Annotated in this window: 53 protein-coding genes and 1 pseudogene (2 of these 54 cut by a window edge); 30 read left to right on the forward strand and 24 right to left on the reverse strand. The window is 68.4% G+C overall.

Annotated elements, in window-relative coordinates; genetic code table 11:
* A protein-coding gene (locus ACSION_RS02710; protein ID WP_435304730.1) for an MFS transporter crosses the window boundary here: on the reverse strand, window positions 1-131 show its 5' portion. Its footprint begins 1,429 nt before the window's first position; only the first 131 of its 1,560 coding nucleotides appear in the window; its start codon is at window positions 129-131; its stop codon lies off the left edge, out of view.
* A 98-nt stretch (window positions 132-229) separates the two neighbouring features.
* Window positions 230-1,618, reverse strand: coding sequence for a coniferyl aldehyde dehydrogenase (locus ACSION_RS02715; protein ID WP_435306646.1), 1,389 nt, complete (start codon window positions 1,616-1,618; stop codon window positions 230-232).
* Window positions 1,619-1,802: 184 nt separating this feature from the next.
* Here ACSION_RS02715 and ACSION_RS02720 point away from each other — a divergent pair, with 184 nt between their 5' ends.
* Both ACSION_RS02720 and ACSION_RS02725 read left to right on the forward strand, forming a co-directional pair.
* Window positions 1,803-2,363, forward strand: a complete 561-nt coding sequence (locus ACSION_RS02720; RefSeq protein ID WP_435304731.1) for a gamma carbonic anhydrase family protein — start codon at window positions 1,803-1,805, stop codon at window positions 2,361-2,363.
* 37 nt (window positions 2,364-2,400) lie between these two features.
* A complete protein-coding gene (locus ACSION_RS02725) occupies window positions 2,401-2,778 on the forward strand; it encodes a VOC family protein (protein ID WP_435304732.1) in 378 nt (125 codons plus the stop codon).
* A 10-nt stretch (window positions 2,779-2,788) separates the two neighbouring features.
* Here the strand turns inward: ACSION_RS02725 and ACSION_RS02730 are convergent, their stop codons facing one another.
* Window positions 2,789-3,055 carry a YkgJ family cysteine cluster protein gene (locus ACSION_RS02730; RefSeq protein ID WP_435304733.1) on the reverse strand — a complete coding sequence of 89 codons (267 nt, stop codon included), beginning with the start codon at window positions 3,053-3,055 and terminating at the stop codon, window positions 2,789-2,791.
* A gap of 147 nt (window positions 3,056-3,202) precedes the next feature.
* Between ACSION_RS02730 and ACSION_RS02735 the strand changes: the two genes are divergently transcribed.
* Genes ACSION_RS02735 through ACSION_RS02765 form a run of 7 tightly spaced genes read left to right on the forward strand, consistent with a single transcriptional unit; the run spans window position 3,203 to window position 11,012 of the window.
* Window positions 3,203-3,883 carry an RDD family protein gene (locus ACSION_RS02735; RefSeq protein ID WP_435304734.1) on the forward strand — a complete coding sequence of 227 codons (681 nt, stop codon included), beginning with the start codon at window positions 3,203-3,205 and terminating at the stop codon, window positions 3,881-3,883.
* A complete protein-coding gene (locus ACSION_RS02740; RefSeq protein ID WP_435304735.1) occupies window positions 3,880-4,878 on the forward strand; it encodes a stage II sporulation protein M in 999 nt (332 codons plus the stop codon). Before ACSION_RS02735 ends, ACSION_RS02740 begins: the two co-directional genes overlap by 4 nt.
* Window positions 4,868-6,433: a DUF4129 domain-containing protein gene (locus tag ACSION_RS02745; protein WP_435304736.1), complete on the forward strand. Its 1,566-nt coding sequence runs from the start codon at window positions 4,868-4,870 to the stop codon at window positions 6,431-6,433. Before ACSION_RS02740 ends, ACSION_RS02745 begins: the two co-directional genes overlap by 11 nt.
* Window positions 6,430-7,629, forward strand: coding sequence for a DUF4350 domain-containing protein (locus ACSION_RS02750; RefSeq protein WP_435304737.1), 1,200 nt, complete (start codon window positions 6,430-6,432; stop codon window positions 7,627-7,629). The genes ACSION_RS02745 and ACSION_RS02750 overlap by 4 nt, the downstream gene beginning before the upstream one ends.
* The gene (locus ACSION_RS02755; RefSeq protein ID WP_435304738.1) at window positions 7,626-8,627 is read left to right on the forward strand and encodes an AAA family ATPase; all 1,002 of its coding nucleotides are present in this window, start codon (window positions 7,626-7,628) and stop codon (window positions 8,625-8,627) included. The genes ACSION_RS02750 and ACSION_RS02755 overlap by 4 nt, the downstream gene beginning before the upstream one ends.
* Before the next feature lie 52 nt (window positions 8,628-8,679).
* Window positions 8,680-9,978: a DUF58 domain-containing protein gene (locus ACSION_RS02760; protein WP_435304739.1), complete on the forward strand. Its 1,299-nt coding sequence runs from the start codon at window positions 8,680-8,682 to the stop codon at window positions 9,976-9,978.
* Between the two features lie 8 nt (window positions 9,979-9,986).
* Window positions 9,987-11,012: a DUF4380 domain-containing protein gene (locus ACSION_RS02765; RefSeq protein WP_435304740.1), complete on the forward strand. Its 1,026-nt coding sequence runs from the start codon at window positions 9,987-9,989 to the stop codon at window positions 11,010-11,012.
* A gap of 4 nt (window positions 11,013-11,016) precedes the next feature.
* Here the strand turns inward: ACSION_RS02765 and ACSION_RS02770 are convergent, their stop codons facing one another.
* The 6 genes from ACSION_RS02770 to ACSION_RS02795 form a co-directional block, all read right to left on the reverse strand.
* Window positions 11,017-11,793: a ThuA domain-containing protein gene (locus tag ACSION_RS02770; RefSeq protein ID WP_435304741.1), complete on the reverse strand. Its 777-nt coding sequence runs from the start codon at window positions 11,791-11,793 to the stop codon at window positions 11,017-11,019.
* 69 nt (window positions 11,794-11,862) lie between these two features.
* On the reverse strand, window positions 11,863-12,216 hold the full coding sequence (locus ACSION_RS02775) for a hypothetical protein (protein ID WP_435304742.1): 354 nt from the start codon (window positions 12,214-12,216) through the stop codon (window positions 11,863-11,865).
* Between the two features lie 46 nt (window positions 12,217-12,262).
* On the reverse strand, window positions 12,263-13,111 hold the full coding sequence (aroE, locus tag ACSION_RS02780; RefSeq protein WP_435304743.1) for a shikimate dehydrogenase: 849 nt from the start codon (window positions 13,109-13,111) through the stop codon (window positions 12,263-12,265).
* A 159-nt stretch (window positions 13,112-13,270) separates the two neighbouring features.
* Complete coding sequence (gene hemB / locus ACSION_RS02785) at window positions 13,271-14,260, reverse strand: porphobilinogen synthase (protein ID WP_435304744.1); 990 nt, start codon at window positions 14,258-14,260, stop codon at window positions 13,271-13,273.
* 97 nt (window positions 14,261-14,357) lie between these two features.
* The gene (locus ACSION_RS02790; protein WP_435304745.1) at window positions 14,358-14,606 is read right to left on the reverse strand and encodes a hypothetical protein; all 249 of its coding nucleotides are present in this window, start codon (window positions 14,604-14,606) and stop codon (window positions 14,358-14,360) included.
* Between the two features lie 72 nt (window positions 14,607-14,678).
* A complete protein-coding gene (locus ACSION_RS02795; RefSeq protein ID WP_435304746.1) occupies window positions 14,679-15,698 on the reverse strand; it encodes a pteridine-dependent deoxygenase in 1,020 nt (339 codons plus the stop codon).
* Window positions 15,699-15,830: 132 nt separating this feature from the next.
* On the opposite strand from ACSION_RS02795, the gene ACSION_RS02800 reads away from it, so the two are divergent.
* On the forward strand, window positions 15,831-16,292 hold the full coding sequence (locus ACSION_RS02800) for a hypothetical protein (protein WP_435304747.1): 462 nt from the start codon (window positions 15,831-15,833) through the stop codon (window positions 16,290-16,292).
* Between the two features lie 10 nt (window positions 16,293-16,302).
* Window positions 16,303-16,794 carry a hypothetical protein gene (locus ACSION_RS02805; protein ID WP_435304748.1) on the forward strand — a complete coding sequence of 164 codons (492 nt, stop codon included), beginning with the start codon at window positions 16,303-16,305 and terminating at the stop codon, window positions 16,792-16,794.
* Here the strand turns inward: ACSION_RS02805 and ACSION_RS02810 are convergent.
* The 4 genes from ACSION_RS02810 to ACSION_RS02825 all read right to left on the reverse strand — a co-directional run bounded on the left by ACSION_RS02810 (window position 16,710) and on the right by ACSION_RS02825 (window position 21,096).
* Window positions 16,710-17,585: a transglutaminase-like domain-containing protein gene (locus ACSION_RS02810; RefSeq protein ID WP_435304749.1), complete on the reverse strand. Its 876-nt coding sequence runs from the start codon at window positions 17,583-17,585 to the stop codon at window positions 16,710-16,712. The two genes, ACSION_RS02805 and ACSION_RS02810, sit on opposite strands and share 85 nt — an antisense overlap.
* 29 nt (window positions 17,586-17,614) lie before the next feature.
* Complete coding sequence (locus ACSION_RS02815) at window positions 17,615-18,055, reverse strand: cytochrome c oxidase assembly factor Coa1 family protein (RefSeq protein WP_435304750.1); 441 nt, start codon at window positions 18,053-18,055, stop codon at window positions 17,615-17,617.
* A gap of 31 nt (window positions 18,056-18,086) precedes the next feature.
* Window positions 18,087-20,315: a DPP IV N-terminal domain-containing protein gene (locus tag ACSION_RS02820; RefSeq protein WP_435304751.1), complete on the reverse strand. Its 2,229-nt coding sequence runs from the start codon at window positions 20,313-20,315 to the stop codon at window positions 18,087-18,089.
* Window positions 20,316-20,379: 64 nt separating this feature from the next.
* The gene (locus ACSION_RS02825; protein WP_435304752.1) at window positions 20,380-21,096 is read right to left on the reverse strand and encodes a glutathione binding-like protein; all 717 of its coding nucleotides are present in this window, start codon (window positions 21,094-21,096) and stop codon (window positions 20,380-20,382) included.
* A gap of 108 nt (window positions 21,097-21,204) precedes the next feature.
* On the opposite strand from ACSION_RS02825, the gene ACSION_RS02830 reads away from it, so the two are divergent.
* The 4 genes from ACSION_RS02830 to ACSION_RS02845 all read left to right on the forward strand — a co-directional run bounded on the left by ACSION_RS02830 (window position 21,205) and on the right by ACSION_RS02845 (window position 25,119).
* Entirely contained in the window at window positions 21,205-21,846 is a 642-nt protein-coding gene (locus ACSION_RS02830) for a TIGR00645 family protein (RefSeq protein WP_435304753.1), read from the forward strand.
* A gap of 4 nt (window positions 21,847-21,850) precedes the next feature.
* On the forward strand, window positions 21,851-22,351 hold the full coding sequence (locus ACSION_RS02835) for a GNAT family N-acetyltransferase (protein ID WP_435304754.1): 501 nt from the start codon (window positions 21,851-21,853) through the stop codon (window positions 22,349-22,351).
* A gap of 49 nt (window positions 22,352-22,400) precedes the next feature.
* Entirely contained in the window at window positions 22,401-24,593 is a 2,193-nt protein-coding gene (gene uvrD / locus ACSION_RS02840; RefSeq protein ID WP_435304755.1) for a DNA helicase II, read from the forward strand.
* A 79-nt stretch (window positions 24,594-24,672) separates the two neighbouring features.
* Window positions 24,673-25,119: a universal stress protein gene (locus tag ACSION_RS02845; protein ID WP_435304756.1), complete on the forward strand. Its 447-nt coding sequence runs from the start codon at window positions 24,673-24,675 to the stop codon at window positions 25,117-25,119.
* Between the two features lie 10 nt (window positions 25,120-25,129).
* On the opposite strand, the gene ACSION_RS02850 is transcribed toward ACSION_RS02845, so the two are convergent.
* Window positions 25,130-25,438, reverse strand: a complete 309-nt coding sequence (locus ACSION_RS02850; protein ID WP_093489776.1) for a DUF2782 domain-containing protein — start codon at window positions 25,436-25,438, stop codon at window positions 25,130-25,132.
* A gap of 94 nt (window positions 25,439-25,532) precedes the next feature.
* Here ACSION_RS02850 and polA point away from each other — a divergent pair, with 94 nt between their 5' ends.
* Together polA and ACSION_RS02860 are read left to right on the forward strand one after the other, a co-directional pair.
* A complete protein-coding gene (polA, locus tag ACSION_RS02855) occupies window positions 25,533-28,298 on the forward strand; it encodes a DNA polymerase I (protein WP_435304757.1) in 2,766 nt (921 codons plus the stop codon).
* 363 nt (window positions 28,299-28,661) lie between these two features.
* On the forward strand, window positions 28,662-29,174 hold the full coding sequence (locus ACSION_RS02860; protein ID WP_435304758.1) for a DUF421 domain-containing protein: 513 nt from the start codon (window positions 28,662-28,664) through the stop codon (window positions 29,172-29,174).
* Window positions 29,175-29,189: 15 nt separating this feature from the next.
* Here the strand turns inward: ACSION_RS02860 and hemF are convergent, their stop codons facing one another.
* From hemF to ACSION_RS02875, 3 genes are read right to left on the reverse strand one after another with little or no spacing between them, the layout of a single operon-like run.
* Window positions 29,190-30,119, reverse strand: a complete 930-nt coding sequence (hemF, locus tag ACSION_RS02865; protein ID WP_435304759.1) for an oxygen-dependent coproporphyrinogen oxidase — start codon at window positions 30,117-30,119, stop codon at window positions 29,190-29,192.
* A 10-nt stretch (window positions 30,120-30,129) separates the two neighbouring features.
* Entirely contained in the window at window positions 30,130-30,699 is a 570-nt protein-coding gene (locus tag ACSION_RS02870) for a hypothetical protein (RefSeq protein ID WP_435304760.1), read from the reverse strand.
* A 3-nt stretch (window positions 30,700-30,702) separates the two neighbouring features.
* Window positions 30,703-33,045, reverse strand: coding sequence for a prolyl oligopeptidase family serine peptidase (locus ACSION_RS02875; protein WP_435306647.1), 2,343 nt, complete (start codon window positions 33,043-33,045; stop codon window positions 30,703-30,705).
* A 187-nt stretch (window positions 33,046-33,232) separates the two neighbouring features.
* Here ACSION_RS02875 and ACSION_RS02880 point away from each other — a divergent pair, with 187 nt between their 5' ends.
* Both ACSION_RS02880 and ACSION_RS02885 read left to right on the forward strand, forming a co-directional pair.
* Window positions 33,233-33,490, forward strand: coding sequence for a YcgL domain-containing protein (locus tag ACSION_RS02880; protein ID WP_435304761.1), 258 nt, complete (start codon window positions 33,233-33,235; stop codon window positions 33,488-33,490).
* A complete protein-coding gene (locus ACSION_RS02885) occupies window positions 33,483-36,779 on the forward strand; it encodes an ankyrin repeat domain-containing protein (protein ID WP_435304762.1) in 3,297 nt (1,098 codons plus the stop codon). The genes ACSION_RS02880 and ACSION_RS02885 overlap by 8 nt, the downstream gene beginning before the upstream one ends.
* Window positions 36,780-36,788: 9 nt before the next feature.
* Here the strand turns inward: ACSION_RS02885 and ACSION_RS02890 are convergent, their stop codons facing one another.
* Window positions 36,789-38,582, reverse strand: coding sequence for a monovalent cation:proton antiporter-2 (CPA2) family protein (locus ACSION_RS02890; protein WP_435304763.1), 1,794 nt, complete (start codon window positions 38,580-38,582; stop codon window positions 36,789-36,791).
* 72 nt (window positions 38,583-38,654) lie between these two features.
* Here ACSION_RS02890 and ACSION_RS02895 point away from each other — a divergent pair, with 72 nt between their 5' ends.
* Window positions 38,655-39,521 (forward strand): energy transducer TonB, encoded by an 867-nt coding sequence (locus ACSION_RS02895; RefSeq protein WP_435304764.1) that lies wholly within the window; start codon window positions 38,655-38,657, stop codon window positions 39,519-39,521.
* 83 nt (window positions 39,522-39,604) lie between these two features.
* The gene (locus ACSION_RS02900) at window positions 39,605-40,441 is read left to right on the forward strand and encodes an energy transducer TonB (protein ID WP_435304765.1); all 837 of its coding nucleotides are present in this window, start codon (window positions 39,605-39,607) and stop codon (window positions 40,439-40,441) included.
* 204 nt (window positions 40,442-40,645) lie between these two features.
* Here ACSION_RS02900 and rho read toward each other — a convergent pair whose 3' ends face one another.
* Complete coding sequence (gene rho / locus ACSION_RS02905) at window positions 40,646-42,340, reverse strand: transcription termination factor Rho (protein WP_435304766.1); 1,695 nt, start codon at window positions 42,338-42,340, stop codon at window positions 40,646-40,648.
* A 207-nt stretch (window positions 42,341-42,547) separates the two neighbouring features.
* Window positions 42,548-42,889 carry a thioredoxin TrxA gene (trxA, locus tag ACSION_RS02910; RefSeq protein WP_093304080.1) on the reverse strand — a complete coding sequence of 114 codons (342 nt, stop codon included), beginning with the start codon at window positions 42,887-42,889 and terminating at the stop codon, window positions 42,548-42,550.
* Window positions 42,890-43,114: 225 nt separating this feature from the next.
* On the opposite strand from trxA, the gene rhlB reads away from it, so the two are divergent.
* The 6 genes from rhlB to ACSION_RS02940 all read left to right on the forward strand — a co-directional run bounded on the left by rhlB (window position 43,115) and on the right by ACSION_RS02940 (window position 48,790).
* Window positions 43,115-44,797, forward strand: a complete 1,683-nt coding sequence (gene rhlB / locus ACSION_RS02915; RefSeq protein ID WP_435304767.1) for an ATP-dependent RNA helicase RhlB — start codon at window positions 43,115-43,117, stop codon at window positions 44,795-44,797.
* Window positions 44,798-44,898: 101 nt separating this feature from the next.
* On the forward strand, window positions 44,899-45,585 hold the full coding sequence (gene ftsE, locus ACSION_RS02920; RefSeq protein WP_093489787.1) for a cell division ATP-binding protein FtsE: 687 nt from the start codon (window positions 44,899-44,901) through the stop codon (window positions 45,583-45,585).
* Window positions 45,582-46,526, forward strand: a complete 945-nt coding sequence (ftsX, locus tag ACSION_RS02925) for a permease-like cell division protein FtsX (RefSeq protein WP_435304768.1) — start codon at window positions 45,582-45,584, stop codon at window positions 46,524-46,526. Before ftsE ends, ftsX begins: the two co-directional genes overlap by 4 nt.
* A gap of 14 nt (window positions 46,527-46,540) precedes the next feature.
* Entirely contained in the window at window positions 46,541-47,380 is an 840-nt protein-coding gene (locus ACSION_RS02930) for a response regulator (protein WP_093489789.1), read from the forward strand.
* Between the two features lie 16 nt (window positions 47,381-47,396).
* The gene (gene ung, locus ACSION_RS02935; protein ID WP_435304769.1) at window positions 47,397-48,104 is read left to right on the forward strand and encodes a uracil-DNA glycosylase; all 708 of its coding nucleotides are present in this window, start codon (window positions 47,397-47,399) and stop codon (window positions 48,102-48,104) included.
* Between the two features lie 71 nt (window positions 48,105-48,175).
* Entirely contained in the window at window positions 48,176-48,790 is a 615-nt protein-coding gene (locus tag ACSION_RS02940) for a hypothetical protein (RefSeq protein ID WP_435304770.1), read from the forward strand.
* Between the two features lie 55 nt (window positions 48,791-48,845).
* Here the strand turns inward: ACSION_RS02940 and ACSION_RS02945 are convergent, their stop codons facing one another.
* A complete protein-coding gene (locus ACSION_RS02945; protein WP_435304771.1) occupies window positions 48,846-49,403 on the reverse strand; it encodes a DUF2059 domain-containing protein in 558 nt (185 codons plus the stop codon).
* Window positions 49,404-49,527: 124 nt separating this feature from the next.
* Here ACSION_RS02945 and arfB point away from each other — a divergent pair, with 124 nt between their 5' ends.
* Window positions 49,528-49,962, forward strand: coding sequence for an alternative ribosome rescue aminoacyl-tRNA hydrolase ArfB (gene arfB, locus ACSION_RS02950; protein WP_435304772.1), 435 nt, complete (start codon window positions 49,528-49,530; stop codon window positions 49,960-49,962).
* A gap of 40 nt (window positions 49,963-50,002) precedes the next feature.
* Window positions 50,003-50,563 (forward strand): lysophospholipid acyltransferase family protein, encoded by a 561-nt coding sequence (locus ACSION_RS02955; RefSeq protein ID WP_093490753.1) that lies wholly within the window; start codon window positions 50,003-50,005, stop codon window positions 50,561-50,563.
* Between the two features lie 77 nt (window positions 50,564-50,640).
* On the opposite strand, the gene ACSION_RS02960 is transcribed toward ACSION_RS02955, so the two are convergent.
* From ACSION_RS02960 to ACSION_RS02970, 3 genes are all read right to left on the reverse strand, one after another.
* On the reverse strand, window positions 50,641-53,691 hold the full coding sequence (locus tag ACSION_RS02960) for a TonB-dependent receptor domain-containing protein (RefSeq protein ID WP_435306648.1): 3,051 nt from the start codon (window positions 53,689-53,691) through the stop codon (window positions 50,641-50,643).
* Between the two features lie 133 nt (window positions 53,692-53,824).
* Window positions 53,825-54,865 carry a FecR family protein gene (locus ACSION_RS02965; RefSeq protein ID WP_435304773.1) on the reverse strand — a complete coding sequence of 347 codons (1,041 nt, stop codon included), beginning with the start codon at window positions 54,863-54,865 and terminating at the stop codon, window positions 53,825-53,827.
* Window positions 54,843-55,439 (reverse strand): RNA polymerase sigma factor, encoded by a 597-nt coding sequence (locus ACSION_RS02970; protein ID WP_435304774.1) that lies wholly within the window; start codon window positions 55,437-55,439, stop codon window positions 54,843-54,845. Before ACSION_RS02970 ends, ACSION_RS02965 begins: the two co-directional genes overlap by 23 nt.
* A 313-nt stretch (window positions 55,440-55,752) precedes the next feature.
* On the opposite strand from ACSION_RS02970, the pseudogene ACSION_RS02975 reads away from it, so the two are divergent.
* A pseudogene (locus ACSION_RS02975) lies at window positions 55,753-55,893 on the forward strand (cyanophycinase); its annotated part runs 426 nt beyond the window's last position; the annotation flags it as partial.

Here is a 55,893-nt window from a genome sequence, read left to right on the forward strand (position 1 = left end):
GCGCTGATGGCCGGCAGTGCGAGGTTCAGCACGGTCAGGTCCATCGCATAGACCATGCAGGGCAGGGCGATGATGGCCAACCCGATCCATTCGCGGCGGGTGGCTTTGGCAGGCGGGTTCAGGGTCGACATGGCGGTCCGTCAGGGGGGCGTCTTCCCGTCCGACGAACGGGAAAGGCGATTCTCGACGAAGCCGCGGACAGGCGTCGCCCGCGATGTCCGCGTTGGGCTCAGCGGATGATGAAGTCGATGAACCGGGCGACCTTCGAGTAGGGCGGCTTCAACAGGTCGCTGCCCGCGCGCCGCGGCTGCCACAACACCGGCAGCGCCTTGCTCATCGCATCGAAGCCCGCACGTCCGTGGTACGCGCCCATCCCGCTGGGCCCGACGCCGCCGAACGGCAATGCGTTGATGCCGAAATGCAGCACGGTGTCGTTCACGGTCACGCCGCCGGCGAGCGTGTTCTGCAGGATCTTCTCGACCCGGTCGCGATCGTGGCTGAAGGGATACAGCGCCAGCGGGCGGTCATGCGCGTTGATGTAGGCCAGCGCCTCGTCCAGCGAGCCGACGGTGCGGATCGGCAGGATCGGGCCGAAAATCTCGTCCTGCATCACCTTTGCGTCATCGCCCGGTTCGAGCACCACGGCGGGCGCGAACAAACGCTGGGCACGGTCGTGTGCGGCGGCGAGCGGGATCACTTCGAGCCCGCGCTGGCGTGCGTCGTCCAGGTAGCCGTCGAGGCGCACGAACTGGCCGTCGTTGATGATGCGGGTGTAGTCGCCGGCATCGGACAGGTCGCCGTAGCGTGCGGCGACCTGCTCGCGCAGCGCCTGCACCAGCGCATCGCGCCGGCTGCGGCCCACCAGCAGCACGTAGTCGGGTGCGATGCAGGTCTGTCCGCCATTGAACCACTTGCCGGTCGCCAGGCGCGCCGCGGCCTGTTCCACCGGATAGTCGTCGCAGACGATGGCGGGCGACTTGCCGCCGAGTTCCAGCGTCAGCGGGGTCAGGTTCGGCGCGGCCGCCGCCATCACCTTGCGGCCCACGGCGGTGGAGCCGGTGAACACCAGGTGGTCGAACGGCAGGGCCGCGAACGCGGCGGCCACGTCGGCGCCGCCGGCCGCGACGGTGACGCGTTCCAGCGGAAAGACTTCCGCCAGCAGCGAGCGCAGGAACTCGGTCGTGCGCGGCGTGTGTTCGGACGGCTTCAGGTAGACGTGGTTGCCGGCGGCGATGGCCGTCGCGAGCGGGATCAGGGCGAGATTGACCGGGTAGTTCCACGGCGAGATCACGCCGACCACGCCGACCGGCGCCTGCCGCACCTCCGCGCGCGCAGGCCAGAAACGCCAGCCCACGCCGACGCGCTTGGGCTTCATCCACCGGCGGAGATGCGACGCCAGGTGGTCGATCTCGTTGAGCACCGTCATGCCATCGGCGATCAACGATTCATGCCGCGAGCGGTGGCCGAAATCGGCGGCGACCGTGTCCGCCATTTCCGGCAGGCGACGCTTCAGTGCATCGCGCAACCGCCGCAGATCGTCGCGGCGCTGCGCGTAGTCCGGCTTGCGGGCCTGCCAGGCCTGGCGCAGGCGTTCCAGTGTTGGCGCCAGGTCGGCCATCTGCGTATCGCGCGGGGCGTGGCCGCTGGGCGCCGCCGCGGCGGGCCCGCTTCCCGCCGTGGCAGCCGTGATCGCGGCGTTGGCGGCGGTGATGGCCGCGTTCGCGGCGGTGGTGGCATGCGGAAAGGTCGTCATCGCCCGAGTGTATGCCTTCCCCTGCGAGCGGGCGCACTACAATCCCGGCATGACCGACACTCTGACCGCCCTGCGCCCCTATCTTGGCCGCTTTCCCGTCCTGGGCCCGCGGGTCTATGTCGATCCGGCCGCCACCGTGATCGGCGACGTGGAACTGGCCGAGGACGCGTCGGTCTGGCCGGGCAGCATCCTGCGCGGCGACGTCAACTTCATCCGCGTCGGTGCGCGCACCAACGTGCAGGACGGCACCATCGTCCACGTCAGCCACCACAGCCCGTACAACAAGGCGGGCTACCCCACGCTGATCGGCGCCGACGTCACCATCGGCCACGGCACCATCATCCACGCCTGCACCATCGAGGACCTGTGCCTGATCGGCATGGGCGCCTGCATCCTCGATGGCGCCACGGTGAAGAAATACGGCTTCCTCGGTGCGGGCGCGGTGCTCGGCCCGGGCAAGGTGGTGGGCGAAGCCGAGCTGTGGCTGGGCAATCCGGCCCGCTTCGCCCGCATGCTGACCGAGAAGGAAATCGAGAGCCTGCATTATTCCGCGGGCCACTACGTGCGGTTGAAGGACCACTACCTGCAGCCGACACCGCCAACGGCATGATGGTCGCGGCGCATTCCGCGCCGCCTGGGAGATCCGCATGGCCTGGAAACCGCACGGCTACACCTCTGCCGCCCCCTATCTCGTCGTGGACGGCGCGCAGCGCACGATCGATTTTCTCGTCGCAGTCTTCGGCGCCGAGCCGCTGCGCATGCATCCGATGGGCGATCGCCTCGGGCATGCGGAAGTCCGCATCGACGACACCGTGCTGATGCTCGCCGACGGCATGGAAGGGTGGCCGGCCATCGCCAGCCACGTGCATGACTACGTGCCGGATGTCGACGCCACCTGGGCGCGCGCGCTGGCGGCGGGCGCCGAGCCGGTGCAGGCGCCGGAAGAGAAGGGCGACGGCGACCGCCGGGGCGGTTTCCGCGATGCGGGCGGCACTACGTGGTGGATCTCGACGCAGGTGGTTTGAAGGAAACGGCTCAGGGCGCGGTCGCGCGCTCGAGTGCCGCCAGCAGCGCCATCGCCTCCTGCAGGCTGGCACCGCACATGTCTGGGCCGGGCTTCAGCGTGCCGCAGAAGGCCGGCCTTTCCGGTCGCCCGAACAGGCGGCAGCGCAGCGCTTCATCCAACTGCACGCAGGGAACACCGGCCGGCTTGCCGTGCGGCATGCCGGGGATCGGCGAGGTGATCGACGGCGCGGTGCAACAGGCCGCGCACCCCGACCGGCAGGAGAAGACCGTGTCCACGGGTGCGGAGTGTAGTGCGGCTGGGCAAGCGTGGCGTGTCCGGCTAAAGTCGGGCATGGGGAAGGCGCATGGACCGCGGGATGCATCCGTTCAACCACAACGATCCGATTGCGGTCATCGCGCTGTCATGCATGCGATGAACACCTGATGCTGGATACCTACCGCGAAGTCGTCACACCCGAAGGCGTTCCGCTCCACTTGCCCGCTGCCGGCCCGGTGCCGCGCGCGCTGGCGTGGAGCATCGACCTGATGGTGCGCTTCGGCCTTCTCAGCGTGCTGGGCATGGTGTTGGCGCTGCTAGGCAAGACCGGCGAAGGCCTCTACCTGATCGGACTGTTCCTGTTGTTCTGGGCCTACCCCATCGTGCTCGAGGCGGTGTGGCAGGGGCAGACCGTCGGCAAGAAAGCGCTGGGACTGCGCGTGGTCGCGGCCGATGGCGCGCCGGTGGGCTGGCTGGCGGCGATCACCCGCAACCTGCTGCGCACCGTGGACATGCTGCCCTTCGGCTATGCCGCCGGGCTGGTGTCGTGCCTGACCGACACGCACGCGCGGCGGCTGGGCGACATGGTGGCCGGCACGCTGGTGGTCCATGCCACCGGCGAACGCGAGCATGCCCCGGCGCCGGCGAACGAGGTCTTCGCGCCGCCGGCGGGCCTGCTCCCGGAAGAGCAGGGCGCGGTCGTCGCCTTCGGCGAGCGTGCGCCGCAACTGACGCCGTCCCGGCAGGAAGAGCTCGCCAACCTCGTGGCGCCGGTCACCGGCGCGCGCGGTCAGGTCGGCGTGCAGCGCCTGTATGGCATGGCCAACTGGTTGTTGGGGCGGCGATGAGGCAGGAACAGTTCGTCGCCCGCCACCAGGCCGAATGGCTGGCCTTCGAGTCGTGGCTGCTGGCCCGCGGCGAAAGCGCGCGGCGTGCGAGGAAGGAACGCAACACCGGCGCAATGACCGACGAGGACGTACCTGCGCGGTACCGCCGGATCTGCCAGCAGCTGGCGCTCGCCCGCGCGCGCGGCTACAGCCCCGTGGTGGTGGATCGCCTGCAGGCATTGATGCAGCAGGGCCACGGCGTGCTGTATCGCACGCCTGCTCCGCGTTGGCAGCGGGCGGCACGCTTCCTGCTGGCGGACTTCCCGCGGCTGGTGCGGAGCGAAGCCGGCTGCATGGCCGTGGCCGCAGTGGCGTTCGTGTTTCCGCTGGTGCTGATGTTCGTGCTGCTGCAACTCCGTCCGGAACTGGTGTACAGCCTCGCATCGCCCGAGCAGGTCGCGATGTACGAGCGGATGTACGACCCCAGCGATCCGCGGCACGCGCTGGGCCGTGAAAGCGGAACGGACTGGCAGATGTTCGGCGTCTATATCTGGAACAACATCAGCATCGGCCTGAAGACGTTCGCCGGCGGCCTGGTCGCCGGCGTGGGCGCGCTGGTCGTGCTGATCGCCAACGGCATCAGCATCGGCACCGTATTCGGCCACCTGCAGCAGATCGGCTACGGCGATCCGCTGTGGCGCTTCGTCTGCGGGCACGCGCCGTTCGAACTCACCGCGCTGGTGCTGGCAGGCGGTGCCGGCCTGCGGTTGGGACTGGCGTTGATCGCGCCCGGTCGGCACCGGCGCATCGATGCGCTGGCCATCGCCGGCGCGAAGGGGGCACGGTTGTGCCTGGGCGTTGCGTTCATGTTGCTGGTCGCGGCCTTCATCGAGGCGTTCTGGTCTTCGACGCAATCCATCCCGGCGACGGTGAAGTACAGCGTCTCCGGCGTGTTGTGGACGCTGGTGGCGCTGTGGCTGTGTTTCGGTGGTCGCGGGGTGGCCGATGAGGATTGAGGAGCTCACCGTCCGCCTGCGTACGCGCTCGGGCTGGGAGGCCATCGAGCTGGGCATGGCGCTGGTGCGCCGCCATGCCGCCGCGATCTGGAAGCCATGGCTATGGCTGACCTTGCCGGTGTTCATCGTGCTCAACCTGGGCGCGTGGTGGCTGGACATGTTCTGGCTGGCCGCGCTGCTGATGTGGTGGTTGAAGCCCGTCTTCGACCGCGTCCCGTTGTACGTCATCTCGCGCGCGGTGTTCGGCAGCGTGCCCGGCACGCGCGAAACGTTGCGCGCGCAGCGCCAATGGGGCGTGCGCACGATGCTCCACCTGCTGACCTGGCGCCGGCTCAGTCCGGTGCGTTCGCTGTACATGCCGATCGACCTGCTGGAGGGCGTGCAGGGCGAGCGCCTGGGCCAGCGCCGGCGCGTGTTGGGCGGACAGGCGTACGGCACCGCCTTCTTGCTCACGCTGATCTGCCAGCTGTTTACCGTCGCGCTGGTGCTCGGTGGCGTGGTGGCGGTGCTGGTGTACCTGCCGCAGGACCTCTTGCCGGACAGCATGCAGGCGGCATTCCGCATCATGGCCATCGAATGGCCCGTGTGGCTGCACCTGGCATGGAACGCGCTGCTGTGGGCGGCGGTCAGCGTAACCGAGCCCTTCTTCATCGGCGCGGGTTTCGGGCTGTACCTCAATCGCCGCACCGAGATCGAAGCCTGGGATGTGGAGATCGTGTTCCGCAAGCTGCGTGCGCGACTGGCGGCTGCGACGCCGATCCTGCTCGCTGCCGTCCTGCTGGCGGGCTTGCCGGGCCAGGCCGGTGCGCAGGAACGGCATGGCGGGCCGCGCCCCACGGTGCCCACGGAGGAAGCGCCCGCCGACGACAAGCCGACGCCGCCCACGCTGCCGATCGTGTTCGGCGACCAGCGCGTGAACGACCGCGCGTTCCGCGATGCCGCCGACCGCGCCTATGAAGACCCGCTGTTGGACCGCAAGCGGACCGAGGGCAGCTGGGAACGTCGGAAAAAGCAGGAACGGAAGAAGAGCGACTTCTCGCTGAGCGACAACCCGCTGCTGCTGGCGCTGGCCAACGTGTTCGCCTTCATCGGCGAATGGGGGCTGTGGCTGGTGGCCGGCGTGCTGGTCCTCACGCTGCTGGCGACCGCGCGCTACTGGTGGCCGTGGATGCGTGGCATGTCGCGCGCACCCGCGCCGCACCGTGACGGTCCGAAAGTCGAGGCCCTGGTGCTCCCCGAAACCTTGCCCGACGACATCGCCGCTGCCGCGCGCGCGCTCTGGCGCGATGGCCGCCCGCGGCATGCCCTGGCGCTGCTCTACCGCGCGAGCGTGGAAAGCATGAGCGCGCGCGCCGAGATCGCATTGCCGCCGGGCGCGACCGAGGCCGAATGCTTGCGCGCCTCCCGGCGCATGCCCCGAGCCGAGGACCGTCAGGCGTTCGCGCTGATAGTCAGGGTGTGGCAGTACGCGGCCTACGGACAGCGCCTTCCCGCCGAGCACGAATTCGATGCGCTGGTGGGGGAACTCCAGCAGCGCTATGGATGGGCGTCATGACCGGCGCGCGTCGCAACGGGCGTATCGTCGGCGGGGGACTGATCGTGGCGTTCGTCGTGCTGGCGCTGGTCGTGGCATGGTTCCGCCATACCTATGTGCGCGTGGAGAAGACGCTGTACCTCCCGCCGAATGGCGAGGCCGCGTACAACCCGCTGTATGCACTGGCACGAACGCTCGAGGCCGACGGCGTCAAGGTGAATGCTCGCCAGCGCCTCATGCTGGACGACAACGCGCTGGGCACACGCGACACGCTGCTGCTCTTCAACGATCCGCGCGCGCTCTCGCCGCCCGAGACAGAAGAGCTGCTGGCGTGGGTGGAGCGGGGCGGCCACCTGATCGTACGCACACCGCTCGGCTCCTACGAGGATGATCTGGTCGAAGACGATGTGCCGCACGCGGACCTGCTGGATCACCTCTCCGTATGGCTGGTGGAAGAAACCCCCGACTGCGAGGCCTTCCAGGTCGAAGGCGAGGACCCTCACGTCGAGTTCTGCCGTGGTCGCCGCTTCGCATTCGACGGCGTCGTGCCGGCGCTCTCGTGGGGCGACCTCCAGGCGGGCTTCGTCTATGCGCGGATCTCGCACGGACGCGGGCAGGTCGACGTGCTGGCCGATCTCGATTTCCTGATGAATGCCGAGCATCGCCCGCCGCTCGGCGACGCGCTCGGCACGCCGCCGAAGGGCGGCCTTCGCGACGGTCCGCATCGCGCGCTGGCGCGACAGGTGTTGGCGCCCAACTACGGCCAGGGCACGATGCACCTCGTGTACGCCGCACAGATGCCCACGCTGTGGCGCACGTTGCTGCTCCGCGGCTGGATGGTGTGGATCCCGCTGGTGCTGGCCCTGGCCGCCTGGTTGTGGATGCGCATGCAGCGCTTTGGCCCGCCGGTGCCGGCGCCCGCCGGCGAACGTCGCTCGCTGCTGGAGCACGTAAGGGCCAGCGGCGAACACCTGTTCCGCTACGGGCGCGGCGTCATGCTGTACGCCGCGGTGCGCCAGGCCTTCCTGGCCCGCTTGCGCCGGCGCGACCCGGTCGCCGCCGCCCTGTCGGGCGAGCCCCAGGTTGCCGCCATCGCCGCACGCACCGGCGTGCCCGCCGACCGCATCCGTACCGCGCTCAACGCGCCCGCCTCGCACGACCGGCCGGCGTTCCGTGACCGTATTTCCCTGCTGATCCAACTGAGAAACCGCCTATGAACGACGAGACCGCCGCAGCGCCCCCCGCGCTCCCGCCGACGCCCGGCAATGCGTTGTCGGCACGCGCAGATGCCGTGCGCGACGAGGTGTCCAAGGCCTTCATCGGCCAGGCCGACGTGCTGGACCAGATCCTGATCGCACTGCTCGCCGGCGGCCATGTGCTGATCGAGGGCGTCCCCGGGCTGGGCAAGACGCTGCTGGTGCGTGCGCTGGCGCAGGCGCTGGAACTGACCTACGCACGGGTCCAGTTCACCCCCGACCTGATGCCGAGCGACGTCAGCGGACATGCGGTGTACGACCCGAAGACCGAGAGCTTCAAGATCCGTCGTGGCCCGGTGTTCACCAACATCCTGCTCGCCGACGAGATCAACCGCGCCCCGGCGAAGACCCAGGCTGCGCTGCTCGAGGTGATGCAGGAAGGCCAGGTGACGATCGAGGGAAAATCCTTCGAACTCTCGCCGCCCTTCATCACGCTTGCCACGCAAAACCCGGTGGAACAGGAAGGCACGTATCCGTTGCCGGAAGCGCAGCTGGACCGCTTCCTGCTGAAGGTGCTGATCGACTATCCCGCGCTGGAGGACGAGAAGCGCATGGTCGATGCGATCACCACCGGACGCACCGCCGCCGACTTCGACCTGTCGAAGGTCAATCGCGTGCTGGGACCGGACGACATCATCGCGATGCAACGCGACACCGCTGCCGTGCAGGTGGACGAACAGGTCATCGACTACGCGGTGCGCATCGTCGCGGCGACGCGCAAATGGCCGGGCATCGCGCTGGGCGCGGGACCGCGCGGCAGCCTCGCGCTGGTGCGTGCGGCGCGCGCGCAGGCCGTGTTGCAGGGGCGCGATTTCGTCACGCCGGACGACATACGCGATATCGCGCGGCCGGCGCTGCGCCACCGCATCACCCTCGCGCCGGAATTGCAGATCGAGGGCCAGTCTCCCGACGATGCCCTTCGCGCGCTGCTCGCCAAAGTGGATGCACCACGGAAATGAGCCCGTCCCGCATCCGTCACGCCACGACGCGCGCATCGGGTAGGCCACGCGCGTGAGGCCCGCGCCGCTCCTGATCCTGCTGCTGGCCGGTTGGGGACTGGCCGGGCTCGCCGTGCCGTTCCTCGGCTGGCCGCTGTGGCAATGGCAGGTGGCCGGCGCGGTCATCGCGGTGCTGGCCGCATTCGACGCATGGCGGTTGCACGGTCGGCCCACGCCCCAGGTGGTGCGCGAGGTCCCCGAGGCGCTGCCGCTCGGCATCGAGCGTGAGGTGGGGCTTCAGTTGGAGTCGCATGTACGGCAGCGGGTTGACGTGTTCGACCTGCATCCCGGCGGATGGCCGTCGTCGGGCTTGCCGCGCCGCCTGACCCTGGCACCACTGTCGGCCACGCGCATCACCTATCGCCTGCAGCCGAATGCGCGCGGCGATGCCGCGTTCGATGGCGTGATGCTGCGGCTGCGCTCCCTGCTGTGGATGTGGCGGCACACGCGCGTAGCCGGTGCGCCGCAGCGCGTGCGGGTGTATCCGAACTTCGCGCCGCTGACGCGCTTCGCACTGTTCAGCGCCGAACAGGCGTCGCGCCTGGTGGGTGCCCACCTCAAGCGTCGGCGCGGCGAGGGGACCGACTTCCACCAGATGCGTGAGTACCGCGTCGGCGACAGCCTTCGCCAGGTCGACTGGAAGGCCACCGCACGTTCGCGCAAGCTGATCTCGCGCGAATACCAGGACGAGAAGAACCAGCAGTTGGTGATGCTGATCGATACGGGCCGCCGCATGATGGCGCGCGAGGATGCGCTGGGCCATTTCGACCATGTGCTCAACGCCTCGCTGGTGGTGTCCTATCTGGCGCTGCGGCAGGGCGATGGCGTGGGCCTGCTCGCCGCCGGTGGCGACCGTCGTTGGGTGGCGCCGCAGCGGGGCATGGGCGCCATCGACACGCTGTTGCGCGCGAGCTACGACCTGCAGCCGCGTGCCGTCGCCACGGATTACCTTGCCGCCGCAACCGAGCTGAGCTTGCGCCAGCGTCGTCGCGCGCTGGTGATGCTGGTGACCAACGTGCGCGACGAGGACATCGAGGATCTGCTGGCGGCCGTGCGCTTGCTGCAGCGTCGGCACCTGGTCTGCGTGGCCAGCCTGCGCGAAACCTCATTGGACGACGCGCTCGGCCATGACGTGCGCGACTTGCAGGGCGCGATCCATGCTGGTGCCGTCGCCCGCTACCTGGAACAGCGCACGGCGGCGCATGAAGCCTTGCGCAGCCATCGCGTGATGGTGCTGGACGTGACCACCGACGAGCTCCCGGGTGCGCTGGTGGAGCGCTATCTGGCGGTGAAGCGGGACGGCGTGCTGTAGTGCCGCGTATGCGGACGCACGCGACCCTCGCCGTGGTGCTGGCCCTGTGCCTGGAAGCCTTCAACGCGCGGGCTGGTGAAGTCGAGCGCATCCGCCTGCAATCGCGCGAGGCGGCGGCCGAGATCACGCCTGCCCTCGGCGGTCGTGTGCTGGCGTTCGGTCGGATCGGCCATCCGAACCTGATCAAGATCGGCGAACCGGTCGCATCCCAACCGACCCCGGATGTGTCGGCGATGGCCGACGACATCGGCTACTTGGGCCACGATGTGTGGCTGGGGCCGCAGAGCGGCTGGTGGTCCGACCAACACGCCAACGCCGCGCGTCGCGACGCGAAAGCCGTGTGGCCACCGGACCCGTACCTGGCATTCGCGCAGACACGCGTGGTGGCACGTACACCGGACCGGCTGGTGCTGGAAGGCGTGGACAGTCCGGTCACCGGCGTGCGGCTGCTGAAGTCATTCGCCTTCGATCCTGCGGACCCCGCCACCCTCGAGGTAACCGCGCTGGCGCGCAACATCCGCGAGCGCCCGATCGCGCGCGATCTGTGGTTCAACACGCGTACCTCGGCCGCCACGCGTGTGTACGTGCCGGTCGCCCACCCACGCGATGTGCGCATCGACGCGGCACAAGGTCAGGCGCCTGCGTGGAACGTCGTGGACGGTATGTTCGCGTTCCTGCCGGCGGAAAGCGCGAAAACTCGACGCGGCAAGGTGTTCCTGCAGCCGGCGGCGGGCTGGATGGCCGGCTTCGCGCAGGGGCAGGCGTTCGTCATCCGTTTCGATCACCAGCCGCGTGCAGCGATCCATCCCGAGCAAGGGCAGGTCGAGCTCTATCTCGACCACGGCGCCGATATCGCCGCCGGCCTGCTGGAGATGGAAGTGCATGCGCCGTACCGCACGCTCGCGCCAGGCGAGGCCATGCAGGCGCGCGAGCGCTGGACGGTGCTGCCCTACGATGGCGCGGACACGCCACAGGCGCACCTGGCCTTTCTCTGCGCCCGGCTGCAGCTGTGCGCCACGCAGGCGACCGACTGACGCGTCAGCGTGCGGTCGCGATGCCCTTGCCGGTCGCGACCCACCACAGGCCGCCGTACAGGTGCGCAAGATAGAGCGGCTCGTCGTACAGCGCAGGCGTGTGGCCCAGCGCAGTGACGAACACGCGCCCGCCGTCGTACGTGTGGTACCACGCCACCGGATGCTGCTCGCCCATGCCGTTCGCTGTCTGCCCTGGCCAGATGCGCGTGGGGTCGTACGTGCGTTCGTCCACGCTGAGCACGGTGCGCAGGCCACGGGTGACGGGCGCGTTGAACTCGTACCACTCGTCCGTCCACACCCAGCGCGCCGGCAGGCCGAATGCCGCGGGAAACGCAGGATCTTCCACCCGTACGGTGGCCGTCTGCACCATCGGGTGGATGCGGAACGTGCGGCCGATCAGGCGTTCGAACCAAGGCCACTCGCCTGGCGGATTGAAGATCAACGCACGATGCACTGCCATCACGCCACCGCCAGCGCGGACGTAGGCTTCAAGTTTGTCGCGCTGCGTGCCTTTCAGCTCATCGCCGCGCGTGTTGAGCAGCACGATGGCAGCATACGGAGACAGGTCGCCGTCGAACGGTGTGCTGTTCCAGGACCAGGTCAGGTCGAACCCATGCACCTGCGCCATCCGCTCGAACTGCGGCTTGGCGACCACGGCGTAGTCGTGGTGGTAGCGGTTGGGAATGGCGACCACCAGCACCTTGAACTGGCCCTGCGCCCAGGCGACGCCCGGCAGCAGGGCGGCCAGACAGAAAAGGAGGATCAACCATCGTCGGATCATGCGGCGATGCTAGCCGTCCCGCGGGTCGCCCAGCTATTCCGATTCGCGCCGCGGGTATGCGCTTATCGCCTAGGCGGCTGTGCGGGCCGCCTGCATCGCCTTGCTGGCGCCCCAGGCCAGCATCACCAGGCCCGCTGCGTAAACCACGCCAAGCAGCATGCCGACCGCGCCGAACAGCGACATCATGCCGCTGATCGCGCTGTAGCCGTCGGCGGCGCTGTGGATCAGCCAGGCTTGCCAGACGCTCATCGCGCCCCGCAGCAGGGTCGCCGCCAGCATCAGTCCCGTGCCCGCCAGCGCCAGCGTGCGTCCCGGTGCGGCGGGCGCCCACATCAGCAACATCGCAACGCCCGCCACGCAGGCCAGCAGTTCGGGAAGCTGGTAGCCCAGCATCGTCAGCAGTTGGGTGAGGAAGCCGTCCATGCGTTACTCCGTTCGTGATGGCTTGCAGGGTAACGCAGGTGCGCTTTCAATCCGCCGTCACCAGCACCTTGTCCCTGTCGCGCAGCGCGGCGTAGACCGCGTCGGTCTCCGGACGTACGCCGTGCCAGTGCTCGAAGGCCTCGGCGGCCTGTTCGACCAGCATGCCTAGGCCATCGACGGCGTCGTGGCAGCCGGCGGCGCGCGCCCAGGCGAGGAAGGGGATCGCCGCTTCGCCGTAGTTGAGATCCACCGCCAGCGTGCGCGGTGTGGCCAGGCCGAAGGGCAGAGTGAATTCGCCCTGGTCCTGGCGTGCGGCCGAGGTCGCATTGATGATCAGCGAGAAGTCGCCGAGATTGCGCAGGTCGTCCCAGTAGCGCGAGTGCGCGCGGTCCGGTTCACCCAGGGCGTCGGCGAGCGCGTCGGCGCGCTCCGGCGTGCGGTTGACGATGATCAGCTCGCTGACGCCGGCATCCAGCAGGGCCGGCGCCACGCCGCGCGCCGCACCACCCGCGCCGATCATCACCGCGCGTCGCGCGCGCAGATCCAGGCCATGGCGGCCGGTCAGGTCGCGCACCAAGCCGGCGCCATCGGTATTGTCGCCATGCCATTGCCCGTCGTTGCGTGTCAGTGTGTTGACCGCACCGGCGCGCCTTGCGCGGTCGGTCGCCTGCGCACAGATCGCGAACGCGGCTTCCTTCAATGGGAGCGTGACGTTGGCACCCGCGCCGCCGTCACCGGCGAACCGGTCCAGCGTGGCGACGAAGTCGTGCGGTGCGGTGTCGATCGCCGTGTATTCCAGTGCGATGCCGACCTGGCGCGCGAACGCCGTGTGGATGCGGGGCGATAGCGAATGGGCGACGGGGTGGCCGAATACGGCGTAGCGATGGCTGGACATGGCGCAGGACCCCGTCGTGAAGTGATGTCGGAGCAGGGACGTCCCGGGAACACAGCCGGGTCGCCACCGCGTTCGCCCGCAGTCTACCGCGCGTGGAGGCGGCAGACGTACACGTGTTGCGTCCTGGCGAGCCCGACGCAGGCATCGGGCTCGGTCCTGTCAGCCGCCACGCAGCCAGCGCGCCGCATCCAGCGCGAAGTAGGTCAGCACGCCGTCGGCGCCCGCGCGCTTGAACGCGGTCAGGGCTTCCAGCGCGCACGCCTTCTCGTCCAGCCAGCCGTTCGCGGCGGCGGCCTTGATCATCGCGTACTCGCCGCTGACCTGGTACGCGAACGTCGGCACGCCGAATTCGTCCTTCACCCGGCGGATCACGTCCAGGTACGGCAGGCCCGGCTTGACCATCACCATGTCCGCGCCCTCGTCCAGGTCCAGCGCGATCTCTTGCAGCGCTTCGTTCGAGTTGGCCGGGTCCATCTGGTAGGTGAACTTGTTGCCCTTGCCCAGGTTGCCGGCGCTGCCCACCGCGCTGCGGAACGGGCCATAGAACGCGCTGGCGTACTTGGCGGCGTACGACATGATGCGGGTGTTGATGTAGCCGGCCTTCTCCAGCGCTTCGCGGATCGCGCCGATGCGGCCATCCATCATGTCGCTGGGCGAGAGGATGTCCACGCCGGCGGCGGCGTGCGCGAGGGACTGTTTCACCAGCGCCTCGATCGTCTCGTCGTTGAGGATGTAGCCGGTGTCGTCGATCAGCCCGTCCTGGCCATGCGTCGTGTACGGGTCCAGTGCCTGGTCGGTCATCACGCCGAGTTCGGGGAAGCGTGCCTTCAGCGCGCGGATCGCGCGCGGGATGATGCCGTCCTCGTCCCACGCGATGCGGCCGTCGGCGGTCTTGGCCGCCGGGTCCGGCACGCCGAACAGGTCCAGCACGGGCACGCCCAGTTCCAGCGCTTCTTCGCCCACGCGCAGCAGTTCGTCGATGGACAGCCGCTCGACGCCCGGCATCGACGCCACCGGCACCCGGCCTTTCTCCTCGTGCACGAACACGGGATAGATCAGGTCGTTGGTGGTCAGCACGTTCTCGCGCATCAGGCGGCGGGAGAACTCGTCGCGGCGCATGCGGCGCGGGCGGGTGTAGGGGTAGGCCATCACGGGCTCCTGGCAGAGCGGCGCATGATACGCCTGCAGGGCCGGGCGCGGCCTGCGACCGGCGGTCGCAGCGCGGAACGCTGTGTCTGGCGGGGCGTCAGATGACGCCGCCGCCCAACGACAGGCGGACGATGCCCACGATGATGACGATGCCGTTGAGTACCAGCCCGGCCTTGGCGCGACCGCGATTCTCGGTCCGCGTGAACAGGATGCCGACCGCCGCGATGATCGCGCCGACGGCGGCGAAGGGGATCAGGAACCAGTTGCCCCAGCCGAGCAGCGGAATCAGCGCCAGCACCATCCACAGCATCGCCACGATGCCCCACAGCAGGCTGATCAGTCCCATCGATGCGTCCTTCCGACATGGCCCGCGACGCGGCGCCTCATGCCCGCACTATGCGGATGCTGCCGTGGCGCTTCAAGCGCCGACGCCGTGCATGCCTTCGATTTCGACCAGCAGTTCGCGGCGGCAGACGTCCGCATGCAGCATCAACCACGGTACGCGTGTGCCCAGCCGCGCTTCCAGTTGTGCGGCGACAGCGTCGGCGTCCGCGGCGTCGCGCACGTAGACCTTGAGTCGCGAAGTGCCGTCGAGGTGCGGCGACAGCGTCGGTGCGCGCTCGCGCGCCGCGCCCAGCAGGCTGTCGAGGTTGGTCAGCGTTTCGTCCAGCTGGGCGCGCAGCGAATCGGCATGCTGCGACGCATGCCCGACGATGCTCGCCGTGCCCGACAGCAGCAGGGGCACCTGCGGTGAAGGCGGCAGCAGCGCGCGCGCGAAACTCGGCGACTGCGGGCCGTATTCGCGCGGATAGCGATAGGCGCTGACCTGGCGCGGATTTTCCAGTGGCAGGCCGGGTTCGCGCGCGGCCAGCCAGTACACCTGCAGCACGCGCCGTCCGTCGCGGCTGCCGATGGCCGTCGCCGCGGGCAGCGTGCGCGTGTCCACGTCGCCCAGTCCCTGCACGCGGCCGACGCAGAACTGCCGGTAGCGCTCGGTGTCGCCTTCGCCCAGGGTGATCGCGTCGAAGTAATTCCAGATGCGCAGCAGGTGCGGATAACCGCAGTCGCGCCAGAACGCCACCATGGCCGCGTAGGCATGCGCGCTGGCATGCAGGATGCCGCCCTCGGGTTCCTCCCACTCCATGACGCCGAACATCAGCGCGCCGTCGTGGCTGTAGCGGATCGCGCCTTCGCGTCCCGTCGCCACCGGTCCGGCCGAGCGCCACACCTCGTAGGGCGCAGCGGCTTCGCGCAGGGGCGACAGCGGCACGTGCAGGTAGCGGGCATCGTCGATGGCGGCCGACGAGGGGGCCAGGGTGCCGAAGCCGAACACGGCCAGCGTCTCGGGCATGCCGAGCAGCGCCTGCGGCGTCGGGGCGTGGATGTAGTCGACCGCCAGCCGCTGCGGCGCGGGCGGGAGGTCGGGAGCGGAGCTCATCGTGCGGAAAACAGGCGCATGGTCAGGGTGAAATGATAACCCGTCGCCCCGTGACGCCGCCCGATGACGGGATATGCCAGTATTCAGCCGGTGCGGCGGAAGATCGCCGCAAGGCCACCGGGAGAAGCCGCCATGTCGTTCCGCATCGTCCCCATCGCGTTCGCCGTCCTGCTCCTCGCCGGGTGTGCCGGCAGCTCCAAGGTCATGCTGGGCCAGGCGCGTGCGCCGATCGATCCGGCGCAGGTGCAGATCTACCGCACACCGCCCGCAGGTGCGCTGGAAATCGCCCAGCTCGAATCCAAGAGCGCGGTCGGCTTCGGCACCCAGGGCCAGACCGATGCCGCGGTGGCGCGCCTGAAGCGCGAAGCCGCCGCCCTCGGCGCCAACGGTGTCGTCCTGCTGGGCGTAGGTTCGAGCGGCTCGCCGGTGGGCATGTCGGTGGGCGCCGGCAGCTACGGCCGCCACTCGGGCGGCGGCTTGAGCATGGGCATCCCGACCACCCAGAAGCAGGCCGCAGGCGTGGCGATCTACGTGCCGCCTGGCACGCCGGTGGATCCGTCCATCGTGGTGCCGGAACCGGCGCCGAAGCGCTGAGGGGACGACCGTGGCGAAGTTCCCAAGGATCGAGAGCGCCTGCCCGTTACCGGAAGAACAGCAGCGCTGCATCGCGGGTTTCTGCGGTCGGTGCGGCAAGTCGGTCCAGCGCCTGGATGACATGGATGAGGCTCAGCGAGCCGCATGGATGAAGCAGGCAACCGGTCCGGTCTGCGTGTCCTACCGTCTCCCGCGCCCCGCGCTGGCCGGGCTTGCGGTCGCCGCGTTGCTTGCTGCCGCACCTGCATTGGCCGGATCGCCGGATGCCGAGCAAGGGCAAGGCGACACGGTCGCCACCGTTGCGGATGCGCCCGACGAGGCCAATCCGCTACTGATGCTCGTGATGGTGGGCGGTATCAGCGAACCCGGCAACGCCGAGTGGATCGATGACTCGGGCCTGCCGGACCTGCCGCAGCGTCACGTGGAAGGTTCGTTCGAAGCGCGCGCCGAAGGGACGGCGCGGCCGGCCGCGCCCGCACCCTCCGAAGACACCGGCGCGTAAGCATCCAGGATGCGCAGTTTGCGGATGCCTTCCAGCAAAGGAGGCATGCCGGCCGGGTCGCCATCGCCCACGTGGAGCGCGATGTGGCCGGCATCGAATTCGCCCAAGCCGGCGTCGTAGCTGGTCCATCGCTGACCATCCCACGCCTGTACCCACATGTGCGGACTGAAGACATGTGCCTGTCCGGTGAATCGGCTGGAATACGCGATGCCGGAGGCCACCCGGGCGGGAATCCCGCGTGCACGCGCGGCGGCTGCCAACAGCACCGCACTTTCGGTGCAATCCCCGGACCGTGCGGCCAGCGCCTCGCTGGCGCTCATGTACTCGCCAAAGGATATGCGCCCGGTCATGTGCTCACGAACTGCGTTCGCGAGAGACCGCATGCGCAGGTGAGTGCTTCGGCCGCGGGAATGGGTTCTCGCGAACGCTCTGACGGAGGCGTTCTCGCTGTTCACATACGCATTGCTTCGGCTGTATCGGTCCAACGCGTCCGCGTCGGGTGGAGATTCTTCCCCACAATCCCGGCAGATGCGCAACAGCATGGCGTCGCTGGCGGCGGCCACCTTTTGTTCGTGCGTGCTGGGCCACGGCCACGCCATGCCATCGACGCGAAATCGATACTCGATGACGCCATGCCGCGCGGCGCTCGACAGCTTGTAGGGCGAGCGGACGAGCAGGGGTTGCAGCCAGGCACGCGTACCTTCGCGTGCATCCGACGGTCGGGCTTCCTGCGCGTGGACGATGGCAGGCAGCGTGCAGGCCAGCAGCGCTAGCACGATGCGATATCGCATGCTCCCGCCGACCGCTTTTGACGCGTTCTTCAAGGCGCGGGCGCGGTGTCGGCCTCGCCGCCCTCCAGCACGATCCGCTCGCCGCCGTCCACGTTGACGGCCAGCGTTTCGTAGCGCCATTCGCCGGCCTGCTTCTTCGCCACGACGTACAGGGTGCCGTCGGCTTTCGTGCCTTCCAGTGGGATCGCCAGGTTGGCTTCGCCGTCGGGGCCGTTGCTGCTGAAGTTGCCCTGCACCAGCCAACCGGCCCGGACCGGCGTGCCGAGCGCCGCGTTCACCGCGGGGTCGGCCTGCGCTTCCCGCATCGCATGCAGGTACGGCCCCGAGGATTTCATCGCGCCGAAGACCAGCGCCAGGATGCCGAAGATGAAGGCCGCGAACAGCGCCAGCAGCAGCGCGGCCACCACTGGTACGCACCATTTCCAGTTGCGGCCCAGCCACGTGGAGGGCGGTGGGGTCGTCGAGTGCATGCGCGGGCTCCGGTCGTTCCCCGTTGAACGCTTACGGCTTCAGGCAGCGGCCAAGGAAGTCCTCGGTCAGCCGGTAGCGGTGCAGCAGGTCGGTGCCGCGCAGGCCATGCTTGGCGCCGGGATACGTCATCAGCTCGAACGGCGTACCGCGTTTCTGCAGCTCGCTCATCAGCTTGGTGGAGTTGGTGAATAGCACGTTGTCGTCGGCCATGCCGTGGATCAGCAGCAGCTTGCCGGCGCCGATGCCGTCCACGTGGGTGAACACACTGGCTTCGCGGTAACCGGCTTCGTTCGCCTTCGGCAGGTCCATGTAGCGCTCGGTGTAGTGGGTGTCGTACAGCGCCCAGTCGGTGACCGGCGCGCCCGCCACGCCGCAGGCGTAGGCCTCGTCCTGCTTGGCCAGCAGCATCAGCGTCATGTAGCCGCCGTTGGACCAGCCGTACACGCCGATGCGCGCGGGATCGACGAAGGATTGCGACTTCAGCCATTCGACGCCGCGCAGCTGGTCGTCCACTTCCACCGTGCCCTGCTTGCCGTACAGCGCGCCGCCGAAGGCCGCACCGCGGCGCGGCGTGCCGCGGTTATCCAGCGAAAACACCACGTAGCCCTGCTGGGCGAGGTACTGGTTGAAGAACGCATCGCTGCGGCCGGGCCAGGCACGGGTGACGGTCTGCGCGGCGGGACCGCCGTAGACGAAGACCACGACGGGGTACTGCTTCTTCGCATCGAAGCCCGCCGGCTTGACCAGGCTGTAGTGCAGTGGCGTGGTGCCATCGGCCGCCATCAGCGTGCCGTAGGTGGTCGGCTGGTGAGCGGCGCGGTACTTCGCATAGGGATGCCCAGCATCGGCCACGTCGTTGGCGAGCAGCGTCGCCAGCTTCGTGCCATCAGCCTTGAAGAGTTCGATCTGCGGCAGCATGGTGTCGCTGGACCAGCTGTCGACGAAGACGCTGGCGTTGCGCGCGAATGCGGCGGCGTGCATGCCGGGCGCCTGCGTCAGCCGACGCGGTTCGCCGCCGGCCAGCGGCACGGCGTAGACATGCGTTTCGGTGACGCCGTCGCGCGTGCCGCCCACGTAGGCCAGACCGGCGCCTTCATCGAGGGCGAGCAGACCGTCGACGACCCACTCGCCCTGCGTCAGCGCGGTCAGCTTCGCGCCGTCCTCCGACGCGACGTACAGGTGTTCGAATCCGCTGCGCTCCGACGACCACAGGAAGCGCCCGTCCTTCAGGAAGCGCAGGTCGCTGTGCAGGGGGACCCAGGTCTTCGAGGTCTCGGTCACCAGCGTGCGCTGCGCACCGTTCGCCAGCGTGGTTTCGATCAACTCGAGCTGCTTCTGGTCGCGCGACTGGCGCTGGAACGTCAGGCGTTGCGGGTCGCGCCAGTCCACGCGGGCCAGATAGATATCGGGGTTCTTGCCCAGGTCGATCCAACGCGGTGTCGCGCCGGTCTTCGGTGCGATCGTGCCCAGCTGCACCAGGACGTTGTGGTCGCCGGCGGCCGGGTAACGCTGCTCGACCACGTCGGTGCGATCGGGATAGACCTCGTAGCGCTTCTGCACCGGAACCGGGGTTTCGTCGATGCGGGCGAAGGCGATGGCCGAATCGTCCGGCGCCCACCAGTAGCCGGTGTGGCGGTCCATTTCCTCGTCAGCGACGAACTCGGCCACGCCGTTGCCGATCGTGTCGCTGCCGTCGCGGGTCAGCTGCACTTCCTTGCCGTCGGCCAGGGCGATGACCCACAGGTTGCGGTCGCGGATGAAGCTGACGAAGCCGCCTTTCGGCGAGATCTTGGGGTCAGTAGCGAAGCCGCCGCCGTTCGTAAGCTTGCGCACCGCGGTCTTGCCGGTCTTCGACAGGTCGTAGAGGTACAGCTCGCCACCCAGCGGGAACAGCAGCGCCTTGCCGTCAGGCGACCATTGGTAATCGACGATGCCGGACAGCGCCGCGATGCGCTGGCGCTCGCGGCGCGCCTTCTCTTCGTCGCTCAGCACTTCCTCGCCCGGCAGCACCACCGACGAATCCACCAGCAGGCGCGTCTGCCCGCTGGCGACGTCGTACTCCCACAGGTCCAGCCGGTTGCGGTCGCGGTCCTTGCCGCGCAGGAAGGTCACCCGCGCGCCGTCCGGCGCGACCTGCGGCTTGGTCAACGTGGGGCCCGACAGCGGCGCGCTGCCGGTGATGGCTTCCAGGGTGAGCTTTTCGGCGTGGGCAGGCAGGGCGGTGGCGACGGTCATCAGGGCGAACAGGGCAAGGCGCATGGGACTTCTCGGGCGGCAGGGCCGGTCAGTCCCGGATTATGCCGCGAACGCCCGGCGCCGGTTCTCAGGCCTTCGGCGCGCCCTGTCCAAACAAGTGCTTGCGCTCTTCGTCGCTGAGCGGCTGGCCGGCGTTCGGATTGACCTGCGACTTCAGCGCATACGCGAGCTGCACGGCAGGACGCGCGGCGATCTCCGCGTGCCAGCGCTGCAGGGCGGGATAGGGCGTCAGGTCCAGCGGCGCTTTGTCGTAGGCGTTGATCCACGGATGCGTGGCCATGTCGGCGATGCTGTAGTCGTCGCCGGCGATGTAGGCGTGCTTCGCCAACTGGGTATCCAGCACGCCGAGCAGGCGCTGCACCTCGCGCGTATAGCGGTCGATGGCGTACGGGATTTTCTCCGGTGCGTACACGGTGAAGTGGCCGTACTGTCCGGTCATCGGCCCCAGGCCGCCCATCTGCCACATCAACCATTGGTTCACCGCCACTTTCTGTCGCGTATCGGCGCCGAAGAAACGCCCGGCCTTGTTGGCCAGGTACAGCAGGATGGCGCCGGATTCGAACACGCTGATGGGCTCGCCACCGTCGGCGGGCGCGTGATCGATGATCGCCGGCATCTTGTTGTTGGGCGAGAACGCGAGGTAGTCCGGCTTGAACTGGTCGCCCTTGCCGATGTTCACCGGGACGATGCGGTAATCCAGCTTCGCGCCGGACTCCGCCAGTTCTTCCAGCATCAGCGTGATCTTGTGGCCGTTGGGCGTGGGCCAGTAGTACAGATCGATCATGTCGGTTCCTCGCGGGGGAGAGCCGCAGTCTAGCGGCGGCGGCGGACTTGGCAGCGTCAAATTCGGCCGTTACCCTGCGCCATCCTTGGAAAACACTGTTCCCGGCCCATGTCGCAACCTACCAACGCCCGTCTCGGCTTCCTGCCCAACCTGATCTTCGCTTCACGCTGGTTGCAGCTGCCGCTGTATCTGGGGCTGATCATCGCGCAGGGTGTCTACGTGTTCCTGTTCCTCAAGGAGCTCAAGCATCTGGTGATGGACGCGAACAGCCTCACCGAGCAGGGCATCATGCTGCTGGTGCTCGGTCTGATCGACGTGGTGATGATCTCCAACCTGCTGGTCATGGTGATCGTCGGCGGCTACGAGACCTTCGTGTCGCGCCTGCGCCTGGAAGGACACCCGGACCAGCCCGAATGGCTGAGCCACGTGAACGCGTCGGTGCTGAAGGTCAAGCTGGCGATGGCGATCATCGGCATTTCGTCGGTCCACCTGTTGAAGACCTTCATCGGCGCCGGTGAGCTGGGCCTGCCGCTGTGCGGCTCGCCGGATCACCTCGCCTCGCTCGATGCCGTCGCAAACGCGGTGAAGGCGGGATATGCAATGGCCGCCGCCAAGTGCACGTCGGTCACCACCACGGCGGTGATGTGGCAGACCATCATCCACGGCGCCTTCATCCTGTCCGCGATCGGCATCGCCTATACCGACAGGATCATGAGCAACGGCGCGCCCGCCAAGCACGCTGCGCACTGACCCCGTGGCGGCCGAGGCCCTGCTCCGCGACGCCAACGAGGGCGACATCGCCGCCATCGTCGCGCTGAACGCGGCAGAAGTCCGCCACACCAGCCCGATGGACGCGGACAGGACGCGCGTGCTGGCGTCGTTGTCCGCCTACCATCGCGTCGCCGACGTCGAAGGCCGCGTCGCGGCCTTCCTGCTGGTGATGCGCGCCGGCGCGGATTACCGCAACGACAACTTCGCCTGGTTCGCCGCACGCTACCCGGATTTCCTGTACGTGGACCGCATCGTCGTGGACGCATCGGTGCAGGGCCTGCGGTTGGGCTCGGCGCTGTACGGCGACCTGTTCGCCTTCGCCCGTGCACAGGGCATCCCGCGCATCGTCTGCGAGTTCAACGTGGTGCCGCCGAACGAGCCCTCGCGCCTGTTCCATGCCCGCCACGGCTTCGTCGAAGCGGGCAGCCAATGGCTCGACGGTGGCCGCAAACAGGTCTCGATGCAGGTCGCCGAGCTCGTTTGAGCCGTACGCCGTCTCAGGCCTTGGGCGGCGCAGGCCGTAAAATGGGCGGATGGATGTCTCCCACCTGCTCGACCACCTGAATCCGGCCCAGCGCGAGGCCGTCTCCGCCCCGCCGGGCCATTACCTCGTCCTCGCCGGCGCCGGCTCCGGCAAGACCCGCGTGCTGACGCATCGCATCGCCTGGCTGAACGAAGTGCACGGCGTACCCGCGCACGGCATCCTCGCGGTGACTTTCACCAACAAGGCCGCCGGCGAAATGCGCGCGCGCGCCGACATGCAACTGCGTACCGGCAGCCGCGGCATGTGGATCGGCACCTTCCACGGCCTGGCGCACCGCCTGCTGCGCCTGCACTGGCAGGAAGCGAAGCTGCCGGAGACCTTCCAGGTGCTGGACAGCGACGATCAGCAGCGGCTGGTCAAGCGCGTGGTGCAGGGTATGGAGCTGGACGAGGCCAAGTACCCGCCCAAGCAGCTCGCCTGGTGGATCAACGAGCAGAAGGACGAAGGCCGTCGTCCCGAGCACCTCCAGCCCGCGCCCAACGATGACTGGCTGGACGTGCGCCGGCAGGTCTATGCCGCCTACCAGGAGCGCTGCGACCGCGCCGGGTTGGTGGATTTCGCGGAACTGCTGCTGCGCGCCCACGAAGTACTGCGCGATACGCCGGCGCTGCTGGCGCATTACCGCGCACGGTTCCGGCAGATCCTGGTGGACGAGTTCCAGGACACCAATGCCATCCAGTACGCATTCGTGCGCGTGCTCGCGGGCGACACGGGCCAGGTGTTCGTGGTCGGCGACGACGACCAGAGCATCTACGGCTGGCGCGGCGCGAAAGTCGAGAACATGCAGCAGTTCCTGCGCGACTATCCCAGCGCGCAGACGATCCGGCTGGAACAGAACTACCGCTCCAGCGCCAACATCCTGGGCGCGGCGAACGCGGTGATCGCGCACAACCCCGGGCGCATCGGCAAGCAGCTGTGGACGGACACGGGCGATGGCGAGCCGATCGACCTGTACGCCGCCTACAACGAGATGGACGAAGCGCGTTTCGTCGTCGAGCGCATCCGCCAATGGGTGCGCGAGGGCGGCAGCCTGGGCGATGCGGCCATCCTGTATCGCAGCAACGCGCAGTCGCGCGCATTCGAAGAGGCGCTGCTGTCGGAGCAGCTGCCGTACCGCGTCTACGGCGGCATGCGTTTCTTCGAACGCGCCGAAATCAAGGACGCGCTCGCCTATTTGCGCCTCGTCGCCAATCGCGCCGATGACGCCGCGTTCGAACGCGCGGTCAACACGCCGGCGCGCGGCATCGGCGAGCGCACGCTGGATGAAGTCCGCCGGCTGGCGCGCGGCGCGCGCGTGTCGCTGTGGGGCGCGGCGATGCTGGCCACGCAGGGCACGGAACTCGCCGGACGCGCGCGCAACGCGTTGGCCGCGTTCCTGTCGCTGGTCGAGCAACTGGCGGGCGAGACCGCGGAGATGGATCTCGCCGAGCGCGTGAACCACGTGCTGGTGCGCTCGGGCCTGCGCGAGCATTGGGCGAAGGAGAGCCGCGGCGGGCTCGATTCCGAATCCCGCACCGAGAACCTGGACGAACTCGTGTCGGTGGCGTCGCGTTTCGTGCGCCGCATCGACGACGACGAAACCACCGAAGGCATGAGCGAGCTGGTGGCCTTCCTGTCCTACGCGGCGCTGGAGGCCGGCGAAGGCCAGGTGGAGGCGGGCGAAGACGGCGTGCAGCTGATGACGCTGCATTCGGCCAAGGGCCTGGAATTCCCGCTGGTGTTCCTGGTCGGGCTGGAAGAGGGCTTGTTTCCCAGCAACCGTTCGCTCGACGAGAGCGGCCGGCTGGAAGAAGAGCGACGCCTGGCGTACGTCGGCATCACCCGCGCTCGACAGAAGCTCGTGTTGACGTTCGCCGAGGCACGCCGCCTGCACGGACAGGACATGTACGGCATCCCGTCGCGGTTCCTGCGCGAGATTCCCGCGTCGCTGGTGAGCGAAGTGCGCCCGCGCGTGCAGGTCAGCCGCGCGGCGCCGGGATTCGCCAGCCGCGCAGTCGCGGGCCACGCCAGCCTGGAGACGCCGGGGCTCAAGCTGGGCCAGACGGTCACCCATGCCAAGTTCGGCCATGGTGTGGTGACCGACTACGAAGGCAGCGGCGCGCATGCGCGCGTGCAGGTCAACTTCGACAGCGAGGGCAGCAAGTGGTTGGTGCTGGCCTACGCGAACCTGCAGGCGGTCTGATCGACCGATTGATCCAGATCACGGCGGGCTAAGCCCGCCGGGCGTGTAATGGCCGCATCACATCGTCATGAGGTGCGGCATGTACCGGCATATCCTGATCGCCACCGACGGCTCCGAGCTGGCCGGCAAGGGCGTGGAACACGGCCTGACCCTGGCGGCGCGCCTGCAGGCGCGCGCGACCGTGCTGACCGTCAGCGAGCCCATCAACACCGGGTTCGACGACGCGCTGGGATGGAGCGCCGTCGGCACCTCGATGCCGGAATTCCAGACGGCCCGTGAAGAAGCCGCACGCAAGGTGCTGGCGGGCGCATCCGCCCAGGCAGGCGGCATCGGCGTGGACGCAGCCACGCTACACGTCGCCGATCGCTACGCCGCCGAGGCCATCGTGGAGACCGCGGAACGCCAGGGCTGCGACCTGATCGTGATGGCATCGCACGGGCGACGCGCGCTGGGACGCCTGCTGCTGGGCAGCCAGACCAGTGAAGTGCTGGCCCGCTGCGGCGTGCCGGTGCTGGTGATCCGCTGAGCGCGGACCGTCACCAGCCGTAGAGCTTCCAGTACACCGGCGAGATGTCGCTGTTGTCCTTGCTCTTGTCCAGGCGGCCGTCGCCGTCGGAGTCGTACAGGTAATAGGGCGCGCCGCGCGACGGCGTGACCTTGACCATGCGCAGATTGCCGCTCACGCGGTATTCCTCGATGGTGTCGCCGTTCTTCTCGGTGCGCACCGCGACCTGCGCGTTGGCGAGATCGACGCCGGTCGGTGCGTTGGCGCCGCCGGTGGAGGCGCAACCGGCCACGGCCAGCACGCAGGACAGCAGCAGGGCGCGTTTCAGCGAGCGGGTCATGGGGGCATCCTGGCGGGGGCAGTGACCGGATTATGCGCCCAACGCGTGGTGCGCGCGTGACGCCGGCCCGGGAGGCGCGGCGTAGAATGCGGGCATGACACGACTCGTACTGATCGACGGTTCCAGCTACCTGTTCCGCGCTTTCCACGCGCTGCCTCCGCTCACCAACGCACACGGCGAACCGACCGGTGCGCTGTTCGGCGTGGTCAACATGCTGCGTGCGACGCTGAAGGAGAAGCCGGACTACGTGGCCTTCGTGCTGGATGCCAGTGGCCCGACGTTCCGCGACGAGCTCTACGCGGATTACAAGGCGAACCGTCCGCCCATGCCGGAAGACTTGCGCGCGCAGGTCGAACCCATGCGACGCATCGTCCAGGCGCTCGGCTTCCCGCTGCTGTGCATCGATGGGGTCGAGGCCGACGACGTGATCGGCACGCTCGCATTGCAGGGCGCGGCGCAGGGGATGGAGGTGACCATCTCCACCAGCGACAAGGATTTCGCCCAACTGGTGCGCCCAGGCGTAGCGCTGGTCAATACGATGAGCGGCAGCCGTTTGGACTCCACCGAGTCGGTGATGGAAAAGTTCGGCGTGCGACCGGACCAGATCGTCGATTTCCTCGCCCTGATGGGCGATACCGTCGACAACGTGCCCGGCGTGGAGAAGTGCGGCCCCAAGACGGCGGCGAAGTGGCTGGGCGAGTACGGCACGCTCGACGCGATCATCGACAAGGCCGGCGACATCAAGGGCAAGATCGGCGAGAACCTGCGCGCCGCGTTGCCGCGCCTGCCGTTGAACCGCACGCTGGTGACCATCAAGACCGACGTGGCGCTGGACGGCGGCCCGGAGACGCTCCCGCTGCGCGACCGCCATGTCGAAGAGCTGCGCGAACTCTACGCGCGCTACGGCTTCAACCAGGCGTTGAAGGAACTTGAGGGCGGTGCGCCCGATGCGACGTCCGTCGCGGAGAAGGAGCCCGGACGAGCCCGCGGCACGGGGCGCGTCGCGCCGGCGTCGAGCGACGAAGGTCCGGTGGATCCATCGCTGGGCATCGCGGGCGAGTACGCGGCCGTGACCGAACCCGCGCAGCTCGACGCGCTGGTCGCGCAGTTGCGCGCGGCCGACGAATTCGCGTTCGACACCGAGACCGACAGCCTCGACCCGATGCAGGCCCGTCTGGTCGGCCTGAGTTTCGCCACCGAGACCGGCAAGGCCGTGTACGTGCCGGTCGGACACGACTATCCCGGCGCGCCGCCACAGCTCGATCGCACCCGCGTACTGGACGCGCTCGCGCCGGTGCTGTGCGATCCGGCGAAGCGCAAGCTGGGCCAGCATGGCAAGTACGACCTGCATGTGCTGCGCCGGCATGGCGTGGACGTGCAGGGCTATGCCGACGACACGATGCTAGAGAGCTTCGTGCTGAACTCCGGCAGCAACCGCCATGACATGGACAGCCTGGCCAAGCGCTTCCTCGGCTACGACACGATCAAGTACGAGGAGGTGGCTGGAAAAGGCGCCAAGCAGATCCCGTTCTCGCAGGTGGCGGTCGACGACGCCACCCGCTACGCCGCCGAGGATGCCGACATCACCCTGCGCCTGCATCGCGCGATCGCGCCCAGGCTGGCGGAGGAACCGGGGCTGGAAAGCGTGTACCGCGACATCGAGATGCCGCTGGTGCCGGTGCTGGCGCGCATCGAGGCAAACGGCGTGAGGATCGATGGCGACGAGCTTCGCCGCCAGAGCGCCGATCTTTCCAAACGCATGCTGGCCGCGCAGCAGAAAGCGACCGAGCTCGCGGGGCGCACCTTCAACCTCGATTCGCCGAAGCAGCTGCAGGCGCTGCTGTTCGACGAGCTCAAGCTGCCGGTGCTGGTGAAGACGCCCACCGGCCAGCCCAGCACGAATGAAGAGGCGCTCGAAGCCATCGCCGACCAGCACGAGCTGCCACGCGTGATCCTGGAGTACCGCGGCCTGGCCAAGCTGCGCAGCACCTATACCGACAAGCTGCCGGAGATGGTCAATCCCGACACCGGTCGCGTGCACACCAGCTACCACCAGGCCGGCGCCGCGACCGGGCGGTTGTCGTCCACCGATCCGAACCTGCAGAACATCCCGATCCGCACCGAAGACGGGCGCCGCATCCGCAAGGCCTTCGTCGCGCCCGCGGGCCGCAAGCTCGTGGCATGCGACTACTCGCAGATCGAGCTACGCATCATGGCCCACCTGTCGCAGGACCCGGGGCTGGTGCGCGCGTTCGAATCCGGCGCCGACATCCACAAGGCGACGGCGGCGGAAGTGTTCGGCCGCAAGCTGGAAGACGTGACCGGCAACGAGCGCCGTGCCGCGAAGGCGATCAACTTCGGCCTGATGTACGGCATGAGCGCGTTCGGCCTGGCGCGGCAACTGGGCATCGGCCGCGGGGAGGCACAGGATTACATCGCGCTCTACTTCAGCCGCTACCCGGGCGTGCGCGATTACATGGAGCGCACCCGCCAGCAGGCGCGCGAGCATGGGTTCGTCGAAACCGTGTTCGGCCGGCGGCTGTACCTCGAGTACATCAACAAGGGCACGCAGGGCCAGCGTGCGGGTGCCGAACGCGCCGCGATCAACGCGCCCATGCAGGGCACGGCCGCGGACATCATCAAGCGCGCGATGATCGGCGTGGACGCCTGGCTGGCCGGCCACCGCGAGCGCGCCCTGATGATCCTGCAGGTGCACGACGAACTGGTGTTCGAGGCCGACGCGGACTTCGTGCCCACGTTGCTGGAGGAAGCGACCACCCGAATGGCGGCGGCAGCGCAATTGAGCGTTCCGCTGGTGGTGGATAGCGGGGTCGGCGACAACTGGGAAGAGGCCCATTAGCCGCGGCTGAAAACGTTTTCCCTTCCGGAACATGGGCTTGCGGAAAGTTCAGGGAAACCCTGTCAGGTATATTTGTATACCGACCAGTTCAATAAACTGAATTCCTCCTGAATCTTACGGTTTTTTAACCGGAATCTTCACGAACCATCCATGTGCGGAGTGGTCATATAGCTCGCGACAGATGCAACGTCTGTCGCTGATCTCTCCCATCCCCTGGAGCGATCTCCCCCGGAGCGACGACCCCTCCCCAGGTCCCGCTCCCCTGGCCCCGCCGATCTCCCCCTGGTCTGCGGGGCTTTTTATTGCCTGTCGTTTGCCCCGACCTGCGCTACCGTGCGCGCACTCCCTCCTGCCGGGTGACGCATGAGCGCTCCGTTCGACCAGATGTTCCAGCTGGCCATGCCCTGGTGGGCCTTCGTGCTCCGCGCATGCGTGGTGTATTTCATCCTGCTCGGGATGATCCGCCTGTCGGGCAAGCGCACGATGGGCCAGTTCACCCCGTTCGACATGCTGCTGGTCGTGCTGCTCGGCAACGCCGTGCAGAACGCGCTGCTCGGCGAGGACACCTCCGTGGGCGGCGGCCTGCTGCTGGCGGCCACGCTCATCACGCTGAACTGGTTCGTCGGTCTCGTGTCCGCCCGATCGCCGCGGGTGGAGCGTTGGGTGGAAGGCGCGCCCGTGCTGCTGGCGCGCGACGGCCAGGTCTACCGGGACGTGCTGCGCCGCGAGCTGATCAGCCGCGAGGACTTCGAGAAGGCGATGCGCGAGGCCGGCTGCCTGGACATGGCCGATATCCGGCTCGCCGTGCTGGAGAACAACGGACACATCACGCTGGTGGCGCGACAGGATCCGAACCCTGAGGTGGGAGCGACCTGAGCCGCTGTCGCGGACTCAGCCCGCGTCCGCCAGCCAATCGCGCGGTCGCAGGTAGTCGGCCAGGCGCTGTTCGTCACTGCCATCCTCCGGTGCGTAGCCGTATTCCCAGCGGACCAGGGGCGGCAGGCTCATCAGGATGGATTCGGCGCGCCCACCACTCTGCAGGCCGAACAGGGTGCCGCGGTCGTAGACCAGGTTGAACTCCACGTAGCGGCCGCGCCGGTACAGCTGGAACTGCCGTTCGCGTTCGCCGTAGGGCGCATCCTTTCGGCGCGCGACGATGGGCAGGTACGCATCGAGGAAACCGTCGCCGACGGCGCGCAGGTAACCGAAATCGCGGTCGAAGTCCTCGCCAAGGTCGTCGAAGAACAGGCCGCCCACGCCGCGCGTCTCGTTGCGATGCTTGAGGAAGAAGTACTCGTCGCACCAGCGCTTGTGGGCGTCGTAGCGCGTTTGGCCGCCGTACGGTCCGCACAGGTCGCGCGCGGTGCGGTGCCAGTGCTGCACGTCTTCGTCGACCGGATAGAACGGGGTCAGGTCGAAGCCGCCGCCGAACCACCACGCCACCGTTTCGCCATCGCGCTCGGCGCGGAAGTGGCGCACGTTCGCATGGGTGGTGGGCAGGTGCGGGTTGCGCGGGTGGAACACGAGCGATACACCGACCGCGCGCCAGGATGCACCGGCGAGCTCGGGGCGATGCGCGGACGCGGACGGCGGCAGGCGATCGCCGGACACATCGGAGAAGCCGATGCCGGCCTGCTCGAATACGGCGCCATCGCGCAGGATGCGGGTGCGCCCGCCGCCGCGGATCGGCGATGCATCGCCCGGTGCGCGACTCCAGGCGTCCTCGTGGAAGCGAGCCGTTCCATCGGCCGCTTCAATGGCGGCGCAGATGCGGTCCTGCAGGTCGGTGAGGTAGTCGCGGACAGGCGTGATGTCGTTCATGCCGCGCATTCTACCGGGGCGGCTGCATCCATCCGAACTCTGCGCGCACGGCCGGACGGCACAGCTGCCACACGATCAGCGCGTGCAGCACGCCGAACGCGAGGGCGGTCACCCAGGCCATCGCCAACGACATCGCGCGCAACGACGCCAATTCCGCCAGCAATGGCGCGGCATCGGGCGTCTGGGGCAGCCGGTCGAGCCAGGAGAACACGAGGTCGATCACGGCGATGCCGGCGAAGTTCGCCAACGCGCCCAGCACCATGAAGAGCACGAATCCCCACCACGCCCAGGCGCGCCGCCGAAGCAGGCCCACCGACACCGCCAGGAAGGCTGCGCTCACCAGCAGGAAGACGACGGCAAGGGCGGTGATGTGGGACAACACCCACAGGGCGGATGCCGGTACCGGCTGCGTCGCGGCGAAGTCGAGGAAGCGCGCGACCTCTTCGCCCCGCAGGATCACCAACGCCGCCAGCACCTGCAGTGCCGCGTACAACGTGGCGCCGGCGCCCACGACAATCGACACCTTCGCCATCACGGTGACGAAGGCGGAGCCGCTCGCGGTGGGCGACGGAGGACGCATGGCTTACTTCAGGTTCTGCTCGAACAGTTTCAGCACGCGCTTGTACTCGTCCAGCCAGGAGTCCGAACGCGTGAAGCCATGCCGTTCCAGCGGATACGCCGCCAGCTCCCAGTCGTCCTTGCGCAATTCGATCAACTTCTGCGACAGCACCACCGAATCCTTGAAGAACACGTTGTCGTCGATCATGCCGTGCGCGATCAGCAGGTGGTCCTGCAAGCCATCGGCGTACTCGATCGGCGAGGAGGTGCGGTAGGCCTGAGGATCCAGTTCCGGCGTATTGAGGATGTTGCTGGTGTATTCGTGGTTGTACTGCGTCCAGTCCACCACCGGGCGCAGGGCGGCGCCGGCCTTGAACACGCCGGGCGCGCGGAACAACGCCATGAAGGTCATGAAGCCGCCATAGCTGCCACCGTAGATGCCGGCGCGATCACGGTCGCCCTGTTTCTGCGCGACCAGCCACTCCAGGCCGTCGAGATAGTCCTCGAGTTCCGGGTGGCCCATGTTGCGGTAGATGGCGGTGCGCCAGTCGCGGCCGTAGCCTTCGCTGGCGCGGTAATCGAGGTCGAGCACGATGTAGCCGCGGTCCACCAGCAGTTGGTGGAACATCTGCTCGCGGAAATAGTTGGGATAGCGCGCGGTCACGTTCTGCAGGTAGCCGGCGCCGTGCACGAACATGACGATGGGGTAGCGCTTGCCGGCTTCCATCGTCTTCGGGCCGTAGTACTTGCCCCAAACCACGCCCGCGCCGTGGCGCGACGGGACCTGCACGTACTCCGGCTGGATCCACTCGCGCGCCTTGAAGCCCGCGGTGCGCGTGTCGGTCAGCGCGCGCACGTCGCCACCGTCCACGCCCGTCACCGACAGCTGGGCGGGCGTATAGCTGCGCGAATGACGGACCAGCAGCTGGCGGCCATCCGGCGACAGACTGAAATCCTCCACGCCGTCGAGCGCGGTGACTTCCTTCACCTGGTTGCTGGCCAGGTCGAGCTTGCAGACCTCGTAGTCGCCGGGCCAGCTGCGGTTGCACAGGAACAGGAAGCCATTGCCGTCGGCGGTGACTTCCGGCGCGGAGACTTCCCACTTGCCCGACGTGCGTGCGCGGGGTTTTTCGTTGCCGGTCGCGGTGTACAGGTGCGAGTAGCCGGATTCTTCCGACAGCAGCCACAGCGTGCGGTTGTCCGGCAGCCAGCCGAACTGGTTGAAACCCCAGTTGATCCACGCCTCGTCGGTCAGCCGGTGACGCGGCTGCAGGCGCGCGCCGGGCAGGTCGACGGTGGCGATCCAGCGGTCCTTGTTGTCGATGGCATGCACCTGCACGGCGACCTGGCGGCCATCCGGGGTCCAGGCGATGGCGCCACCGTCGCTGTCGTTCTCCACGCGCACATCGCGCGATCCCTTCAACGGGTCCTTGCCCGCCTGCTTGCGCAGCGCGGCCAGCGGGTCGCGGTCGATCCCGGGCAGGCTGTCGAACGTCACTTCCTTGACGCTGCCGTCGGCGAGGTCGACGCGCCACAGCGTGTGCGGCACGGGGGCATTGCGGCCGACGCGGGTGCGGACTTCCTGGAATTCCTCGTAGCCCGATTCGGTCACGTACTTCGGCATCTTGCCGGCCTGTCCGGCATCGGCGCCCTTCTTGTGCGTCACTACCAGCAGCCAGCGGCCGTCCGGCGAAAGCGAACTGTCATCGATGTCGACCTCGTTGCCGAGGTAGATCGGCGCGGGCGCGCGGCTCGCATCGGCCTTGCGCCAGCTTTCGGCCTGCTTCTGCGCGGCTTCGCGTTGCGCGCGATCGTCGGCCAGCGTGCGGATCGTGCGCAGTTGCTGTTCGCGCAGTGCGTCCGGCTTGGGGGCGGCCAGCGGATCGCGCTCGGCCTTGAGTTCGGCGACCGTGGCCGTGCCCGCGCCGGCGGTCCAGCGATACCAGGTGTTGCCGGCGCGCCAGATCACGGCGCCGTCGCGGGTGAAGCGTGCCTGTTGCTCGGCGTCGTTGGTGCGGGTCAGCTGGGAGAGCGCGCCACTGCGCAGGTCGCGCACGAGCAGGTCGCCGTTGCGCGTCAGCAGCATGCGCTGGCGGGTGGCGTCATAGACCGGATTGATGGCGTCGAGGCGCGCGCGCTGGTCGTCGGCGACACGGTGCGCGGCAGCACCGTCGAGGGATTGCTCGAAGGTGTCGCGCACCACGCTGCCATCGCGCTTGAGTTCGTACTGCACCTGTTTGCCGTCCCATGCCCACCAGGCGCGCTCGACCGGCGGGCCGATCCAGTCCGGCTCGGCCATCACCTGTTCCAGGGTGAGCGGTGCGGGCGTCTGGGCGTGTGCGGCCGGCGCAAGCGCGAGCGGCAGCAGCAGGGCGAACAGGGCAGGGCGCATCGGGCTTCCGTTAGTGCGAGGTGAAGGGGCGAAGAGTACCAGTCCATCCGCATGCCTCCCGCCGCCGATCGTCATGCCCGGCGTGATCGCGATGCGGGTTTCACGTATGCGGCATTTCCCGCACAATCCCTGCTTGTCCACCGGCAGGGCGCGATAAGCGCGGATGCAAGCCTACGTCTACAAGAGCCAGCGCAAGGCCGACACGTTCGTCTACCTGGCGACGCGCGACGATTTCGCCCGACTCCCCGAGCCGCTGCGTACCCAGCTGGGCGAGTTGACCTTCGTGCTCGAGGTCGCCCTGACGCCCGAGCGCAAACTGGCGCGGGAAGATGCCGAAGTGGTCCGGACCAACCTGACCGCGCGTGGCTTCCATATCCAGTTCCCGCCGCAGCCCGATCCCACCGTCCTTCCCGATGCCTGACTCCCGGCTGCAGACCCGCCACGTCGCCCTGGTCGCCTTGCTGGCAGGCCTGCTGCTGGCCGGCACCGGTGCATGGCTCGGCGGCGTGCCGGCGGCCATCGGTGCGTGGCTGGCGCAGCCGGTGGTGGCGCTGGGCGTGTCGTGGCTGCGCGGCACCCGCGTGCTCGCGCCATCCCGCGCCTGGCGCGAGGACTTGCCGGCATTGGGACTGGCCTGGGCGGTCGCGTTCGCCGGCAGCGCGCTGCTGCTGGCCTGGCCGCTCGCCTCGTTGCACGACAGCGGCAGCTTGCCAGCGGCGCTGGGCGTGAGTGCGGTGATCGGCGCGGTGATCGTGGGCCTCTGGCGTACGTGGCCGCTGTGGCATGGCCTGGAGCGCGACGGTGGGGCGTTGGCTGCCCACTGGCGTGGGTTGGTCGAGCACGACTTCCATGCCTGGCGTGGCCTGGCGGTGGCGACGGCGCTGGCCGTGGCCATCGGCGGCGGCCTTTGCCTGGCCTGGCCCGGGCTGGTACCCGACGGCGCCCGCACCGGCCTCGCGATCGCCTATGCCCTGCTGTTGCCGCTGCTGCACCTGGGCGTACAGCGGGTAGCGGGCGCGGGCGTGCTGCCGGTGGTCGAGATGCCGGAGCGCGAGGTGGAAGCCTTCGACGCGCCCGTCGTCGAAGCCGACACGGCCCCGGACGTCGATCTGGACCAGGCCTTGTTCGAAGCGGCGCGCGCCGGGCGCGTGGATCGCGCGCTGTCGCTGATCGAAGCCGGCGCCGATGCGCATGCCCTGCCGGCGGAGGGCTCGCGCGACCAGCGCAGCCTCGGCGCGCTGGCGGCCGTGCTGCCGGACCTGCGCCTGCTGCGCACGCTGATCGCGCACGGCGTGGACCTCAACCACGCGCATGCCGGGGTCACCCCGCTGCTGGCCGCGACCCGCGACAGCTGGCATGGCCGGCCGGATGCGGTGACCACGCTGCTGGCGAATGGCGCCGACCCGCGCATCGCCGATGCGGAAGGCAACACGCCGCTGCACCATGCCGCGCGCAGTTCCGACCCTGGCGTGGTCGCATTGCTGCGCGATGCGGCGGCGGAACTCGATGCGCTCAACCATGACGGCTTGACCCCGCTGGGCGTGGCCTGCATGGCCGGCAACTGGCGATTGGCGAAATTCCTGCTCGAACGCGGTGCGCGTCCCGATCCACAGGGCGGGCAGCCGGTGCTGCTGGCGGCGGCTGCGACCGAAGAAGACGATCCTGCCGGCGTGCAGTTGCTGCTCAAGCACAAGGCCAAGGTCGATGCGCGCGACGCCCAGCGCCGCAGCGCCCTGCACGAGGCTGCTTACGCCGGCCACGCCGAAGTCGTCACGACGTTGCTCGCTGCCGGCGCCGACGTGCATGCGCGCGACGCGCAGCAGCGCACGCCGTGGCTCGACGCCGCGCGCAGCGCCCGCGCCGCGGTGCTGGAAAAGCTGGCCGACGCCGGGGCGGATCGCCAGGCCACGGATGCCGAGCGACGCAACGCATTGATGCTGGCGTGCGGCGCGGAGCAGGTATCGCCCGCGCTGGTGCGCCGCCTGCTGGAATGGGGTCTGGACCCTGCCGATACCGACGCCGCGGGCCGGCGTGCAGTCGATGCCGCGGCCGAAGCCGGGCGCTGGGCGCTGGTCTCCGCGCTCGATCCCGCGTATGCCCTGCCCAGTGCCGTGGCTGCCGCAGAAGACGAGACGCCGCCAGACCGTGCACCGTCCGCGCTGCTGCGCGAAGGCTTGGCGAGTGGGCAATTCGATGGCCTCGATGCGCTCGCCCGCCTGTGTTCGCGTGAGGAGCTCGGTGCGCTGTTGCATGAAGCCGACCTGCAGCGCCCGGCGCGTCTGGCGTGGTTGCTCCGCAACGGCGCCGATGCAGACGTACGCAACGCGGCAGGCGACACGCTGGCGTTCGCACTGCTGTCGCAGGGTGCGGCGGGCGCCCCCGCCTTGGCTGCGGTACTCGCGCGCGGCGGTTCGCCGGCAGGCACCGGCGGCCTGGCGCGCTTCCTCGCTGCGTGCGCGGCGGACGATCAAGCCGCACGCACGCTGGAATCCTGCGCGCTGGATCTGCTTGAGCGTGGTGCCGATCCCTTCGGCGCGTCGCCGCAAGGCGATCCGGCGCTCTCGCTCGCAGTGCGGTTGGGTTGGCAGCGGGTGCTCGATCGCCTGCTGGACATCGGCGTGGATCGCGAGGCGCGCGACAGCCATGGCATGACCGCGCTGCACCTGGCGGCCGTGCTCGGCCGCGAGACCGCCCTCAAGCAGCTGATCGCGAAGGGTGCTTCGCCCGAGGCGCGTGCCGCCGACGGGCAGACACCGCTGGGCGTGGCGCTGGCCTGCGGCCGTCGCGATCTGGCCGATTGGCTGGACTGGCGGACCTGGCCGCTGCCGAAGCGTGCATTGCGGCCGTCCGACCTGCCATCGGCCGCGATGATGGGCGACCGCGACGCGGTGCGTCGCCTGCTCGACCTCGGCTTCGATGTCGATTCGCCCGATGCGCAGGGCTGCACCGCGTTGTTGCGCGCTGCCGGCGGCGGGTTCACCACGACGGTGGAACTGCTGATTGCGCGCGGCGCCGACCCGCAGCGCGCGGCGCATACCGGCGCGACGCCGTTGTCGGCTGCGGTCAGCATGCGCCAAGCGGAGATCGTCGGTGCACTGCTGACGGCGGGCGCGGATATCGAATACCGCCTGCCCGGTGGCGTGACCGTGCTGATGCTGGCGGCGGCCTTGGGCCTGCCCGAGATCGCCGCGCGCCTGATCACCGCCGGCGCCAACGTGCATGCCGGCGATGCGCAGGGCCTCACGCCGCTGCATTGCGCCACGCTGTACGGCTTCACGGCGCGCGAAAAGCCGCGCCTGGTCGCGCTGCTCGATACGCTGCTGTTGTCTGGCGCGGAATCGGAGCAGGTGGCGTCGGGTTCGGTCACGCCGCTGCTGCTGCTGTTGGGCGCGCGTGCCGAGCCGGGTACCGCCTGCGACGAAGAAGTCGTGCTGGCCGGCCTGGAACGCCTGCTCGACGAAGGCGTGTCACTGGACGTGCAGGATCCGCGTGGCTTCGGCCCGCTGCATCTGGCTTCGTTGCACGGCTTGCTGCGCGTGGTCAGCCGCCTGCTGCGCGCCGGCGCCGATCCGGAACTGCGCGATGCGTTGAACCGCACGCCGCGCGAGATCGCGGTGATGCGCGGCTTCATCGACGTGGCGGCGGAGTTCGTGCCAGCCACGCCCGGTGCGGGCGCGTCGATGGCCCGCTTCCTGCGCGATCGCGGTTGACCTGCCGGTTCAGCGTGCGGGCGGCGTGTCCTCGCCGGTCGCGTCGGCTTCGAACAGTTTCTCCAGGTCGCTGATCGCATCGCGCGCGGTCTGGATCACCGCGCCGTCGTCGTCGTAGACCAGGTACTGCGCGCGCAGCAGTTTCTCGTCGTGCTGGCGGAAGCGGCGGGTGTGTTCGGCGGCGGTGTGCACCGGGACCCCCAACTCGACCAGCACCTGCTCCGCCATTTCCAGGCTCGAGCCGAGCGTCTCGCGGTAGGCTTCCGCGCTCAGGTCCATCAACCGCCACGCATGCTGGCGATTGCGCGCACGCGCCAGCACGCGTGCCTCGGGGAACATGCGACGGATCAGGCGCGTGGCCTTGATGTTGGTGTCGGGGTCGTCCATCGCGATCACGAAGACCTTCACGTGCTGTGCGCCCGCCGAGCGCAGCAGGTCCGGGCGGGTCGGGTCGCCGTAGTAGATGCGGATATTGCCGAAGCGGCGCAGCGTGTCCACGGTCTCGGGGCTGTGCTCCAGCGCGACGAACGGAATCTTCTGCGCCGTCAGCAGGCGCGCCACGATCTGGCCGAACCGGCCCATGCCGGCGATCAGCACCTGCGGCTGCTCGTCGGGGATCTCGTCGAAGGTGCGCGTGGTGGGTTTGGGCCGCTTCACGCCGGCCAGCAGGCGGTGCAAGCCCAGCAGCAATACGGGCGTGAGCGCCATCGATACGCCGACGATGGCGCTCAGCTGGTTGCGCAGTTCCGTATCGATCAGGCGCACGCGCGAGGCTTCGCTGAAGACCACGAACGCGAACTCGCCACCCAGCCAGAGCGTGCCCGCCATCAGCAGCGCGCCCTTCGGGTCGAGGCGTCCCGGCCAGCGACCGATCCCGAACAGGACGCTGAACTTCACCGCGAGCAGCGTCAGCACGCCGAAGGCGATCAGCTCGGGCTGCTTCACCACCGCATCGAGATCGATGTCCATGCCGACGGCGATGAAGAACAGGCCCAACAGAAGGCCCTTGAACGGATCGATCTGCGATTCCAGTTCGTGCCTGAACTCGGAGTCGGATAGCAGCACGCCGGCCAGGAACGCGCCCAAGCCAGCGCTCAGTCCGGCCAGTTGCATGAACCAGGCGATGCCCAGCACCACCAGCAGCGCGGTGGCCGTGAACACTTCCGGCATGCGCGTGCGCGCGACCACGCGGAACAAGTGGCGCAGCACCAGCCGGCCGCCCAGGACGACGACGGCAATCGCACCGACGGCATGGAACACCATCGTCCAGGTCAGCGTTTCGTTCTTCGCGCCGCCCAGCAGCGGAATGGCAGCCAGCAGCGGGATCGCGACCAGGTCCTGGAACAACAGGATCGCAAAGCCGAGGCGCCCGTGTTCGCTGGTCAGTTCCTTGCGCTCGGACAATAGCTGCAGGCTCACCGCGGTGGACGACAGCGCCAAGCCGAGGCCGACGACGAGCGCGGTCTTCCAATGATGCTCGAACAGCAGCGCGATGCCGCCCAGCAGCAGCGCACTGAGCAGCACCTGCAGTCCGCCCGCGCCGAACACCGGCTTGCGCATCACCCGCAGGCGCGAGGGCGAGAGTTCCAGGCCGATGACGAACAGCATCATCACCACGCCGATCTCGGCAGCGTTGAGGATGCGATCGGCATCCCGCACCAGCGCGAGCCCGTCCGGGCCCAGCACCACGCCAGCCACGAGGTAGGCCAGTACGGCCCCCAACCCGAAACGCTTGAAGACCGGCACCGCGATCACCGCGGCCAGCAGGAACACCAGCGCCAACTCCAGACCACTACCGTGCATGCGTCACCTCGTGGGGATAGTATGCGGCGGACGGGGCCGGAGAGGCCCACTTCCAGGGATCGAGGAGGGCGCATGAAGCAGCGCAAGGTGTGGTTGGCGTGGGTGCTCGTGGGGGTGGTGGCGTTGGCGCAAGGCGCGTGGGCGCAAGGCCCCGGCGCGGTGCGCAAGCAGGTCGAAGGCAGCATGCTGGTCACCGGCATGATCACGATCCGGACCGATGGCAGCGTCGCCACAGCGGAGCTGGACAAGTCGGACCGGTTGCCTGAGGGCATTGCGTCCTTCGTTACCCAGGTCGCGACGTCGTGGCGCTTCGAACCCGTGTTGATCGACGGTACGGCTCGGGAGGTGCGTACGCGGATGAGCGCGCGCCTGCTGGCCAAGCCGACGGGCGACGGAAAGATGCAGGTCTCGGTCCGTAGCGCCGATTTCGGCGACTACGAGGCGACGCCGGTGGAGGAGCGCATCAGTCGCAGGAGCTTGAAGCCGCCGGGTTATCCGACGACAGCCGTGCGCGCGGGGGCGCAGGGGACGGTCTACTTGCTGTTGAAGATCGGTCGCGACGGTACCGTCGCGGATGTCGCGGCAGAGCAAGTGAATCTTCGCGTGATCGCCAGCGAGTCGCAGATGCGCCTGTTCCGCGAACGCTTCGCACGGGCCGCCATTGGTGCAGCGGAGACGTGGACTTTCAACCCGCCGACACGGGGTGAGGCGGCGGGACAACCCCACTGGGTCGTCCGCGTGCCTGTCGATTTCGATTTCAGGGAGAAGCGACCGTATGGCCAGTGGGAAGCCTACGTTCCGGGGCCGCGTGAGCGCGTGTCCTGGGCGCAGCAGGAAGATCGCGCCGGCTTCTCGCCGGACGTGCTCGCAGATGGTGGGGTTCATATGGAAGGTGGCAAGCAGGGACCCAAACTGCTGACGCCGTTGGATGGCGTGTGATGCAGGTCGGCAACCGACCTGCGAAGGAATGAACCGCGAGCGCCAAAGGGGGCGTGATGTATCGACGCATAGGGTGGTGGTGCGTGCTGTGGGTGCTGATGGTGACCCTTTCGGGCCCCGCCCTGGCTCAAAGTGCGAAGGCCATGGAGGAGTTGGTCGAAGTCAGCATGCTGGTGAACGGCGACGTGACCGTGGATCCGATGGGCAAGGTCGTCAGCTACACGATCCAGGACGAGAAAGCGCTGCCGGCGGGAGCGCTGGCGTTCCTCAAGCGCAGTGTCGAGGGATGGGCGTTCGAGCCACCCAAGATGGAAGGCGAAGCCATCACGCTCGAGAACGGCATGCGTCTCCTGTTGGTGGCGAAGCGGGTCGAGGGCGACAGCTTTCAAATGCGGATTCAGGCTGCCACCTTTGATCCGCCCGCGCGCAATCGAGGCTACGCCATCAGGGCGCGGAAGCTCGAGCCGCCAAGCTATCCGCTCGCAGCTGCACGGATAGGAATGCAGGGCACGGCCTACTTGGTGTTGAAGATCGGCAAGGATGGGAAGGTTAAGGAAGCAATTGCTGAGCAGGTCAACTTGACCGTAGTGTCGACGGGGGCCGTGATGAGTCGTCAACGCGCGCTGTTGGCAGATAGCGCTTTGCGGGCTGCGCGCAAGTGGGAATTCGAACCACCTACTCAGGGCGATGCTGCGCAAGAGGCATTCTGGTCGGTTCGCGTTCCGGCTGACTTCATGCTGGCAGGCGGTGAACCAAAGTACGGCGATTGGGTGCCCTATGTCCCCGGACCTCGCCAGAAAGCGCCTTGGATCGACCCCGGCGCTGCGGAAGACTCTCCCGAGGCGTTGGCCGGCGGAGAGCCCAGCTTGCTTGGAACGCCCGTGTTGCGGCTCCGAACGCCGGTGTCGTGGGACGGTTGATGTGTTCGTAACCGTGACGCAGCGAAGCGCAACGCCTCGTCGACGTGGCGGTCACCACGACGACGGTACAGGCGAGCGGGAGTTCGTCGTCGCGTAGGCCAGGTGCTGGGGCGAGAGGGGCGTACCGGTCGGTGCCGACGATATCCAGCGTCACCCACAAAAACGCCCCGCGTCGCGGGGCTTTTTCTTCGATCGCGCGATGGATCAGCGCTTCATCGAGCTGAAGAACTCGTCGTTGGACTTGGTGTTCTTCATCTTGTCCAACAGGAATTCCATCGCCGCGATCTCGTCCATCGGATGCAGCAGCTTGCGCAGGATCCAGATCTTCTGCAGCAGTTCCGGTTCGATCAGCAGGTCCTCGCGGCGCGTGCCGGAGCGGTTGATGTCGATGGCCGGGTAGACGCGCTTCTCGGTGATGCGGCGGTTCAGGTGCACTTCGCTGTTGCCGGTGCCCTTGAACTCTTCGTAGATCACCTCGTCCATCTTGCTGCCGGTCTCGACCAGCGCGGTAGCGATGATGGTCAGCGAGCCGCCTTCTTCCACGTTGCGCGCGGCGCCGAAGAAGCGCTTCGGGCGGTGCAGGGCGTTGGCGTCCACGCCGCCGGTCAGTACCTTGCCGGAGCTGGGCACGACGTTGTTGTAGGCGCGGGCCAGGCGGGTGATCGAGTCGAGCATGATCACCACGTCCTTCTTGTGCTCCACCAAACGCTTGGCGCGCTCGATCACCATTTCGGCGACCTGCACGTGGCGCGCGGCGGGCTCGTCGAAGGTCGAGCTGACCACTTCGCCGCGCACGGTGCGCTGCATTTCGGTCACTTCTTCCGGCCGCTCGTCCACCAGCAGCACGATCAGGTGCACGTCCGGGTGGTTGGTCGTGATGGCGGTGGCGATCTGCTGCATCATGATCGTCTTGCCGGCCTTGGGCGGCGACACGATCAGCGCGCGCTGGCCCTTGCCCTGCGGCGCCATCAGGTCGAGGATGCGGCCGGCGATGTCTTCCGACGAACCGTTGCCGCGCTCCAGCGTGAAGCGGCGGCGCGGGAACAGCGGGGTCAGGTTCTCGAACAGCACCTTGTTCTTCGACGCTTCCAGCGGTTCGCCGTTGATCGTGTCGATCGTCGACAGCGCGAAGTAGCGCTCACCGTCCTTCGGCCAGCGGATGCGGCCGGCCAGGTGGTCGCCGGTGCGCAGGTTGAAGCGGCGGATCTGGCTGGGGCTGATGTAGACGTCGTCCGGGCCGGCCAGGTAGCTGGCCTCGGCCGCGCGCAGGAAGCCGAAGCCGTCCGGCAGGATTTCCAGCACGCCGTCGGCGGCGACGCCTTCACCGTGGCGGGTCAGCACCTTCAGCAGGGCGAAGATGACGTCCTGCTTGCGGGCGCGGGCGACGCCTTCCTGGATGTTCAGCTGCTCGGCGATGTCCAGCAGCTTGGGCGCGGGCATGCGCTTGAGGTCGCCCAGCGAATACTGGGGGAAGCCTTCCGGCACGCTGGGCGGCTGGCGCGGCGCGAAATTCTCCTGGGCGCCGCCGTTGTTGCCGCCGCCTTCCTGCGGCATGCCGTCGTTGCCGTAACGCTCGCGGTTGCGCTCGCGGCGATTACGGAAGCGTTCGCGGCGGTTGTTGCCGAAGCGGTTGCCGTCGCGCGGCTCGCGCGCGTCGTGGCCACCGTCCTGGCCCTGTTGGCCGCCGCCGTGCGCGGATTCGCCGCCTTCGTGGGCGGGGGCCGACGCGGGCGCGGAAGCGGGGGCCGGCGCAGGCGATTCATTCACCGGCGGCAGCGGGAGCTGCGGGGCGGCGTCGGCCTGGGGGGCGGAGGTGTCGGCGGAGGGGGCCTTCGGGGCGCGGGCTTTGCGCACGCGCTTCTCGGCGGGAGCGCCGGTTTCGTTGCTGCTGTCGGACAAGTTGCGATTCCTCGCTAGGTGGCGAGCGCGCCGGCGTTGCGGCGGCGGGTGAGTAAAGAGAAGTGGGGCTTCAGATGGGTGCGGCGCATCCCCTGCGCCGGATTCGGATTCGACACTATCACCGGCCTGCGGCGGCGGCAAGCCGGGCCGCCGCGGCGGGTTCAAGCGGATTCAGCCAGTGCCCCCGTCTTGCCGGGGGCTGCCGAATCAGGCCGCCTGGGTGCCCAGGGCCTTGTCGATCATCTGGGTCAGCTGACCCTTGCCGACGGCGCCGATCTGGGTCGCCTGGATCTGGCCGTCCTTGAACAGCAGCAGCATCGGGATCGAGCGGACGTGGTACTTGATGGCGGTCGCGCGGTTCTCGTCCACGTTGACCTTCGCCACCTTCAGCTTGCCGCCGTAGGTTTCGGCCAGCTCATCCAGGACCGGCGAAATCATCTTGCACGGGCCGCACCATTCGGCCCAGAAATCCACCAGTACCGGCTCGCCGGACTGCAGCACGGCCGCATCGAAATCGGCATCGCCGACGTGGGAAACTTTATCGCTCACTGGGGTCTCCTGCGGGGTCCGCGGGGTCCCACGGACGGGTTCGGGCCGGGTCGGCCGTCTGTTTGGGGTAAACTGGGGCGTTCCGCGGCCATTTCAAGAAGCTCCTGGGCGGCCGCGCAGCCCGGCACAGGGAGCGCAGTGTGCGACGCCGGACCCCCCGTTGCAAGCACAGCGACCCGCATTCACACAGCCGCACGCAGAACACTGCGGCGCAAAGAAGATGGCATGAGCGACAAACCTTTAACCGACATTACTTTTTCCTCGTTCGACCTTCATCCGGCCCTGCTCGCAGGCCTCGAAGGCGCGGGCTTCTCCCGCTGTACGCCGATCCAGGCCATGACGCTGCCGGTCGCACTGGCTGGCGGTGACGTTGCCGGACAAGCGCAGACCGGCACCGGCAAGACGCTGGCCTTCCTGGTCGCGGTGATGAACCGCCTGCTGAGTCGTCCGGCGCTGGCCGAACGCAAGCCGGAGGATCCGCGCGCGCTGATCCTGGCGCCCACGCGCGAACTCGCCATCCAGATCCACAAGGACGCGGTGAAGTTCGGCGCCGACCTCGGCCTGCGCTTCGCGCTCGTCTACGGCGGCGTGGACTACGACAAGCAGCGCGAGCTGCTGCAGAAGGGCGTCGACGTCATCATCGCCACGCCCGGTCGCCTGATCGACTACGTCAAGCAGCACAAGGTGGTCAGCCTGCACGCCTGCGAGATGTGCGTGCTGGATGAAGCCGACCGCATGTTCGACCTGGGCTTCATCAAGGACATCCGCTTCCTGCTGCGCCGCATGCCCGAGCGCACCACGCGGCAGACGCTGCTCTTCTCGGCTACGCTGTCCCATCGCGTGCTGGAGCTTGCGTACGAGCACATGAACGAGCCGGAGAAGCTCGTCGTCGAGACCGAGTTCATCACGGCGGCGAAGGTGCGGCAGAAGCTGTACTACCCCGCCGACGAAGAGAAGATCCCGCTGCTGATCGGCCTGCTGTCGCGCAGCGAAGGCGCGCGCACGATGGTGTTCGTCAACACGAAGGCGTTCGTCGAACGCGTGGCGCGCGCGCTGGAGCGCGCCGGCTACCGCGTTGGCGTGCTCTCCGGCGACGTGCCGCAGAAGAAGCGCGAGTCGTTGCTGAAGCGCTTCCAGGCCGGCCAGCTCGAATTGCTCGTCGCCACCGACGTCGCGGCGCGCGGCCTGCACATCGATGGCGTGTCGCACGTGTTCAACTACGACCTGCCGTTCGATGCCGAAGACTACGTGCATCGCATCGGGCGCACGGCGCGCCTGGGCGCAGAAGGCGACGCGATCAGCTTCGCATGCGAGCGCTACGCGATGTCGCTGCCGGACATCGAGGCCTACATCGAGCAGAAGATTCCGTCCGAGCCGGTCACCGCCGAGCTGCTGACCGCGTTGCCGCGGCCGGAGCGCCCGAAGCCGGAAGCCGTTGAAGGCGAGGATGAAGAAGAAGAGAGCATCGGCCAGATCTTCCGCGAAGCCCGCGAACAGAAGGCGGCTGACGAAGAGCGTCGCGGTGGTGGTCGCAAGACCGGTGCCGGTGGCGCCCGCCGCGAAGGCGGTCGTCGCGAGGGTGGCCGCCGCGAAGGCCCGCGTTCGGCCGACGGCAAGCCGCGTCCGCCGCGCGCGCCGCGTCTGGAAGGCGAGGCCGCCGCGAAGCCCCAGGCGCCGCGTCCCGCGAGCGACGTGCGTCCGGAAGGCGCTGGCGTACCGGAAGGCGACCGCAAGCCGCGCAAGCGCCGCCGTCGCCGTCATGGCCGTCCGCTGGAAGGCGCCGAGGGCGCCGTGGCGAGTGCGGCCGCTCCGTCTTCGCCGAAGCCCGTCGCCACGAAGGCCCCGGACGAGAACGCGGGCTTCCTGACGCGCCTCGGCCGCAAGATCCGTTCGCTGGTCGGCGGCTGACCGCTACCGCATCGGGTCGATGGAAGCCGGGCATGTCCCGGCTTCTTTTTTGTCCGCGCGGCATCGCCAGCGTCTCCACCGCTCCGGCATAATCGAGGGACATGAGCGTCCTTCGATTCGAAAACGTCAGCAAGCAATATCCCGGCGGCCATCCGGCGCTGGTCGACGTCAGCTTCGAGGTGGCCGAGGGCGAGATGCTCTTCGTCACCGGTCATTCCGGCGCCGGCAAGAGCACCTTGTTGAAGCTGATCCATCTCAGCGAGCGCCCCTCGCGGGGTGCGGTGCTGTTCGGCGGTCGCAACCTGCTCAAGGTGCGCGGCGGTCGCATTCCGCTGCATCGGCGCGAGGTGGGGGCGGTCTACCAGGACCATCGCCTGCTGACCGATCGCACGGTGATGGAAAACGTGTCGCTGCCGCTGATCCTGCGCGGCGACCGTCGCGGCGACATCGGCAAGCGCGTGCGCGAGGTGCTCGCGCGACTCGGCCTGGGCCATCGCGAAAACGCGTTGCCCACGCAACTGTCGGCGGGCGAGCAGCAGCGCGTGGGCATCGCCCGCGCAATCGTCGCCGAGCCGCGCCTGCTGGTGGCGGACGAACCCACGGGCAACCTCGATCCGACGCTGGCGGCGGAAATCATGTCGTTGTTCGCGTCGATGCCCGAGCGCGGCACCAGCGTGCTGGTGGTCAGCCATGATCTTTCGCTGCTCAAGCGCATGAAGAAGCGCGTGCTGATCCTCGACCACGGCAAGCTGGCCGACGACATCTCTCCCGCGGACCTGGCCGAATGAGCGACGCGAAGAACGCCAGGACGCAGGCGCGCTCCGGCATCGGCATCTGGCTGGACCAGCATCTCTACAGCTTCGTCTCCAGCCTGGGGCGTGCGGCGCGCCGTCCGTGGGCGACGTTGCTGACGATCGGGGTGATGGCGATCGCACTGGCGCTGCCGCTGGGCCTGTGGCTGGCGCTGCAGAACGTCGGGCACTTCGCCGGCGACGTGCAGCAATCGCGCGAGATCGACCTGTTCCTCAAGCCCGACACGCCCGTGGCGCGTGCGCAAGCACTGGCGCTCGAACTGCGCGGCCGCGACGACGTGGCCGGCGTGGAGTTGCGCACGCCCGAGCAAGGCATGGCGGAGTTCCGCGAGCGCAGCGGATTGGGCGCCTCCCTCGACACGCTGGAAGGCAATCCGTTGCCGAGCCTGCTGATCGTGGTACCGGAAGGCGACGACGCGCGCCTGGTCGCCGCCTTGCAGGCGCTGCCTGAAACCGACCTGCTGCAGCACGATGCCGCCTGGCGCGACCGGCTCGCGGGCTGGATGGGCTTCGGCCGTCGGCTCGCATGGGTGTTGGCGGCGTTGTTCGGCCTGGGCGCGCTGCTGGTGGTGGGCAACACCGTGCGGCTGGACATCCAGTCGCGGCGTGAGGAAATCGGCGTGCTCCAATTGCTGGGCGCCAGCGATGGCTTCATCCGCCGCCCCTTCATCTATCTGGGAGCGTGGTACGGCCTGGCGGCCGGTGGGTTGGCGCTGGGTTTGCTCTCGCTGGCGGCCTGGGCGCTGCACGATCCCCTGGCGACGCTTGCGCGCAGTTACGGCAGCGCGTTCGCCCTCGCCGGGCTCGATGCCGTGGGGGCCCTGGTGGTGGTGGTGGGCGCGACCGCGATCGGCTGGCTGGGGGCATGGCTGGTGACGGGGCATTTCTTGCGTCAGACTCGCCCCACAGAAACCTGAGACTCGTCTCCTTCATGGCCCAGGAACTCCGGCACCTGATCAGTGACGCCCCCCGCGTGATGGTGGTGGACGGCTCGAAGCTGGTGCGCAAGCTGATCGCGGATGTCCTGCGGCGTGAAGTGCCCGGCGTGCAGGTCATCGGCTGTTCCAGCATCGCCGAGGCGCGCGCCGCGTTGGAGCAGGGCGAAGTGCACCTGGTCACCACCGCGCTGGCGTTGCCCGACGGCGATGGGCTGGAGATCGCGCGCAGCGTGCGCGAAGCGGCAGGCCAGGCCTATGTGCCGGTGATCGTGGTGTCCGGCGACGCGCAGCAACACCTGGAAGAGCGGCGCTTCACCGAGTTCGTCACCGATTACTTCGACAAGTCGCTGGGCCACGAGGCGCTGGCGACGTTCATCCGCGGCTACGTGCAGCCCGAGCCGGTGCCTGGCGCGACGATCCTTTTCATCGAGGACAGCCGCGTGGTGGCGGAGACCACCCGGCGCATGCTGGAACGTCAATCGCTGAAGGTCGTGCATGTGCTGAAGGCCGAGGATGCCTTCGCCCTGCTCACCGCCGAATCGCTGGGTTTGTCCACGCACAAGTTCGACCTGGTGCTGACCGACGTGATCCTGAAGGGCGAATTGAGCGGCCGCGACATCGTGCAGCGGATCCGCGTGGACTTCGTCTATGGCAAGCGTCGCTTGCCTATCCTGGTGATGACCGGCGACAGCAACCGCGACAACCAGGCGGAGCTGCTGCAGGCCGGCGCCAACGACCTGGTGCTCAAGCCGATCGAGGAACGCCTGCTGGTGACGAAGGTGTTGTTCCAGCTGCGCTTGGCGCGCATGGACGAATCGCGCGCGCTGGTCTGAGACCGCTGCCTCCTGCATGACCGAAGAAGACCGCACCAAGCTGGAACCTTCCTGGAAGGCGCGCATCGGCGACTGGCTGCAGCGGCCGGAGATGCGCGAACTGTCCGCGTTCCTGCGCCAGCGCAAGGCCGCCGGCGCACGCATCTATCCGCCCGGCCCGGAGATCTTCGCGGCGTTCGATGCCACGCCGTTCGACGCGGTGAAGGTCGTCATCCTCGGCCAGGACCCTTACCACGGCCCGGGCCAGGCGCATGGCCTGTGCTTCTCCGTGCTGCCGGGCGTGCCGGTGCCGCCGTCGCTGGCGAACATCTACAAGGAAATCAACGCCGACCTCGGTATCCCGCCCGCCGGCCACGGCTGCTTGATGCCGTGGGCGAAACAGGGCGTGCTGTTGCTCAACGCCGTGTTGACGGTAGAGGAAGGCCGCGCCGGCGCCCACCAGGGCAAAGGCTGGGAGGGCTTTACCGACCACGCCATCGAGACGCTGGCGCGCGAACGCGAAGGCCTGGTGTTCCTGCTGTGGGGCAGCTACGCGCAGGCCAAGGGCAAGGTGATCGACACGCGTCGCCACCGCGTGCTGCGCGCGCCGCACCCTTCGCCGCTGTCGGCGCATCGCGGCTTCCTGGGATGCGGGCATTTTTCGGCGACCAACCATTACCTGGCGCAGCGGGGGCTGCCGCCTGTCGACTGGCGACTGCCGTCGAAGGATGGGTTGGACGTCTGATTCGTCCCGGGTCCAACGGACCCGGTTCCGCGCGCGGCGCGATGCTGCGCGCACCAATGGGGGAGGGGTGCATGAAAGCAGTGAAGGTGTTGGTCGTTTTGTCGTTCCTGTTCCTGCAGGGATGTGCGTCGTCGTTGATGAAGCCTGCGGACGGCAGTGCCCTGGTGGCGCCGCCCGGGGAGAACAGCCGCGTGGTGTTCCTGCGCCCGTCCTCGTTCGGCGGCGCGATCCAGGCGTCCCTGTTCGACATCTCCGGCGACGAGACCCGCTTCATCGGAGTCAGTTCTACCGGAACGCAGGTCGTGCACGACGTTGCGCCGGGCCGCCACCGGTTCATGGTGGTGTCCGAGGCGGCCGATTTCATGGAAGCCGACCTGGCGCCGGGCCAGACGTACTACGCGGTGGTGACGCCGCGCATGGGTGCGTGGAAGGCGCGTTTCTCGTTGTGGCCGATCAAGGCGGCCTCGGAGAACGAGTTCAACTGGCGTAACGCGGACGTGGCGAAGTGGATCACCAACGCCAAGCATGTGCAGAACACGCCGGAAGGCGAGGCGTGGTTCAAGGCGAACCGGGCGTCCATCGTCGAGAAGCAGGCGGACTATCTGGCCGTCTGGAACAAGAAGAGCGCCGCGGACCTCGCGCAGCGCACGCTGTCGCCCGGGGATGCTTCCGTCGCGAAGCCCTGATCCGGCAGGGAGCGTCCGTCACGGGCGCTCCCTGTTCAACCACGGGGCCGCGCGCTCAGCGCGTGCGGCGGCGCTTCTGCGGCGGGGATACCGGCGGAGGCGGCGTGACCGGGATGTTCTTGATCTCCGCCTGCAGGGCTTCCAGCATCGGCACCATCTTCTGCTGCACGGCCGACATGATGTTCTGCATCAGGGCGGGATTCTTGTCGAGCATGCGCTGGCCGGCGGCGCTTTCGTAGAACTTCGTGATCGCGCGCACGTCTTCGCGCGTGTAGGTTTTCTTGTAGACGTCCAGGTACACCGGGCGCATCTCTTCCCACGACAATGCGGTGCGGACGATCTCCTGGGTCTTGGCCTGGATGCGGGCGACCTCGGCCTTCTGCTCGTCAGTCATTTCGCGGCCGGCGAAGTGCTTGTCGAACTCCTGCTGCTGCACCGCTTCCATCTGCGGCACCACGCCGGCGAGCAGGCTTTCGGCGCGCGAGGCCTTGAGCAGGCGGTCGATGTCCGCGTCGGTGGGCTCGGCGGCGAACGCCGGTGCGGACGCCGCCAGGGCGAGGGTGAGCAGGAGGCGCAGCAAGGCGCGGGCCGTGATCGACGGAAGCTGGGACATGCGGCGTGGACGGCATGGAACGGGGTCGTAGGGTGCCTGCCCGGGAGTAAATCTGGTGTTAATCGACGGCGATCGGGGCGCCAGCGCGCTGCGAACGGACCCGCATCCTGACTACAATCCGCGCATGGGGAACACCGCACTCGAGATCACGCCGACGCTGGCGATACCGGACGACGAACTCGTCGAACGGTTCGTGCGCGCCAGTGGCGCGGGCGGCCAGAACGTCAACAAGGTCGCCACGGCGGTGGAGCTACGCTTCAACGTGGCGGGCTCGCCGTCATTGCCCGATGCGTTGCGCGAGCGCCTGTTGGCCAAGCGCGACCGCCGGCTCACCGACGAGGGCGTGCTGGTGATCGACGCGCAGCGCTTCCGCACGCAGGACCGCAACCGCCAGGATGCGCGCGAGCGCCTGGCCGCGCTGATCGCCGCCGCGCTGGTGGTGCCGAAGAAGCGCATCGCCACCAAGCCCTCGCGCGCCGCCAAGGCGCGCCGGCTGGACGCCAAGCGCGAGCGCAGCCAGGTCAAGCGCGGCCGTTCGCAGAAGAACCAATGGGAGTAACCGTTTGAGCCACGACATCGTCCCGCGCATCCCGCCGAACATGCCGCAGGTGCCGCCGAACCGCTTCACCCGCTGGATGGGGCGCACGTTCCTGCGCGTGTTCGGCTGGAAGATCGTCGGCACGCTGCCGGATATCCCGAAGCTGGTGATGATCGTGGCGCCGCATTCGTCCAACTGGGACGGCATCTGGGGCATGGCGGCGAAGATCGCGATGGGCTTCCAGGTGCGCGTGCTGGGCAAGGCGCAACTGTTCTGGTGGCCGCTGTCGCCGCTGCTGCGCAAGCTGGGCGTGGTGCCGGTGGATCGCAGCTCGCCACAGGGCACGGTGGAGCAGGCGGTGCGGATGATCCGCCAGTCCGAGAAGATGTGGTTCGCGCTGACCCCGGAAGGCACCCGCAAGCGCGTGGACAAGTGGAAGGGCGGTTTCCTGAAGATCGCGCAGCAGGCCCAGGTGCCGATCCTCATGGCGTACTTCCACTACCCGGACAAGGTCGTCGGCATCGGCGACGTGTACTACCCGACCGGCGACATGGATACCGACATGGCGGCGATCCGCGCCTGGTACCAGCCGTGGCAGGGGAAGAATCGCGGGACGGTGTGATCGACCTGCCTGGCGACGCAACGAAAAACCCCGCCTGACGGCGGGGTTTTCGTTTGCAGCTTCGTGCCGGCGATCGCTTACAACGGCGCGCCGCCCAGCTTCCAGGTGACCTGCAGGAAGTAGCTGCGGCCGGTGGAATCGAACCAGGACGTGTCGTAGTACGGGTAGTTCGCCCAGGTCGCGTCTTTCGGCGGCATGTCGTCGAGCAGGTTGTTGACGGTCAGCGACACGCGCAGGTGGTCGTTCACGTCGTAGCGCGCGCCGGCGTTGAAGCGCCACGTCGCCTTCGTCCATGCGTCGTTGTCGTAGTTCGCGACGCGGCCCAGGTAGTTGCCGAACACGCTGGCGCCCCATGCATTGCGATCCCAGCTGATGCCCAGGTTGCCCTTCTGGCGCGGCAGCGTGGTGGCGCTGAAGCTGACGTCCAGCATGTCTTCTTCCGGATCGCCCGGGTATTGCTGGCGCGTGTGCTTGTCGGTCCAGGTGTAGCTGCCGGTGAAGCGGAAGTCGCCCGCGCTCGCCGTCTGCAGGCGGTAGTTGGCCGTGACGTCGACGCCGGAGGTTTCCTCGTTGGCGATGTTGATCGGCGCGAAGCGGACGCTGGTGATGTAGCCGTCGGCGTCGCGGATCACGCGGGCGAGTGCGTCGACGCAGGTCGGCGAGTTGACGTCCACGGTGGCGCCGCTGTCGGTGACGCCGAGGCGGCAGTTGGCTTCGTCGATGCGCAGCTGCTCGCGGCTCTGGGCCTGCACCTGGTTCGATACGCGGATGCGGTAGTAGTCCACCGCCAGGTCGAAGTTGGCGAACGGCGACCACACGAAGCCGGCGGAGAACGACTTGCTGGTCTCCACGTCCAGGTCCATGTTGCCGGTGTAGACGTCGAACGTGTTGATGTCCCAGGTGCCGTCGTCGTAGCACTCGCCGTCGGTGAAACCGGGCTCGTCCGTGCGGCACTGGTAGTAGTCGGTCGACAGCGTGCGGTAGTAGTCGTCGCCGGCGAACAGGTAGTGCATGTCCGGCGCGCGGAAGCCGGTGCCGTACGAGCCGCGCACCAGCAGCGTGTCGACCGGGCGCCATTCCAGGCCCGCGCTGTAGGTGAACTTGCCCGGGTTCTTGTTGCCGTACTCGTAGCGGTCGTAGCGGCCGGCCAGGCTGGCCTGCAGCGAGGACAGCAGCGGCAGGCGGAATTCGCCGGCCACGCTCCAGCGGTCGCGATCGCCCTTGCCGTCGCCGTAGCGCGGGCCGTAGTAGGCATCGGCGGTCAGGGCGAGCGGATCGGGATTGATCTCGTACGACTGTTGGCCGTACTCGATCGCGGCGGCGAAACCGACGTCGCCGGCCGGCATCGTGAACAGCGCCGGCGTATCGAGGGTGAAGCTGAGGTTGTCGTTGTCGGCCTTCGGATGGAAGGTGGACATCGCGGCGATGGTCGAGAACTCGGCCGGGGTCAGCGGCGTGAACAAGCGTGCCGGATCAGGGCTGTAGATCGCGTAGCCGTCGGCGTCGTAGCCCTGTTGCGGACCGAGGAAGAGTTCGTTCGCAGCGGCCGCGCGGATGCGGGGCATGCCCACGTCGGCCTTGTACTGCGAATGGTTGTAGGCCGCTTCCCAGTTCCAGTTGTCGCCGAATGCGCCCTGCAGGCCCGTCGTCACCCCGAACGTCTTCTGGGTCGTCTTGTTCATGCGGTTGCGCAGGCCGCCCATTTCCTCGGGCGTGAACTGGCGCGACCACGTTTCGTAGTGCCCGGTGACGGCGTTGTAGAACACCTTGTCGTTGTTGTCGGTGGAGTTCGGGTCGTGGAACTCCCAGCCCATGACGTCGCTCACCACGTCGTTGCCGTTGGTACCGGTGAGCAGCCTCACGTCCTGGCGGCCCAGCTGGACATCGGCGAACCACGACAGGTTGTCGGAGAAGCGGTACTCGAACGAGCCGTAGGCGTTGAAACCCTTGCGCTCGTTCTGGATGGTCCGGTAGGCGATGGCGCGCTCGCTGCCGCAGTAGGGCTCGCCGAAGCGGTCCTCGGCCAGCACGGTGGTGCCGTCGTTCAGGCCTGCCATCGCGGCGCAGCCGTCGGCGGGCGCGATGTTGACGTCATCGTCCCAGTCGTAGAGCTGCGCGGTGAGGCGCGGCAGGCGGCGACGCGAGGTCGGCGCGTCGAGGGTGGAATCCTGGTTGCTGCGCTCGTAGCCCCACAGCGGACGCTTGTCGATCAGTTCCAGGCCGACGATGCCGCTGAACGCATCGCGTTCGAAACCCGTGGTCAGCGTGAGCTTGTGCGATTCGCCGCCACCGCGCTCGGTGTCGCCGAAGCGGTAGTCGATGATGGTGCCGTCGGTGGACTTCTTCAGGATGAAGTTGATCACGCCGGCCATGGCGTCTGAGCCGTAGACCGCCGACGCGCTGCCGGTCAGCACTTCGATGCGGTCGATCATGCCCAGCGGGATGTTGCCGATGTCGGTGAAGTTGCTGCGGCCGTTGAGCGGCAGCGGGAAGTCGGCGATGCGGCGGCCGTTGATCAGCACCAGCGTGTGGTTGGGGCCGAGGCCGCGCAGGTCGACGGCTTGTGCGCCGGGCGTGGATTGCGCGCTGGTGGTGTTCTGCTGGCCCTGCACGCTGCCGCTGTTCTGGCTCAGCGAGCGCAGCACTTCAGCGACGGTGGTCAGGCCGGCGGACTGGATCTGCTCGGCGGTCACGACGGTGATCGGTGCGGGACCTTCGATCTGCGCGCGCGGGATGCGCGAGCCGGTGACCTGCAGGGTCTCCAGCTGGGTTACGGGTTCTTCGGCCTGTGCGGAGCCGCCGCCGGGAGGCGCCTCCTGAGGCGCGGGCCGCGGCGCCGGTGCGCGACGCGGCGTAGCGTCGGCTTGCACGATCAGGACCGCGCCGGAGGCATCGCGCTTGGCTTCGAAGCCGCTCCCCTTGAGCAGCCGTTCGAGCGCCTGGTCGGTGTTCGCCGCGCCCTGCACGCCGGTGGTGCGGCGACCCTTCATCTGGTCGGCGCGGTACACCAGCTGCGTGCCGGACTGCTTGGCCAGCGTGTTCAGCGCCGTCGCCAGTTCGCCCGCGGGCAGATCGATGCGGCCGGGGGCCGCCTGGGCCTGCGCAGCCAGGGCCGCGCTACAGGCCATGCTCAACAGCAGGACTCGCATTGGATACCGCATGGACGACTCTCCCCGGGGGTGCTCGGGATGGCACCTTCTGGACATCAGGACGAACGAACCGGACAAATCCCCCCGTGACCTTCGTCAGTCGGGCGGCGGCCTAGCGCGCGTGCAGCACGATGCGGTCCTCGTGCCGCTCGGCGCGCACCGGGAACCCCTGTTCGAGCAGGCGCACGAAGCCGTCGGCATTGGACCAGCGGAAATTGCCGCCCACGCGCAGGTCGGCCACCACGGCATCCCCCAACTCCAGCTTGCGCGTGTTGAAGCGGTTGAACTCGGCCGCCGCATCGGCCAGCGAGGTGTCGTCGAAGGTCAGGAAACCCTCGCGCCACTCGAGGAAGCGCTCGGCGTCGGCTACCGGGACCGAGCGCACCAGCACGCCGTTGCGCCCGGCGGTCGCCACGCTGCCGGCGGGCAGCAGGGCGACGGGCTGGGCGCGGCCATCGGCGGCCGGGCCGCTGTCCAGGCGCACCTTGCCTTCGGTCACCACGACGCGCAGCTCGTCGGTGTTGCGGCGCACGGAGAAGCGGGTGCCCACGGCGGCGACACGCCGGCCCTGCGCCTCCACCACGAAGGGGCGCCGCGTGTCGTGGGCCACGTCGAAGAAGGCTTCACCACGCGCGAGCGCGATGCTGCGTTCCTGCCGACTGATCTGCACGTCGAGCTGGCTGTCGCTGCTGAGCGTGGCAATGGAGCCATCCGGCAGGGTCACCGTCTGCACCTGGCCGACGGCGCTCACGTAGTGCGCTTCCTGGCGTCCGGTGAGCTGCCAGCCGCCCCAGGCGGCGGAGCCCACTGCCAGCACCGCCAGCGTGGCAGCGACGCCGTGCCGCCAACGGCCCGCCCGTGTCGCAACGCGGCGTGGCGCGAAGCGGAGATCGCGCAGGTCGGGCAACGCAGGCGTATCGGGCGCGGTCGCCGCACGCGGGGGCGGGCCGCCCGCGGGCAGGCCCGCAGCGAAGGCTTGCAGGCGACCGGCTTCGGACCACGCGGATTCGAGCCGCAGGAAGGCGACCTTGTGGCGCGCGGACGCCGCCAGCCACGCCTCCAGCACCTGCTGGTCGTGCGGCGTCCAGTCTCCTGCGTCGCGGCGGACCAGCCAGTCGGCCGCCTGTTGTTCAATCTGCCTGCTGTCGGTCATGTCCGTCGTCCTCGTCCATGACAAGGCGGGCATTCCTTCGCCCGCCAGGCACATGCGCCTCGTCGCCGCCATACAGATGGTCGGCGAGCAGGCGCATCCCCTTGGCCAGATGTTTTTCCACGGTCTTCTCGCTGATGCCCAGGCGCGCGGCCACCGCCTTCTGCGGCAACTCCTCCACGCGCCGCAGCCACACCACTTCGCGGCAACGGTCGGGGAGTCGGTCCAGGGCCTCGACCAGGCGCTTGAGCGCCTGGCGGGTCCCGGCCCAGCGCTCGGGCGACACCTCGTCGATCAGGTAGACGTTCGAGGACTCGAAATCACCCACCGGCTCGATCGACACCACCCGGCTGCGGCGCAGGCGGTCGGTCATCAGGTGGCGCGCGGTGGTGAACAGGAAGGCCTTGGGCGAGTCCGGGCGTACGCGTCCGGCGGCTTCGTACACCCGCGCGTAGACCTCCTGACGCAGGTCGTGCCACTCGTCGCGATGCGGCCAGTGGCGTTGCAGGAACAGCACCAGCGCCCGTTCATGGACGAGCACCTCGCGGATGAACCACGCATCGAATTCGGTGGGCATGCCCTCACTCTAGCCCAAGCGCGCACCGTCCGGCATGGGGGAAGCGCGCCGCCGCTTCGTCTCCACAAGTCACCGGTGCGTGGCATCCTGCCGCCACCTTCGACGTGGAGTGAATGGCATGGTGTCTGTCCTTGGTGCAGTGCGGCGCAGCGCGCTCGGCATGCTGGTGCTCGTGCTGGCGCTGCCGGCGTTCGCGGCCAAGCCCGCCCACTACGTGCTCGGCGACGTCTCGGCCAAGACACCGGGCAAGGTCGAACCGGGCCTGCTGCTGATGGGCGGCGGCGACCGCAACTTCGACGCCATGCGCTGGTTCATGAAGAAGGCGGGCAACGGCCATATCGTCGTACTGCGCGCTTCGCTGGCGGGCGAGATCGGCGAGGAATTCTTCAACGAGGTGGGCGGCATCGCTTCGGTGGAAACGTACGTCTTCAGCGACCGCGAAAGCGCCAGCGAT

It is taken from the genome of Pseudoxanthomonas sp. LjRoot125, assembly GCF_964252705.1.
Taxonomy (GTDB): domain Bacteria; phylum Pseudomonadota; class Gammaproteobacteria; order Xanthomonadales; family Xanthomonadaceae; genus Pseudoxanthomonas_A.

Coding starts and splice junctions, on each gene's coding strand:
- polA (WP_435304757.1), top strand. CDS start 25,533: ATGACACGACTCGTACTGATCGACGGTTCCAGCTACCTGTTCCGCGCT.
- arfB (WP_435304772.1), top strand. CDS start 49,528: ATGGGGAACACCGCACTCGAGATCACGCCGACGCTGGCGATACCGGAC.
- ACSION_RS02885 (WP_435304762.1), top strand. CDS start 33,483: ATGCCTGACTCCCGGCTGCAGACCCGCCACGTCGCCCTGGTCGCCTTG.
- ACSION_RS02755 (WP_435304738.1), top strand. CDS start 7,626: ATGAACGACGAGACCGCCGCAGCGCCCCCCGCGCTCCCGCCGACGCCC.
- ACSION_RS02810 (WP_435304749.1), bottom strand. CDS start 17,585: ATGCGATATCGCATCGTGCTAGCGCTGCTGGCCTGCACGCTGCCTGCC.
- ACSION_RS02720 (WP_435304731.1), top strand. CDS start 1,803: ATGACCGACACTCTGACCGCCCTGCGCCCCTATCTTGGCCGCTTTCCC.
- ACSION_RS02770 (WP_435304741.1), bottom strand. CDS start 11,793: ATGATCCGACGATGGTTGATCCTCCTTTTCTGTCTGGCCGCCCTGCTG.
- ACSION_RS02895 (WP_435304764.1), top strand. CDS start 38,655: ATGAAGCAGCGCAAGGTGTGGTTGGCGTGGGTGCTCGTGGGGGTGGTG.
- ACSION_RS02830 (WP_435304753.1), top strand. CDS start 21,205: ATGTCGCAACCTACCAACGCCCGTCTCGGCTTCCTGCCCAACCTGATC.
- ACSION_RS02940 (WP_435304770.1), top strand. CDS start 48,176: ATGAAAGCAGTGAAGGTGTTGGTCGTTTTGTCGTTCCTGTTCCTGCAG.
- ACSION_RS02740 (WP_435304735.1), top strand. CDS start 3,880: ATGAGGCAGGAACAGTTCGTCGCCCGCCACCAGGCCGAATGGCTGGCC.
- ACSION_RS02825 (WP_435304752.1), bottom strand. CDS start 21,096: ATGATCGATCTGTACTACTGGCCCACGCCCAACGGCCACAAGATCACG.
- uvrD (WP_435304755.1), top strand. CDS start 22,401: ATGGATGTCTCCCACCTGCTCGACCACCTGAATCCGGCCCAGCGCGAG.
- ACSION_RS02870 (WP_435304760.1), bottom strand. CDS start 30,699: ATGCGTCCTCCGTCGCCCACCGCGAGCGGCTCCGCCTTCGTCACCGTG.
- ACSION_RS02790 (WP_435304745.1), bottom strand. CDS start 14,606: ATGGGACTGATCAGCCTGCTGTGGGGCATCGTGGCGATGCTGTGGATG.
- ACSION_RS02765 (WP_435304740.1), top strand. CDS start 9,987: ATGCGGACGCACGCGACCCTCGCCGTGGTGCTGGCCCTGTGCCTGGAA.
- ACSION_RS02930 (WP_093489789.1), top strand. CDS start 46,541: ATGGCCCAGGAACTCCGGCACCTGATCAGTGACGCCCCCCGCGTGATG.
- ACSION_RS02745 (WP_435304736.1), top strand. CDS start 4,868: ATGAGGATTGAGGAGCTCACCGTCCGCCTGCGTACGCGCTCGGGCTGG.
- hemF (WP_435304759.1), bottom strand. CDS start 30,119: ATGAACGACATCACGCCTGTCCGCGACTACCTCACCGACCTGCAGGAC.
- ACSION_RS02800 (WP_435304747.1), top strand. CDS start 15,831: ATGTCGTTCCGCATCGTCCCCATCGCGTTCGCCGTCCTGCTCCTCGCC.
- ACSION_RS02945 (WP_435304771.1), bottom strand. CDS start 49,403: ATGTCCCAGCTTCCGTCGATCACGGCCCGCGCCTTGCTGCGCCTCCTG.
- ACSION_RS02750 (WP_435304737.1), top strand. CDS start 6,430: ATGACCGGCGCGCGTCGCAACGGGCGTATCGTCGGCGGGGGACTGATC.
- ACSION_RS02820 (WP_435304751.1), bottom strand. CDS start 20,315: ATGCGCCTTGCCCTGTTCGCCCTGATGACCGTCGCCACCGCCCTGCCT.
- ACSION_RS02815 (WP_435304750.1), bottom strand. CDS start 18,055: ATGCACTCGACGACCCCACCGCCCTCCACGTGGCTGGGCCGCAACTGG.
- ftsX (WP_435304768.1), top strand. CDS start 45,582: ATGAGCGACGCGAAGAACGCCAGGACGCAGGCGCGCTCCGGCATCGGC.
- ACSION_RS02970 (WP_435304774.1), bottom strand. CDS start 55,439: ATGCCCACCGAATTCGATGCGTGGTTCATCCGCGAGGTGCTCGTCCAT.
- ACSION_RS02725 (WP_435304732.1), top strand. CDS start 2,401: ATGGCCTGGAAACCGCACGGCTACACCTCTGCCGCCCCCTATCTCGTC.
- ftsE (WP_093489787.1), top strand. CDS start 44,899: ATGAGCGTCCTTCGATTCGAAAACGTCAGCAAGCAATATCCCGGCGGC.
- ACSION_RS02735 (WP_435304734.1), top strand. CDS start 3,203: ATGCTGGATACCTACCGCGAAGTCGTCACACCCGAAGGCGTTCCGCTC.
- hemB (WP_435304744.1), bottom strand. CDS start 14,260: ATGGCCTACCCCTACACCCGCCCGCGCCGCATGCGCCGCGACGAGTTC.
- aroE (WP_435304743.1), bottom strand. CDS start 13,111: ATGTCCAGCCATCGCTACGCCGTATTCGGCCACCCCGTCGCCCATTCG.
- ACSION_RS02960 (WP_435306648.1), bottom strand. CDS start 53,691: ATGGCCTGTAGCGCGGCCCTGGCTGCGCAGGCCCAGGCGGCCCCCGGC.
- ACSION_RS02890 (WP_435304763.1), bottom strand. CDS start 38,582: ATGCACGGTAGTGGTCTGGAGTTGGCGCTGGTGTTCCTGCTGGCCGCG.
- ACSION_RS02850 (WP_093489776.1), bottom strand. CDS start 25,438: ATGACCCGCTCGCTGAAACGCGCCCTGCTGCTGTCCTGCGTGCTGGCC.
- ACSION_RS02880 (WP_435304761.1), top strand. CDS start 33,233: ATGCAAGCCTACGTCTACAAGAGCCAGCGCAAGGCCGACACGTTCGTC.
- ACSION_RS02795 (WP_435304746.1), bottom strand. CDS start 15,698: ATGAGCTCCGCTCCCGACCTCCCGCCCGCGCCGCAGCGGCTGGCGGTC.
- ACSION_RS02955 (WP_093490753.1), top strand. CDS start 50,003: ATGCCGCAGGTGCCGCCGAACCGCTTCACCCGCTGGATGGGGCGCACG.
- rhlB (WP_435304767.1), top strand. CDS start 43,115: ATGAGCGACAAACCTTTAACCGACATTACTTTTTCCTCGTTCGACCTT.
- ACSION_RS02965 (WP_435304773.1), bottom strand. CDS start 54,865: ATGACCGACAGCAGGCAGATTGAACAACAGGCGGCCGACTGGCTGGTC.
- ung (WP_435304769.1), top strand. CDS start 47,397: ATGACCGAAGAAGACCGCACCAAGCTGGAACCTTCCTGGAAGGCGCGC.
- ACSION_RS02860 (WP_435304758.1), top strand. CDS start 28,662: ATGAGCGCTCCGTTCGACCAGATGTTCCAGCTGGCCATGCCCTGGTGG.
- ACSION_RS02715 (WP_435306646.1), bottom strand. CDS start 1,618: ATGGCCGACCTGGCGCCAACACTGGAACGCCTGCGCCAGGCCTGGCAG.
- ACSION_RS02775 (WP_435304742.1), bottom strand. CDS start 12,216: ATGGACGGCTTCCTCACCCAACTGCTGACGATGCTGGGCTACCAGCTT.
- ACSION_RS02845 (WP_435304756.1), top strand. CDS start 24,673: ATGTACCGGCATATCCTGATCGCCACCGACGGCTCCGAGCTGGCCGGC.